Here is a 55,854-nt window from a genome sequence, read left to right as displayed (position 1 = left end):
ATCGTGTTTTCTCTGCGCCCCCACTGCCAAAACGGCAGTGGGGGCGCTTTTTGTGGTGTGGCGGGAGGGGAGGCATTCTCCGCGGCGAGAGGGGGGCGCGGGGGAAAGGGGAAAAGGGGGGCTGTTGCGAGACGGCGGGGTGTGGGCGACCGGTTGGAGCGATTGGGGGGCAGGAGAAGGGGGCGCTGTGGTGGGGCCACGGCGGGGGCGAGCTTCTCTTTGAGATTTTGTCACAGATGGCCGGCGGCCAGCGCTGGGTGCCGGCGGTTTTGAGGGGGGAGGCCGACGGCGGTCCGTTTTGCGCTGTTTTTCGGCGGCGGCTGGCGGGGAGATACGCGTGGGCGGCGCGCGGGGGAAAGGCGGGCCGGCGAGGGGGGGAACCATTCTGTTTGGCAGTTGTCGCCACCCCCCGGGCTGTGCTAAGATGGGGGAGGAAACCAATTGAAGAAGGAGTGGTTCGCTGTGGAAAGACCCCGCCTCAACGAGGCGCTGAGCATTCCCAACTGCATGTGCTACTTTCGCATCCTCCTCATCCCCCTTTTCGTCTGGCGCTTTGCCACCGCCGAGACGGCGGCCGACTACTATCTGGCGGGGGGGATCGTCGCCCTATCGGGGCTGACCGACCTCTTTGACGGAAAGATCGCCCGCCGCTTTCAGATGGTCACCGAGCTGGGCAAGTTCCTCGACCCCCTGGCGGACAAGCTCACCCTGGGGGCGCTCCTCCTCTGCATGGCGCTGCGCCGCCCCGCCCTCTGGCCGCTGATGGCCCTCTTTGCGGTGAAGGAGGGGTTCATGGCGGTGATGGGGCTGCTTTTGCTGCGGCGGGGGCGCAAGCTCGACGGGGCCATGTGGTTTGGCAAGGTCTGCACCGCCACCCTCTACCTGGCGGCGGCCGTCCTCCTCCTCTTCCCCGAGCTGCCGGGCGGGGTGCAAAACGGCATCGCCCTCCTCTGCGCGGCGGTGATGGCGGCCACCCTGGGGCTCTATGTCCCGGTCTTTCGCCGGATGTGGCGGGAGAGCGCCCGATGAGCCGCCGACTGGCCCGGGCGGCGGGCATGGCCCTGGGGGGCTACCTGGGTTACGCCCTGGCGGGGGGCGTGCTGGCCTACTGGTTCCCCCAAAAGGCGGCCCCTGCCCTGTCCCCCGACGCCTTTTGCGGCGACGGCGAGGGGGTGGACCGGGTGCTGCTGGTGGAGGAGCCGCGGGCGGGGTTTGCCCGCCGGGTAGAGGTGATGCGGGCGGCGCGGGAGACCCTGGATCTTTGCTGCCACTGCGCCAAGGCGGGGGAGAGCGTGGAGGCCTTTTTCGGCGAACTCATCCGGGCCGCCGACCGGGGGGTGCGGGTGCGGGTCCTCTTTGACGGCAAGGTGGGGGGACTGAAGGGGGAGCACCGCGCCATCCCCGCGGCCCTTTTGAGCCACCCCAACATCCGCTTTCGGCTCTACAACCCCATTGACCCCCTGCGCCCCTGGCGGTGGAACGCCCTGCTGCACGACAAGTTTTTGGTCGCCGACGACCGGCTGATGCTCCTGGGCGGGCGCAACCTGGGGGACGAGTACTGCGACCCGCCCGGGTACGCCGGGCCGGTCACCTACGACCGGGACGTGCTGGTGGAAAACACCGCCGCCAGCACCCTGCGGGGTGGGGAGAGCGCCGTCTCGCAGGTCAAGGGATACATGGACGCCCTCTGGTCGGCCCGGGAGACCGCCGTTCCCCCCGCGGCCGACCCTGCCAGAGGGCGGGCCGCCCAGCGGCGGTTGCGGCAGATCGCCGCCCGCTGGGAGGCGCGCTGGCCCGACTACTACCGCCCCGCCCGCCCGGCGGGGGAGGAGACCCTCCCCACCAACCGGGTCACCCTGGTAACCAATCCGGTGGTGCCGGGGCCCAAGCCACCGGTGCTGGGGGCCACCCTGGCCGCCCTGCTCAAAGGGGGGCGGCAGGTGGACATACAGACCCCCTACGCCACCGCCAACCCCCGGCTGCTGGAGGAGCTGCGGCAGATCGCGGGCGGGGCCCAGCGGGCGCGGCTGCTCACCAACTCGGCCTACTCCTCCCCCAACTTCCCCGCCTTTTCGGGGTACGAGTGCGCCAAGGGGGCCTTTCTGGACACCGGCTTTGCCCTCTGGGAGTACCAGCGGGCCGACTCCATCCACGGCAAGGCCTGCACGGTGGACGGCCGGATCGCCGCCGTGGGCTCCTTTAATCTGGACGACCGCAGTTTTTACATCGACACCGAGACCGCCCTGGTGGTGGACAGCCCGGCCTTCTGCCGCGCCCTGCAGGGCGAGTTTGAGCGGCTTTTTGCCCAGTGCGCCCAGGTGGGGCCGGACGGCGGCTACCTGTCCGGCCCGGTGGAGCCCGTGCCGGTGCCGCCCAAAAAGCGGGCCACCATGGCGCTTGTCTCCCTCTTCTCCCGGGCGGTGCGCCCGCTGATTTAGGGGCTGCGACACCGGCGGTGCAGGGAGGGGGAGACCTCTCCCGAGGGGCCGCCCGGCCGGGGCGCTGGGCGGGAAGAAACGACCTTTTGGGGCGGTGGGGCGGATTGCCGGCCCGGCTGACCCACGGCATTTTGAAACTGGCAAACAGACATCAAATGGAGGGAAATACAATTGGAAAAGATGACTTCCAGCAGCCTGCGCGAGATCAGCTTTGTCTCCGCGCTCCGCCACTCCCCGGAGGGGGGACACGCCGCCGCGGTGGTGAGCCGGGCCAACGGGGACAACGGCTATGACAGCCGCCTCTGGCTGGTGGGCGAGGGGGAGGTCCGCCCCCTCACCGCCGGTGGGGAGGAGCGGGCCTTTCTGTGGGAGGACGAGGGGCACCTCCTCTTCCCGGCGGCCCGCACCAAGGCCGAAAGGGAGCAGACCGACGCCACCACCTACTACCGCCTGCCGGTGGACGGGGGCGAGGCGGCGCCCGCCTTCACCGTCCCCCTCAAGGCGGTGGAGTTGCAGCGGGTCGAGGGCAGCCGCTACCTGGTGACCGCCCTGGGGGAGCGGGACGACCCCACCCCCGCGGAGGAGGACCGCTGGGCCGGCGACTACCAGGTCATCGACGAGCTGCCCTACTGGGGCAACGGGGCCGGGTTCACAAACGGCAAGCGCCGTCGCCTCTACCTCTTTGACGCGCAGACGGGGACCTGCGAGCCCATCACCGCCCCCGCCCAGCAGGTCTGCCAGGCCCGGGTCGCCGGGTGCGGGCGGTTTGTGGGCTACACGGTGCAGGGCTTTGAGGGGGTGCAGCCCCTGCATCACACCTTCTGTCTCTACGACCTGACCAGCGGCGAGACCCGCACCTTTTTGGAGGGGGACTACACCATTTTGCAGTTTGCCATGGCCAAAGAGGGGATCTTTTTGGTGGCGGCGAAAAATGACCGCTGGGGGATCAACCAGAACCCGGAGATCCTTCGCCTGGACACCGAGACCGGGGAGGTGGAGACCCTGCTCGACCGGGACCGCAGCCTCTGCGACGCCGTGGCCAGCGACTGCCGGCTGGGCGGCTGCACCACCTTTGCCTGCGAGGGGGGCAAGCTCTACTTCACCGGGCTGGACGGCTACTCCTCCCACCTCTACACCCTGGAACTGGAGAGCGGCGCCTTTGCCGAGCGGGTGCACCTCTCCGGCTCGGTGGACGGCTTTTCCGCCTGCGGCGAGCAGCTCCTCTGCGTGGCCATGGTGGGGCAGAACCTGCAGGAGGTATACCGGGTGGAGGGGGACCAGCTGCAGCCGGTGACCGCCTTCAACCGGGCCTATTTGGAGAAGTACCCCCCCATCGCCCCCCAACACCTGACCTTTGCCGACGCCGACGGGGTGGAGGTGGACGGCTGGGTGCTCGTCCCCCGCGACTTGGCGGAGGGGGAGCGGCGGCCGGCCATCCTCGACATCCACGGCGGGCCCAAGGCGGCCTTTGGCGAGGTGTACTACCACGAGATACAGCTCTGGGCCAGCCAGGGGTACTTTGTGTTTTACTGCAACCCCCGGGGCAGCGAGGGCAAGGGCAACGCCTTTGCAGAGCTGCGGGGGGCCTACGGCACCTACGACTACGATGATTTGATGCAGTTTTGCGATTTGGTGCTCGAGCGCTATCCCGCCATCGACGAGGGGCGGGTGGGGGTCACCGGCGGCAGCTACGGCGGCTTTATGACCAACTGGATCATCGGCCACACCGACCGCTTCCGGGCCGCGGCCTCCCAGCGCAGCATCTCCAACTGGCTGAGTTTCACCTACATCTGCGACATCGGCTACTGGTTTGGCACCGACCAGATGGCCGCCGACGCCTGGTCGGACGCGGAGAAGCTCTGGTGGCACTCGCCCCTGAAATACGCCGACAACTGCAAGACGCCCACCCTCTTCATCCACTCGGACGAGGACTACCGCTGCTGGATCCCCGAGGGGTACCAGATGTTCACCGCCCTCAAACTCCACGGGGTGGAGACCCGGATGTGCGTCTTTCACGGGGAGAACCACGAGCTCTCCCGCTCGGGCAAACCCGAGCACCGCATCCGCCGGCTCGACGAGATCACCGCCTGGTTTGACCGGCATTTGGAAAAATAGATACCCGAACAGGCGAGAGGGGGCGCATTTGCGTCCCCTCTCTTCTTCTGCCATTCGCCAATAGACGCCGGAAAACGCCCGTCAAATTATACAAATAGTTTTATATTCATAAAATACAACAAAAATCTTTATAAAATGCCCTTGCATCCCACTGAAAAGGGGCCATAATGGGGAAAAGAGTCCCTTTTCGGGAGGAGGAATTTTAATGACTTACGCCGTCGTTTTTGCCAGCCAGACCGGCAACACCCGCCGGGTGGCCGAGGCCATCCGCGACGCTCTGCCCGCCGACAGCTGCCTTTCCTTTGGCCCCCCGTCCCCCGCGGCCGCCGGGGCCGAGCTGCTGTTTGTCGGCTCCTGGGCCGACAAGGGGGACTGCGCCCCCGAGGTGGCCGCCTTTTTGGAGGGGTTGTCCGGCCAGCGGGTGGCCCTGTTCGGCACCGCTGGGTTTGGCGGCTCCGACGCCTACTTTGACCAGTTGGCCGCCCGTTTTGCCGCCCACCTGCCCGGCGGCTGCCGTCTCACCGGACACTTTTTCTGCCAGGGGAAGATGCCCCTCTCGGTGCGCTGCCGGTACGAGCAGATGCAGGCCGAAAACCCCGGCGATCCAAAGGTCGAGGGGATGCTCGCCAACTTCGACGCGGCCCTCGCCCACCCCAGCGCCGCCGACCTGGCCGCGGCCGCGGCCTTTGCCAGGGAACAGGCGGAGAGGTAAAGCACCGCACCCTCCTTTTTTGGATCTTGGCAGGGAGAAGAGGACGGGTTTCCGCCATTGGGCGCTCCTCACCGTTTGAAGCAGTATCTTCCCCTTAAAGAGGGAAAGGACCGCCCGGACGCTCTCCTTTCAGGGGGAGCGCCCATCTCTGACTGGGAGTGCGTTTTACCGGGGTGGGGCAAACTGGTGAGAAACTGCTCCCCAGGCCAGCCGCCTTGCGCCCCCTCTCCTGGCCCGGTTTGAAGCCGAGGGGGAGGGGTGCGGGCAGGCCATCCCCCCCTCACGCAAAAAAGCCCTCTCCAGGACGGGAGAGGGCTTTTTTCGGTACGGGGAAACCCATTTACAGCAGGGCGAAGTGCTCGCTCTCGATGACCGGCTTCATGGCGCAGAGGCAGAAGGGGTGCCCGGCGGGGTCGAACATCACCCGCCAGCCGTCGGAGAACTGCTCGGCCGCCTCTGTCGCCCCGCAGTGAAGGGCGTATTCGACCGCGCCCTCCAGGTCGTCCACGGCAAAATCCAGGTGGGCCATCTGCTGTTGGGCCGCCGGTTCCTCCGGCCAGACGGGCGGCAGGTAGGCGGGGTTTTGCTGAAAGGTGATGCCGGGATAGGCCCCCTGCTCGACGCCCGCGGGGCCGATGCAGGCCCACTCCTCATTGGAGAAAAAGAGCTCCCACCCCAGCAGCCGGGTGTAAAATGCCGCCAGGGCGGCGGGGTCCTGAGAGTCTATGGTAAAGGCGTACATCTTGATCGTCGGTTTGTTGTCCATGTAAACAGTCCCTTCCAATTCATTGAGAGGCGTCAGCGGCAGTCCTCCGACCGCCTGCGGCCTGCGCCCTGTTTTTGGCCGTTCAAGTTGGCCTGCAGCAGCCGGGCCAGCGCCGGGCAGCCACAGTCAGACGCGAGGGCGATGCCCCATTCCAGCAGCCGGACGGCGGTTTCCGGCGGCAGCTCGTCGGCATTTCCCACCGCCCACCAGGGGAGCGCGGCGGCGGGCTTTTCCGGCTTTGCCGTCAAAAACAGGTAGCCCACCAGCTCTTCGCCGCGAAAGACAAAGCCAAACTGGGGCAGCTTCCCCCTCTGCGAGCAGTCCATCTCCCGCCGCAGGGCCGCCTGCCCCCCTTTGGCGGGGCAGAAGCCGAGCTGCGGCAGCCGCTCCAAGACGGCGTCCCTGTGCGGTTGGGGGATGTCCAGGTAATTGACGATTTTTTCCATGCCGGTCTCTCCCTCTCCCCGTCTGCCGGGGCTACTTCTCCAACAGCCGCTCCTCAATCAGGCAGCCGGCGATCTCAAAGGCGCGAATGCGCCGGGTGGCCAGGGTGAGCTGCGAGCGGTACCGCTCGGGGCGCTCCTTTGCGGCCAGCGTTTTCACCGTCTCCCGCAACTTGTGCAGGGTCGAATCGATTTGTCGCTTGGCTTCCGTCAGCTCTTCTCTTGAAAAATCCACCTTGTACCTCCTCTGCCGGTCAGCGGGTCTCCTCGTTTTTTGGGGGGGAAGCAAATGCTTCCAATCGGGCGGGGGAGGCGGTGGGATGCCCGCAGCTGTGATTGCCGAGGAGGGGCTGATGCGCCTTTCGCACTGTGTGCCGCTGACCCCGCGGTCCTTCCAAAACCGGTGACTGCTCCGCCCGGCAGTGCTTGCAGTTGCCGCGTTCACCGGGAAAGGCGGCCTGCGTGTGGGGGAGGGGGCACAGATGTGGCCGGTCCGCCCGGCGGAATGGGGACATGCACTTCCCCCAGCGCAAGGCCGCTCCCAATCTCGCCGCCGCAGGTGCAGTCCCCCGCGTGGGGTGCGACTTAAACCACCGCAACAAGTGGGGGCAGTTCGGAGAATTTCAATCCACGCACCCGCGTGGGGTGCGACAAAGGAACCACCAAAGGCCACATTTTGAGGTATAGATTTCAATCCACGCGTCCGCATGGGGGACGACATGTGCTCCGACGGCCAGGCCTTACCGCCCAGCAATTTCAATCCACTCGCTCCGCGTGGGAGCGAGACCAACGTGGGGATCGGACGCCGGAAATTGACGTCCTCATTTCAATCCACTCGCTCCGCGGGGAGCGAGACGAGGCGGTCATGGAACAGGCACGGGAGCTGATTATTTCAATCCACTCGCTCCGCGTGGGAGCGAGACGTTGCCGGTGGCCTCGCGGGGGTAGGAGACGCGGGATTTCAATCCACTCGCTCCCGCGTGAGAGCGAGACTATTTTGGCTTGGCTTTGTATTTTCTGTTGTCTTATGTCAATTTCAATCCGCGCTTTCCGTGGGGGAAACGCGGCGAGCAGCCGGGGTGAATGGGGACTGGTGCGGGGCGGGATGCAAGGCAGATAGGCGACTCAAGAGTTCTTATCGCGGCCTAGAATAAAGTCAGTAGTCCTTTGGTAATAATCGGCGAGAGCGACAAGAAGGCGTACGGGGATTTCGCGCTCTTTTGTCGGTACGGGGGTACGGATGGTAAGAACCAAGCGGGATGGACATCAGTATAAGGACAAATGACTGTTCACCGAATTTCAATCAACTCGCCTCGCGTGAGAGCGAGACCCATAAATAAATTCTTTATATTTGGCTTTTAATCTATTCCTCTCACATGGGAAACGAATTTCTATAAGCTGATTTTACGGTGGCCTGCCCACAAAGTCAACGGCAAGATGGGGGAAATGGCTGCCGGTTTTTCAGATGACCTAAGGGAAGTGGTCGGCAGGCGGCGGTTGAGGGGATATTTTCGGCTGAAAAAGAGGGATGCATACGGGACGTGGGGATTTTAATCATCTTGTTTTTTTACAGCGTTGAGCGTATCCTAACTCTGCGAGAGAGGGAGGGCGACAAAAGGATTTCGCGGTATGGGTTTGCGCAAATCGCCTTTTTACTATCGTGAAATAGTAAAATCAATACGGCAATAGAAAATAGGTGTATACTGTTTTTCCGCGGGCAGATAGGAGGACTTTCGCCGTCCGCAAGCCGGATTTTCGATAAACAAATCATCCGTTGGAGGAAGGGAGCCGCAAACCAGTGCGGTGTTTTCTCTCCCCATTTGCACCCCTAAAAAGGGGTGCAAAAATGAGGTGTTTATTGGGGGTGCGACAGACACTACAATGGATGTAAGGAAGATGGACGGTGATTGCGGTGTTTGAAGTGAGAAAAGAGGAGTATGTCAGCAAGACCTTCCGGCTGAAAAAAGAGCTGGTAGACGAGCTGGCAAAGTGCGCTTCAGAAAACGGCATCTCGGTCAACGAGCTGGTCTCCCAGTGCTGCCGCTACTCCCTCGACAACATGGAGGTCAAGCACCCCGCAGGGGCTTGCGGCGCCTTATGAGGGCCGGGCGGACAAGGGAGGAGCGGGCGGTGCGCCGGCTCTACTGGGGGTTTCAAAAAGCCGTCCTGCGGATGGACAGGGAGATGTCCTACGCCTTTGACCAGCTGGCAAGGGTGTGGAAAGAGCCGCCGGGGGTGCGGGAGGCCCGCTTCCACCTCCGCCTCCCGGCACCGGCGCTGGTCTGCCTGGCCCTCGCGCCGGTGCTGACGGCGGTGCTGGCCGGGGCGGTGCGTGCGCTCGTTCTGGGGGCGGCGGCCCTGCCAGTGGCCCTCTCGCTGGGGGTGGAGTGCTGGCGGCGCTGGCGGCTGCGGCGGACGTCCCTGATGGACATCCATGTGCGCTGTCAGTGCATCCTCCGCACCGCGCGGGAGCTGGACGGCGCGATCTACAACGCCATTGACAGGGGTGAGGGGTGACCTTGCGCCCCTTTGTATAAAAAGAGCGCCGTCCCGGTCGGCTGACTGGGGCGGCGCTCTTTTGCCGGGAAGGACGGGCCGGGCGGTTGGGGCGGCCGTTTTTCCGCCGGAATCGCCTTTTGGGCGGGGAAATGCGCTGGGTGTATGTGCTTTCAGAGGGCGGTTTGGCGGGCGGGCACCGGCTGTTCCCCCTTGCCGAAGGCGGGCGGGGAGGGGGCCGGCGTCTCGGCACAAAGCGGGCGGTCGGGGCGGCCCCCGGTACGGGCGGGAGCAAAAACAGGGGAGGGCCCCTTCGGCGCGGCTGCCGGAAGGGGCCCTCCCTTTTGGGCGGGGGTCATCTGCGGTCGGTGCGGTACTTTTCCAGCGCCCGGGCGATGTCGCCGTGGATGAGGATGCTCAGGCGGCCGACAATGGCCTGGGGCTCGTCCTTCATCCCGCGGCGGATCCAGTCCAGCAGGATGCCCACGAAGGCGTACTTGTAGAAGTCGGCGATGAAGCGCTTGTCCTCCTCCCGCACCGGCAGGCCGACGGCCTGCTCCTCCACCACGCCGATGAGCAGGTCGTAGGTCACCTGGTAGAGGTAGCGCTCCACCTGTTCCCGGCTGATGGAGTGGTAGGCGTTCATAATGAGGGGCTTGTTGGCCAGGGCCATCTGAAAAATCTGCAAAAAGCCCTGCTGCCAGGTGTCGTAGGTCTTTTGGCCGCCGATGGCCGCCTCTGCCTCCGCCAGGAAGATCCACTCCACCAGGTCGTAGATGTCCTGAAAGTGGTAGTAGAAGGTCTGGCGGCCGACCCCGCAGTCCTCGGCGATGTCGGTGACGGTGATCTTGTCCAGCGGCTTTTGCAGCAGCAGCTTCTTCAGCGAGGCGGCCAGCGCCAGCTTGGTGGTCTGTGACATGGGCAGTTTCCTCTCCTTCTTCGGTTGGCGGGGGTCAGAGGGACGCGATCAGGGCCCGGTAGCAGTCGGCCGCGGCGGCCACCTCTTCCAGGGGGATCCGCTCGTCCCGCTTGTGGCAGAGGGCGTCGTCCCCGGGGCCAAGGATGACGAAGGGCAGCCCCGTCTGGGGGATGAACTGGGACGCGTCGGTATAGAAATAGAGCCCCTTTTCCCCGCCGGGCAGACCGCAGGCGGCCAGGGCCTCCCCCACCGCGAGGGCGAAGGGGCTGTCGGGGTCGGCCGCCACCGAGGGGCGGTCGTTTTGCACCCGCAGGGAGAGTTTCAGCCCCGGCCGCTGGGCCTCCAGCGCCCGGGCCACCTGGTCGGCCCGGGCGAGGACGTCGTCGCTTTTCAGGCCCGGCAGGGTGCGGATGTCCAGGGTGGCGGAGGCGGCGTCTGGGATGACGTTGGTCTTGACCCCGCCGGAAAGGGTGGTGAGGCTGACGGTGGTGCGCCCCAGGAGGGGGTGGGTCTCGCCGCTGTCCAGGGCGGCGCGCAGCCCGGCGGCAAAGGTGGTCACCCCGTCGATGGCGTTGACCCCCAGTTCCGGCCGGGAGCCGTGGGAGGAGAGGCCGAGGGCCTCCACCTCCAGCCAGAGGCAGCCCTTTTCGCAGCTTCCCGGGTGCAGGCCGGTGGGCTCGCAGATGACGGCGGCCACCGCGCCCGCAAAGGCCCCCTCGTCCCGCAGCAGGCAGACCCCCATGCCGCTGGTCTCCTCGTCGGCGGTGAAGCAGAGGCGCAGGTCCAGCGGGGGAAGGACCCCTTCCCGCAGGAAGGCGAGGGCGGCGGCGACCATGGCGGCGGCCCCGCCCTTCATGTCCACCGCGCCCCGGCCGTGGAGATAGGCGCCGTCGAACGCGCCCCCAAAGGGGTCGCGCTGCCAGAGGGGGGCGTCGGGCACCGGCACGGTGTCCAGGTGCCCCACCAGGCAGAGGGCGCGGCTGCGGTCCCTGCCCGGCAGGGTGATGACCATCGAGTCCCGCCCCGGGCCGTGGGGGTAGCGGCGCACCTCCACCGGCAGGCCGGTGAAACACGCCTCGATGCGGTCGCAGACGGCGGCCTCGTTCTGCCCGTCCGAGCGGATTTGGACGAGCTCGCTCAAAAGGGTTTTCAGTTCCTGCATTTTCATGGGCAAAGGCTCCTCTCGGTTGGCGCGCGGCCCCGGCAGAGGGGCAGGGACGGCGCGCGCGTGGGTTTTGGGGGAAAGGGGGGCGGGTGCATTGGCCCGCCTTTTTTGCGGGTCGGGGCGGCAGGGGGAGGGCATTTGGCGCGTTCGGCGGGGGCGGGCTCACCGCCCTGCGGGGGAGTGAGGGAGTGGGGGAGAGCGGCGCTCCTGCCCGGCCGCGTTTTGGCCTGGGCGCTGGGGTGGGGAGCGGGGAGGAACGGTGTTGGCCCTCTTCTCGATGGCAGGGCGTCCGCCCATTCCCGCCTCGTCCCGCCCCGCGCAAAAAATGCTCCCGTGTGGCTCTAAGTGATTTGGCCTGTCAGGCGGGAAAGGGGGATTTCTGCCGGGCGCGGTGGGCCGATGGCCGGCGGGCCGGCGGAGGCGGCTTCTCTACTCCGCCCTGTCCCAGAGGGGCAGGTTCCCCACCCCAAAGGGGTGCGCCTCCCCCAGGTGGGAGAGGAACCGTCCGGCCCCGGCCCCGCTGCGGACACACCGCCCCTCAAAGGCGGCTATCTCGCCGTTGACGATGGTGCAGACCGCCCGCTTGGCCCCCTGGTCGCAGAGCACCACATTCGCCCGCGCCCCGGCCCCCAGCTGCCCCAACTTCTCGGCGAAGAAGGGGACGCCGGTGATTTCGCTTAAGTAGGCGGCGGGGTTTTGCGTCATGGTGGCCACCGCCCGCGAGAGGGGGAGCACCCCGTTTTCCGCCAGCTCCAGGATGGCGGGCAGGTTGTCCCGGGTGTCGCCAAAGCCCTTCATGGTGCAGTCGCCCTGTCCGTCGGAACAGAGGATGGAGACGGTGCCCTCGGCCAGGGCCTCAAAGCAGAGCGCCTGCGCCTGTGGGTCGATGCGCAGCCCCTCCCGGTTGCCCCGGCCGGGCCGCAGCATGGAGGAGACCAGCTCCCCGGTAATGTTTGGCTGGCGGCAGAGGGCCAGCACCCGGCGCATCCCCTCCGCCCCGCCGGCGTGGGTGCTGCAGCCGGCGGCAGAGGCGTGCCCCAGATAGAGGGGCCGCCCTTTCGAGAGGGCCGCCATCCGCTCGGCGTGGGCGGGGTCCTGGGTGTGGCTCATCAACAGCAGCCGGGCGCGGGAGGTGACGGCGAAGAGCCGCTCGATCTGCGCGTCCGAGAGGATGAGGTGGCCCATGTGATCCTTCACCCCCATCACCAGCGCCCCGGTGGCGGCGGTCAGGGGGGCGCGGGAGAACTTTTGCAGGGCGGTGTCCCAGGGCAGGTCGCCGGCGAAGTAGGCCGCCAACTCATCGTCGTCCAGCTGGCAGGCCAGTAGACTGGCCGCCCCCAGGTAGCAGCCCCCGCTGAGGGGGAGGCCCCGGTCAAATTCCCCCCCAAAGAGGGCGGGGGCCATGAAGGTGTTGCCCGCCCCGGGGGTGAAGGCGGCGGTCACCCCGTGGCAGACGGCGTTTTGGATGGGGGCGGTGCTTACCTCGAAGAGGTCGCCCATGTGCAGGTGCATGTCGATGAGGCCGGGCAACACCAGCAGCCCCCGGCAGTCCACCACCCGGTCGCCGGGTTGGGGGTCGATGTGGGGGGCCGCCTCGGCGACACGGTCCCCTTCCAGGGCCAGGTCAAAGGGGCCCTCCCGCCCATTTTTGGGGTCGACCAGGTGGCCGCCTTTCAGGAGCAGCCGCCCCTGGGCCGCCGGGGCGGGACAGACCCGCCCGCCTGCGGCGGTGGCCACCCCCTGGGGCCGGGGGACAGATGGGTAGAGAGACATGGAAAACCCTCCTTTTGAAAAGCGCGCTCGGGCGGGGCCCGGCGCGGGTGTGCGGGTGGGAGCTCGATTGAAACTGGTGCGGGATCTGTGCCGTTCCCCTGTGACATCTCCGCACCCATGCTGGGTGTGGGGATGGGATACGGTGAGGGGGGCGTCACCGCCGCCGAAAAATGGAGACCGCACCTCATTTGGGCGCGGGGACTCAAGCGGGCGAAGCGCCTGAGGATGTCTCACCGCGCCCCGTGTGGGGGCAGGGGTCGAGAGCAAAAGGCGCAGATGCAAGCACTGTTCGGTCGACGGCGCTCTCCACAGGGATGCGCGAATTGGCCATATGGCAGCGAGGTCATGACCGATGGTGAAGGTGGGGACGCGCCCCGTGCGGGCGCACAGGGGCAAATGGGCGCGGCCTTTCCGTTTGGCCCCACAGACAGGAGTGCACTCCATTCGGGTGCGGGGGCTCGACCCCCGCGAGCCCTCCCAATATGCCGACGGCGGGCAGTTGGCCCCGGCGCGGGCGGGAGCGGGCGGGGCCGGTTAGACGCGGATGACCGAGGCCGCCGAGGAGAGCCCCCCGCCAAAGGCCACCAGGCAGACCAGGTCGCCCTTTTTCAACTGCCCCGAGCAGTTGAGGATGTCCAGCGCCACCGGCACGCTGCCGGAGGAGGTGTTGGCCACGTGGTCGATGTCCACCACGAACTTCTCCATGGGGATCTTCATCAGTTTGGAGGCCGACTGGATGATCCGCAGATTGGCCTGGTGGGGGACGAAGTAGGCGATGTCCTCCACCGCCACCCCGGCCTCGGCCGCGGCGGCCCGCACCGCCTTGGCCAGGGCCTTGACGGCAAAGCGCATCACGGCGCTGCCCTTCATGTAGAGGTCGGTGTTGTGGGGCGCGCCGGCCTTGCAGAAGGGGGTGTCCTTGCGGGGATAGTGGCAGGTGAGGACGTGGTCGGTGTCGGTCACGCAGTCCACATAGCAGGAGAGAAGACCCGCCTCCTCCCCCCGGTGGAGGACGACGGCCCCGGCCCCGTCGCCGAAGAGGACGCAGGTGGAGCGGTCGCTCCAGTCGATGAGCTGGCTGTTGCAGTCGGCCCCCACCACGATGGCGTTGGCAAAGCCGCAGGTCTCCATCATCCCCCGGGCGGCGGCCAGGGCGTAGAGAAAGCTGGAGCAGTTGGCGTTGACGTCAAAGGCGGCGGCCCGCTCGATGCCCAGCCCCCGCTTGACGTTGGCCGCCACCATGGGGACCGAGGTGTCGGGGGTGACGGTGGCGCAGACCACCAGGCCGATCTCCTCCGGCGCGAGACCGCTGCGCTCCAGCGCCTGGGCGGCGGCCTTGGTGGCCAGGTCGGTGGTGGTCTCCTCCTGGGCGATGTGGCGCTGGTGGATGCCGGTGCGGCTGACGATCCACTCGTCGCTGGTGTCCAAAAACTGGGTAAAGGCATCGTTGCCGACGGTGAAGGGGGGCAGATAGCGGCCGGTGGAAAGCAGGGAAATGGGCATGGCGGTACGCTCCTTCTATGGTGCCGGGCCGGGCGGGCAGGTCCGCGGCGGCCCGTTTTTTTGTCTTTATTTTACCATATTGGGAGGGGGAGTTCAAACGGGGGGAGGGGGTGGACAGGGCCTTTTACAAAAGGCCGGCGGCGTGTTACTATGGGGACAAAAGGAGATGGAAAATCGTGGAGAGACAGGAAAAGCGGACGGAGTGGAAGGACATGTTAAAGACGCTGGCCGCCGTCGTGCCGGTGGCGATCACCCTTGCGGGGGGGCTGTCCTTCTTTCACAGCTTTGGAAGGGCCTCCTATTACGGGCTGGAAAACAGTCTGTCCCACTTCTCTTTTCTGTTGGGTGACCGCTTCGTATTCTGGGGGACCCTGGGTGCGTTTGCGCTGGGATTTGTGGTCTTTTGGGTGGTTCGGGCCTGCCTGCATGCCTTTTGCAGGCAGGTGCAGAGCCAGTACAATGAGCGAAGGCAGTGGACGGTCAGGCTGTACCGCCTCTTTTTTGGCAAGAAAAAGAAGGTGGTGCGCACCCTTTTGGCCTTTGTTCTGGTGTTTCTCTTTTCCTTTGCCGCCTATCTCTTTCCCTTTGGTGTCTTTTCAGAGATTGCCGGCTTGGGGTGGAGTGCGAAGACGGCCCTCTCCTTTGCCTCGCTCCCCTCGGTTGTGGCGGGGTATTGCTGGCTCATCTATCAGGAGATGGACGCCACCGTCAACAGGCGCCTGCTCATCCCGCTGGCAGTGCTGGTGGTGGCGATGTTTGCCGGAGTCCTCTGTATTTTCGAGTACGGAAGGGGCCTGGAAGAGGCGTCCGAGCAGAAGACCTACCTCATTTTGTACGACCGCGAGGCCGAGGAGACAACCGGTGAAGAGCAGTGCTATGCGGTGGCCTATGTGGACGACCTCTACTACGCCTTTTCCTGCCGGCGGGAGGGGGAGGGGCGGCTGGTCATCGAGACCGCCCGCCCGCGCAACTTTGAGCGGACCCACCCCCACTGCGAGCGGGTGACCTTTGGCGAGGTCGCCGTGATGGAATAGAGAAGAGGCCGCCTGTTTGGGCGGCCTCTGTCCTTTTATCCATTTGTCAGCGCCTCCAGCGCACGGTAGTAGGACATCGTCTCCTCCTGGGTTTTGCCGTTTAAAAAAACGTACTTCCCGCCCACCACCATCTGGATGAAGGGCGGGTTTTTCTTGTAGATGTAGAACTTGCACTGGCCGTATGCGGTGGAGGAGTAGTTGCCCATGTCGTACTCGCTGGTGCTGCCGCCGCCTGTCCGCACGGCGCTGCCCTCGATTTTATCCACCAGGGCGACAGACTCCAGCTCGGCGGCGTCGAAGCGGTACCCAAAGGCCGGGGCGGCGATGCGCACCTGCGCGCCGTCGATTTGTAGCCGCAGGGGGGTGAAGTCCAGCCGCAGCAGCAGGCCAAAGGCCGGGATGAGGATGAGGGCCAAAAAGAGATAGGGCGCCCGCGCCTTCCACCGCCCCCTGGGGTGGGCGCAGTTGTAGGGCGAGAGGAAGGGGTCGCGCTCCTCCGCCCGGTCCCTCGGGTCGCGGGAGTTGCAGTAATAGCCTGCGGCCCAGTACTCGTCGTCATCGGCGAGGAAGGGGCCCCCCACCTCCGCCGTCGCGGCCTGCTGCACCTGCTCCAGCCGGGCCTGAAAAAAGAGGGCGGCCCCCGCCCCTGCCAGGGCAAAGAGGGGGAAGAAGACCCAGAGGGGGAAGCGGAGGGGCTGCGAGGGGAAGAGGACGAAGAAGAGGAGGAGGAAAAGTACCCCTTCTCCAAAGGCGGTGCTCGCCCAAAAGGCCGACCAGAGCCGGTAGACCCGGCGGTTGCAGCGCAGGTTCACTTCGCTGTCGGCGCAGTAGGTGCGCACCCGCCCCGCCCCTTTGCCCGAGCGCCAGAGGCAGAAAAGACAGGTCGCCAGGTGGAGTGCCGCCAGCGAGGCTGCGGCGGGACGCATGGAGGGGCGAGCCAGGGGGAGGAGGAGAAAGAGGGCGACACAGAGCCCCAGCGCCGGCAGGAACCAGAGGGGGGAGAGAGGCAGTTCCTGGCGGGCGGCGACAGCCCGCAGGTCCACCGGCAGGGTGACGGGGGTCCCCAGACACCAGCCCCGCCGCCGCTTCAGTGCCAGCAGGGACCGAAAGGCCCCCACCCGTAGCCGGGAGGTGAGGAAGAGGCAGCAGCCGTAGACCAAAGCCATCTGAAGCAGCAGGAGGGAGGGCCAGCGCTCTAGCAAAAAGAAGGGGGCCGCCGCCAGCACTGTGAGGAGGAAGAGGAGGTCGATCTGTCGGCGGTAGCGGCGGAGGATGGCCTGCACCTCCGCGTCGTCCCAGCGGGCGCAGGAGAGGGTGGTCCCCAGCAGCCGCCCCTCTTTGCCCACCCGGCGGGCGTTTGCATAGGTGGTGCCGATGAGGATGAGGTAGGTGAGGCCGAAAATCAGAGTGAGCATCCCGACCCCTCCTTTGCTGTTCTGGCCCCCGCGCCAAAGCGCTGGTACTGCTTGCGGCAGAGGGCCAGAAAGGTCTCCTCGTCGATCCCCCGCAGCCCCGACTCGGCTGTCAGCAGGGAGAGGTCGCGCTCCAACTTGGCGGTGAAGTCGGCGGCGGGGGGGAAGTGCTCGGCCACGGCGGTCCCCGCTCGCCGGTCCTGAACCAGGTATCCCTCCTGCTTGAGGAGGGCGTAGGCCTTGTTGACGGTCATGGCGTTGACCCCCAGCTGGGCGGCCAGTTCCCGCACGGTGGGCAGCCGCTCCCCCGGCTGGGCCAGCCCTTCGCCAATCTGCAGGACGATCTGGTTTCGCAGCTGTAGGTAGAGGGGGACGTCGCACTGCAGGTTGAGTTGAACGATCAAGGGGATACCCTCCTTTTCGCGTTAGGTGGCACAGTTTATGTATTATTTGTATTATATTAAATAATGCAAAGTTGTCAAGGGGGATTGCCTGATGGGTGGGGAGCTTATGCGGGCTGGGGCGCGGGACTTCAAAAAAGAGGTGGGGAATGCGGGAGAGACGCTGCCGAGTAAGATGAAGGGGGGTGAGGATTTTAAAAGGAGAGCCGCCCTGCAAGTGTTTGGGAAGGGATACTGCAGGGTAAAAAGGAGGGCATCGGGAGAGGTACTACTGGAGAGGGGAGAAGAGGCAGGTGGAGGGACTTCAAAAAAGGGCTGCCCTGTCGGCTTTGGGGAGGGGTGTACGGGACAGAGGGGAGACGCGAAAGGGGAGAACAGGAAATTTAAAAAAGCCGCCCTATCGGATTTGGGAAGGGGGTGAATGGGGAAGCGGCGGGGTGCGGTCGCCCGCGAGAGTGCAGCGCATCGGCCCCTTGTGCCGGTTTGTTGCCCTGCCTGTGGGAACGCCTCGGGCGGGGCGGCCTGTCCCGTCGGAGAACTGGCGTCGCCGGGAAAGAGGAGTGGCGGCCCGCAAAGGGGCGGCAATTGTGGTATACTGGTTGCAGACAACCATGGCGCTGCGGTATAGGCGGGCAACTGGGCCCGGCCGCACTGCGCCGTGCGCGCGGAAAAGAGGGACAGACGCCCGGTGGGGCGCTGTCCGCCGCGAAAAAAGGAGGGGATCGCCGTGCAGATGCAGCGGCTGTTTTCAGAGCTCTGCCTGCTTTTGCGGCGGGAGCGGGTCACCTGCGAGGAGATGGCCCGCCTCTACGAGGTGGCGCCGCGGACCATCTACCGGGATATGGATGTCTTGAGCGGCGCGGGCATCCCGGTCTACACCCAGCGGGGCCGGGGCGGCGGGGTTGCCCTGCTGCCGGGTTTTGCCCTGCCCCGCACCCTGTTGACCGAGGCCGAGCAGGGGGCGGTGCTGGCGGCTTTGCAGGGGGCGGCTGCCGCTGGGGCCGAAGGGGCCAGCGCCCTGGACAAGCTGTCGGCCCTCTTTGCCCGGGGGGAAGAGGAGGAGCACTGGCTGGCGGTGGATTTCTCCCCCTGGGGCGGGGATCGGGCGGCGCAGGAGACCTTTTACCTGCTCAAAGAGGCCATCTTGGGGCGGCGGGTGCTGGCCTTTCGCTATTACAGCGCCCGAGGAGAGGCCACCCAGCGGGAGGTGGAGCCCCGGCAGCTGGTCTTCAAGGGGCAGGCCTGGTACCTCTGGGCCTGGTGCCGCAAGCGGGAGGACTGGCGGTTTTTCAAGCTGCTGCGGATGGAGGGGGTGCGGGACACCGGCGAGCCCTTTTCCCCCCGCCTAGCCCCGCCCGAACTGGCCGAGGTGGAGCCGGACGGCTTCGGCCGCCCCGTTTCCCTGCGGCTGCGGTTCGCCCCCTCGGCCGCCTTCCGCCTGGCGGAGGAGTTTGCCCCCTCCCAGCTGTGGCGGCAGGCCGACGGCAGCGCAGTGGTGGAGCTGGATTTCCCCGAGGGGGAGTGGCTGTACAGCTACCTCCTCTCCTTTGGGGAGGGGTGTCTGGTGGAGTCCCCCGCCCCGGTGCGCAGGGAGTTGGCCCGCCGGGCGGCTGCAGTGGCAGCGGCGGCCGGGTGGACGGACGGGAAGAAAAATTGAGTTCCCACCGCGCCGCGGGGGTGAAAAAGCAAAAAGCCCTCCCCAGAAGGGGAGGGCAGCGCTGTCTTTGTTGTGCGCTCAATAGGCCTGGCGTCGGCGCTCACTGCGGAGGGCCCGGCGGCGCTCGGCGGCCTGCCACTCCTGCTGCTCCTCCTCGCTCTCTACCGAGAGAGGGGAGAACTTGGGGGTGAGGGTTCTCTTTGCCTCGTCGCGGGGGTGAAAAGCAAAAAGCCCTCCCCAGAAGGGGGGGCAGCGCTGTCTTTGTTGTGCGCTCAGTAGGCCTGGCGTCGGCGCTCGCTGCGGAGGGCCCGTCGGCGCTCGGCGGCCTGCCACTCTGGCTGCTCCTCCTCGCCCTCTACCGAGAGAGGGGAGAACTTGGGGGTGAGGGCTCTCTTTGCCTCGCCGCGGGGGTGAAAAGCAAAAAGCCCTCCCCAGAAGGGGAGGGCAGCGCTGTCTTTGTTGTGCGCTCAGTAGGCCTGGCGTCGGCGCTCACTGCGGAGGGCCCGGCGGCGCTCGGCGGCCTGCCACTCCTGCTGCTCCTCCTCGCTCTCTACCAAGAGGGGGGGCACTGGGGTGGGGTTTCCCTCTTGGTCCAGGGCGACCATTACCAGGTAGGCGGTATTGATGAGACGCCGCTGCCCGTCCAGGGATTCGACAAAGGTGTCCACCCGCACCTCCATCGAGGTGGTGCCTGTGTGGGTGACCCGGGAGATGAGGACCACCATCTCCCCGGCGTAGGCGGCCGACTTGAATTGCAGGTTGTCGATGGCGGCGGTGGTGACGTCCCGCCCGCTGTGGCGGCGGGCGGCCACGGCGGCAGCCACGTCGATCCACTCCACCAGCACCCCGCCAAAGAGGCGGCCCGCGCCGTTGATGTGGCCGGACATGACGATGTTGGTCTGCTCGGAGCGGGAGAGGGACGAGGGTTTGGGAGTTCGGGGCATGAAAGCGCCCTCCTTTCTGTTGGCTGTATGTCAAACAGGTTTTAGTATACCACGTTTCGGCGGGGCGGGGCGAAAAATTTTTGGTGGGCAAAAAATTTACAGGGCGGTCACACAACCGGGCGAATCGGTGGTAAAATAGACCGGAAAAAAGACGCAGGGGGCGAAGAGGATGAACAAGTCCAAGCGGTGGGTGCAGGTGGGGGCGCTGGCCCTGGCGATTTTGCTGGGCCTGGGGGCCATTGTGGGGGCCTGCATGCCCCTGTTTTTCTAGGGGGCCGTCGTGTTTGCCCAGTCACAGGTGAAAAGAGAGCCGCAGGGTGCGGCTCTCTTTTTGTCTGTTTGACACGCTTTCGTGAAACGGCGACCCCCGACTAAGCCAGGGAGGGCAAAGAAACTTTAGACTTAGACATCAGGCGAAGCGGGAAACGAATGGGGATCACGCCACATCGAAACACGTTCTCAGGGCGCAATTGTCTGTTTGCGGGCTGAGGGGCAAAGGGCAAGGGAGAAGGGATACAAGGGGAAGATTTTTCGGTGCCCCTTGAGGGACTTGTCGGCATTATGCCCTTTTTAGGGCTTTCTCGAGCCCTCGGCTTTGCCAGGGGGAGGCGCCTGTCGGGGGTTGAAGCGGCGCAGCAACGGCGGTGGGCGGATGGGGGTACCTGCTGCCAGCCGGGTTTCTGCTGACGGGCGGGGGAAAAGATGTCGGGGATTGAAGCCCCTGTTGTCGCCAAACGACAGGTCAAGCTGCGCCGCCAGCTTGCCAAAGAGAGGGGGCGGCGGCGCCGATTTGCGGGGGAGAGGGGGGCTTTGGCGGCAGGAGAGCAGCGGCATTTTCAACCGTGGCCGGTTTTGACGGCGGGGAGAAGGCGATTTGTCCGGCGGACCCGGCGGCAAGCGGTACCCCCCCTCGCTGCTGGAGAGGGGGCCTGCTGATGTGATAAAGGCACTTTTGGGGAGGGGAGAGTCCATTTGGGGTGCAGGGCCCCGGTCGGGAGAGGGGCGCGCCGCGCTCTTGCCGGGCGGGGCTGTCAGCGCCGCCCCTGGGTCAGGCGGTAGCTCATCTCCAACAGGTCAAAGACGGCCTCCTTTCCCACCGACCCGTTCAGGAGGATGCTGATCCAGCGGTCCTTGTTCATGTGGTAACCCGGGAGGATACCCGGATTTTGCCGCAGGGAGCCGACGAGCAGCGGGTCGCACTTGACGTTGAGGATGTCCACCCGCCCCTCGCCGGGGAGGCCGAGGGAGCGCGCCGGCACCTCCATGAGGAGGGCGTACCAGCGCCGGTTCCCCCGGTGGCGCAGCACCAGGTGGTTGGGAAAGCGCGCCCAGAGGGCTTCCGGCTCGGTGCCGTAGCGCTCCCTGGCGCGCGCTAAAATGGCCGCTCGATTCACTGGGTGCACGGCAAACGCTCCTTTCGGGTGGACACAGGCCGCCTTTTTAAAACGAGTATAGCGGGAGGGGCGGATTTTGGCAAGGGCAGGCGCAAAAAAGGAGCCGCGAAAGGGCGGCTCCTTTTTGACTTTGGGGAGATGGGTTTATTTGCGGCCCTATTTCGCCATCGCCGGTTAGCGCTGCAGGTGCTTCCAGTCGGCAAAGTGGCGCTTGCAGAGCGCGGCGACGAGGAGCGAGGTGGCGAGGATGGCCAGCCAGGTGGGCAGGGCGGAGGCGTCCCCTGTCTGGGAAGCGCCGTCCTCCGGCCCCTGGGCCGGGGGCGCGGCGTCGCTGCCGGAGGGGTCGCCCTCCTCCGGGGCCGGGGTCGGGGGCGTCTGCCCGCCGTCGTCCCCGGCCGGCGGAGTGTCGTCAGCCGGTGGCTCGGGGGTCACCGGGTCGTCGGGCTCAGGGGTCACCGGGTCATCGGGGTCGGGCTCCACCGGGGCTTCGCGGTAGAGGGCGCGAACGGTGGCCTCGGCGCTGGCGGTAAAGGCGGTGTTGGCGTCGGTGGCGTCGGCAAATTGGCCCTCGCCCGACACCAGCTCCCAGCGGTCAAAGACCATCCCCTCGGGGGCTGGGTCGGCGGTGAGGTAGGCGGGCTGGCCGATGAGCTGGCTGCCCGAGCCGCACCCACCCTCCACTGTGAGGGGGTAGAGGGCGGGCTCGACAGAGACCAGCACATCGGTGGCGGGCCGATTGCCGACGCCGAAGGTGTGGCCGCCGCCCTCCAGGGGAATGACTGCCCCGTCCTGGGGGCGGGCAATGGTGGGGAGAGGGGTGTCGGCTGTTTTCAGCGAGAAGTCGATATCGCCGCCCACCCGGACAGCGGGGGCGCCGCTGCAGGAGAGGGCGTAAAAGAACCAGTTCTTTCCGAAGGAGAGGTGTGTCCCGTCGAAGAGGAGGAGGTCGCCGCTGGTGACTACGGCGGGGATGGGGGTGTTCTCCCCCTTGACGGGAAGGGCGCAGGCAGTGACGCAGGAATCGCCTGAGACGACGATCTTTTTGTCTGACTGGATGGGCGTTTCTCCCACCGCGCAGACGTTCAAGCGGGAGGAGTCGATGGAGAGTTGGTGGCTTTCGTCTTGCGAGTGAAGGACAATGGGCCCGTTTGCCTTGAGATCGCTGCCATTGCGGAGGCCTATGCCGCCGTTGGTCGACTCGATCCCGTCGCAAAGGACGGTACAGTTATTAAAATTGACGCTTGGAGCAGAGATTTTTTTGCAAGTCAGGTTCTGAATATTGGTCACATTGATTGAATCGACAGCGGCTAGGTCCCCATCTACCGTCAAGAAGCCATTCTCCAAGGCATGGGCTTCCTTTACCAGGAATAGGGAACCCGCGCTGCTGGACAGAGTGGTGAGATGACTTGCCCCATCAAGACCAATAAAAATGTCGACTGTCTCCCCCTCTTGGCGGACAAGGGGTTCCAACGTGACACAGTGCTCTCCCTGGTCAACTTTGTTCAGCTCTATATATCCGGCCCCGGACGTAACTTTAATGTACACATCTCCCTGTGCCGGCCCACCGAGCCGACAGTTGTTCTCGAGAATGAGGACGTGGGAGACAGGGTCATAGGTATACTGGGCCTGCCCCGTTCCGGCAGTATGCGTCATGCCTATCGACAGTGGGGGCGCATACCTCACCCGCAGCAGGTCAAAGCCGGCAGAGGCGGTATAGGTGGCGCTGCCATTTGAGAAAGCTAGGTACATGCCGTTGCGGGTGATGTTAAGGGAGTCGCTGCCGGTGGTGGTGAGAGTGACCTGATCCCCCTCTTTGCAGTAGAGACCGTTAAAGCCCCCTTGGCCAGAGATATACTTGCCCGCCGGGGCAGAGAGAGTGACCGCCTGGGCGGCATCGCCGGTGCGCTCTACCCGGCGGTAGACCGCGCCGACGGTGTCGGACCCCTCTACCGTGGGCTGGTTTTCCCCGGCGGCGGCGAGGTACAGTTCGGCCGCCTGCAGGCCTTTGGCGCTGGAAGCGCCCATCAGCACAGCTGTTTGCACCTGACAGCTGCTGGTCTGGGGGCATTCAAAGTTCCCCCCGTCCACCAGCAGGACCGCTGTGGCGGGGGCGGCGGATACCGGCCAATCGGCGATGCGGAGGGTGGGACGGGCACCCTCCTCCCCTTTGATCGTCACAGTGCCCGCGATGGTGTGGACACTGGCACTGCCCAGAGAGAAGGAGTAGTTGCCTGGCAGCAAGGTCAGGTTGTCGATGCGGCCGGCAGCACAGGTGAAATCGGGGATCTGGCCGCAGGAGCGGAAGGTGAGGGCGGTAAAAGAGCCGCTCTCGGAGCAGGAGAAGCGGATGTTTTGCAGGGCGGCGGCGTCCATTGCCTCAAAGGTGCAGCGCGCGATATGTCCGCTGTTGACGAGATTGGCAGAGTGGATCGACACCTCTTCGGCCTTTGCACCGCCTTTGCAGGTGAAGGTGGCCGTCTCGTTTTGCACGGTCATTCGGTTGAGCTGACCGGTGAGGGTAAAGTTGCCGCCCTGCTGGAGGATCTGTCCATTTCCTTCGGCCGTGAGGGTGCCGGCACAGGTCATTGCCTGTTCGAGAACCAGTTCTCCCCGCACGACTAGGGTGGCCCCCTCTTCGACGGTGACAGGGCCGGCGGGAGAGACCCGCTCGCCCGCCGGGACAAGGTAGGTGTTCCCCGCGGTCAGGGTGGCCGTCTCGGGGGTGAGGGGGATTTCGTCCCCCGCCGCCAGGGGCGAGAGCCACAGGATGCCGGCGAGGGCCAATAGGGCGAGAGCAGCCCCTGCGGCGCCGGTCCAGTGCCGCAGGGTGAGGCGCGCGTGTTTCACGTGAGGTATCCTCCTTTAAATACAGGGGGAAAGCGGCCGCACAGCCAGGCTGTGGGAAACGGTCATCTTTCCCCATTTCGTGCCAGGGGGCATAAAAAATTGCCCAATGGATCGGCCGATCCACTGGCCCGGTCGACATTTGGTCGCTTTTTGCCCTCTTATTTGTGGATTTTCGCCCAAATACATCAAACGAAAAAGCACACTTTTTATACAGTATACAAGATTCGCCAAAAGTTGACAAGGGGGGTGCCAAACAAAAACCATTCGCGCGCATTCGGGGCGTCTGCGCCCCTCTGTTTGCATCTGCCTATCCTTTTAAATTTTTCCGCTTTTTGCCAGTGAAAAAGGGGACAAAAAGGCACAGGGCGGGCCCGGAGGCCCGCCCTGTGCCGGCGGTCGATTTTAAAAGAAGGGGTTACAGCACCACGATCTCGCTGTCGCGGATGTGGGAAGAGCCCTCGGGGGTGCGCCAGACGGCCCCCTCGTAGGCGCGGAAGGGGGGAGCGCCCTTGAGCTCGGAGATGAAGTCGCCGATGAAGTCGTAGGGCAGGTGACTGACAATGGGCCGCACCCAGGTGTGTTCGGGGGTGGGCAGGGCGATGATGTGGGCCCCCTCGGCAAAGGTGCCGGGGGCGCAGTCGGTGATGACATAGACCTTGCGGCCGATGTTCACCGCGCACTGCACCAGCTCCCTGGTGCGGGAGAGGGAGGGCGAGTCGGCGAAGATGGTGATGAAGGTGCCCAGGGTGGAGGGCTCCTCGGTGAAGTAGTTGATGTGGCACCAGTCCTCGCAGTCGTCCCCGGTGACGAGGCCGCCGAAGAACTCCACCATCTTGGCCTGGCCGAAGACGGCGGTGGAGCGGCTCTCCCCGTCGGAGACAAAGTCGAAGGCGCGGCAGTCCTGCAGGTCCTGGGCGGCGGCGAAGCAGGCCTCCTCCATTGCGGGCAGGGCGGCGGCCGCCTGGTCGAGATGCGCGGTGATGCAGGCGGTGAACTGCTCGTGGGTGAGATTGTTGGAGCCGTTGACCCGGCCGATGTGGTGGGCCAGGCAGAACAGCGCCAGGGTGGAGGCCACGTAGGAGCAGACCCCGGGGGCGGGCTCGAGCTGGGGCATCCCCAGGGGGAGGACGTAGTTGGCGGAGGTGGCCACCGGCGACTCGGGGTTGTCGGAGATGGCCAGGGCGACCCCGCCGTGCTTCACCGCCCGCTGCAGGCACTCGGCCACCCGGCTGACGGTGCCCGAGATGCTGATGCCGATGACCAGGACCCCCTCGATCTTGCCGGCGGGGAGGTGGCGGGCAAAATCGGTGGCCTTGATGGCGGTGCACTTGACCCCCGACAGGGCCTGGAAGGCCGGCAGGGCCGAGAGCCCGGCCAGGTAGGAGTCGCCGCAGCCGGTGATGTAGACCCTGTGAACGGCCAACAGCTCCTCCGCGGGGATGACCTCGCTGATTTTGGGGGCGGCCATGTTCTGCAGGATCACTCTGCCGAATTCGGGGGTGTAGCGGCTCTGGCGTGCGCCGGCGCTGTCGTACTGTTTTCTGTCCATGGTGGCGTTACCTCCTAAAAATTCCGCCGGGCAGCGGCGGAGATTGGGTTCATATTCCTAAACAGTATAGCACAGATAGAGGGGAGAGGGTCTCCAAAAATTTGGCCCTCTTTTTGTCGATTCTGGTGGGGAGAGGGGAAAAAGAGCGACAAAAAGCGGTTGACATTTTGGAGGATCGCGCATAAACTAATAATTAGTTGGTTAATGGTTAACTGATTTATATTTAGCTGGCAAAATAGTGGCGGCGCGGCGATCCCCTTCTTCCATCGGCTGAAGGGGGAGGCGGCCGCTCTGCCAGGAAAGGGGAGACTCATGGGAGACGAACTCAGGAACATTGTCTGGCGGATCAACCGGCTGCACGTGCTCCACCGCATCTACCTCAGCCGGGCCGCGCTGGAAAACGGCCTCTACTTCGGGCAGCTGCCTATCCTCGAAAACATCATGGACCACGACCTCTGCACCCAGAAGGAGCTGGCCTCGTGGATGCGCATCTCCGCCCCCTCCATCGCCACCTCGGTGAAGCGGCTGCAAAAGCACGGGCTGGTGGAGAAGCGCAGCGACCCCGAGGACCTGCGCTGCACCCGGCTGCACGTCACCGAGAAGGGGCGGGCTTACGCCGCCTCCAGCCGGGCGGCCTTTGACCAGGTGGACGAGCGGCTGTTTGCCGGCTTCACCCCACAGGAGCTGGAGGAGCTGCAGGGCCATTTGGACCGGATGATCGACAACCTGGGCAGCGAGTACCGCGACCGCCCCTGGCGGGAGCTGATGGACACCGCCCGCTCCCTGCGCCACCAAGTACAACAAGAGGAGGAAAAGGATGGTTAAACAACTGACACCCTACACGAAAAAATATCTGTTATACATGATCCTGGCACCCATCTCGGTCATCTTCGAGGTGCTGCTGGAGATCCGCATCCCCTACTACATGTCCAAAATCGTGGACGTGGGCATTGGCACCGGCGACATGGACTACGTGCTGCGCACCGGGGGGATGATGGTGCTGATGGCGCTGCTGGGGCTCTGCTTTGGGGCCACCAGCTCCCGCTTTGCCTCCATGGCCGGCATGGGCTTTGGCAGCGAGCTGCGGCGGGGGCTGTTCGAGAAGGTGCAGTCCTTCTCCTTTGCCAACGTGGACAAATTCAGCACCGCCTCCCTCATCACCCGGCTGACCACCGACGTGCAGACCATCCAGATGGCCTTTATGATGACCATCCGCATGTTGGTGCGCGCCCCGGTGATGCTGGTGGGGGCCACCATCATGGCGGTGCAGATCAACGGGGAGCTGGCCCTGGTGTTCCTGGTGGCCATCCCCATCCTCGCCAGCCTGCTGGCCCTGATCGCCGTCAAGGCCTACCCCCAGTTCCGCAAGATGCTCGACCGCTACGACAACCTCAACGGCTCGGTGCAGGAAAACCTCATCGCCATCCGGGTGGTGAAGGCCTTCGCCCGCTCCGAGTTTGAAAAGGGCAAGTTCAAAGACGCCAACGACGCCCTCACCGCCGCCCAGCGCAAGGCCGAGCGGATCCTCAACTGGAACATGCCGGTGATGCAGCTGACCATCTACAGCTGCATCGTGGCCATCCTCTGGTTCGGCGGGCAGAAGATCGTGGTGGGCAGCATGCAGACGGGCGAGCTCATCAGCTTTGTCAGCTATGTCAACCAGATCCTCATGTCCCTGATGATGATCGCCAACGTCTTTGTCGGCCTGGTGATGAGCCGGGCCTCCCTGCAGCGCATCTCCGACGTGCTGGCCGAGGAGCCGGACATCCGGGACGGCAGCGGCGAGGTGAAGGCGGCCGACGGCTCCATCGACTTTGAAAACGTCTCCTTCAAGTACAATAAAGACGCTTCCGAAAAGGTGCTCGAGGGGATCGACCTCCACATCTCCTCCGGGCAGATGGTGGGGATCATCGGCGGCACCGGCAGCGCCAAGAGCACCCTGGTGCAGCTGATCCCCCGCCTCTACGACGTGAGCGAGGGCCGCATCCTGGTGGGCGGCCGGGACGTGCGCGACTACAAGATCGCCGATCTGCGCCAGGCCGTGGGGATGGTGCTGCAGAAAAACGTCCTCTTCTCCGGCACCATCCGCGACAACCTGAAGTGGGGCGACGGGGAGGCCAGCGACGAGGAGATCGTGGCCGCCGCCCGGGCCGCCCAGGCCGACGACTTTGTGCAGTCCTTCCCCGACGGGTACGACACCGATCTGGGGCAGGGGGGCGTCAACGTCTCCGGCGGGCAGAAACAGCGCCTCTGCATTGCCCGGGCGCTGCTGAAAAAGCCGAAGATCCTCATTTTGGACGACTCCACCAGCGCCGTGGACACCGCCACCGACGCCAGGATCCGCCAGGCCTTCGCCACCGATCTGGCGGGGACCACCAAGATCATCATCGCCCAGCGGATCACCTCGGTCTGCGACTGCGACCAGATCATCGTCATGGACGGCGGGAAGATCGCGGCCGTGGGGACCCACGACGAACTGATGAAGACAAGCGACATTTACCGGGACGTCTACGAGTCCCAGCAGAAGGGGGTGGCCTAGGATGCCAAGACCGCGCACCAATTTTCAAAAACCCAAAGACGCCAAAAAGACCCTGGGCCGCATCTTCGGCTACATGCTCCACCGCAAGTGGATGCTGCTGTTGGTGCTCTTCACCGTGGCCGTCAGCTCGGGGGCCGGGGTGGTGGGCAACTACCTGCTCAAGCCGGTCATCAACGAGGGGATCATCCCCCTCATCGGGGCGACCAACCCCAACTTCGGCCCTCTGATCCGGCTGCTGTGCACCATGGGGGCGGTCTACCTCTGCGGGGCGGCCTGCACCTTTGCCACCAACCGGATGATGATGCTGGTCTCCACCGGCACCCTCAACGAGATCCGCAGAGACCTGTTTGAGCACCTGCAGGACCTGCCCATCCGCTACTTTGACACCCGCACCCACGGCGAGACCATGAGCCGCTTCACCAACGACGTGGACACCCTGCGGGAGGCCCTCACCATGGGGGTCACCCAGCTCATCACCTCCACGGTGACGGTGGTGGGCACCTTCACCATGATGCTGGTGCTCAGCCCCCTGCTGACGCTGCTGATCGTGGCCATGCTGGTGGTGATGTTTCTGGTTATCAAGTTCGTCACCAAGCGCAGCGCCCACTTCTACAAGCTGCAGCAAAAGGAGCTGGGAAGCGTCAACGGCTACATCGAGGAGATGATCGAGGGCCAGAAGGTGGTCAAGGTGTTCTGCCACGAGGAGGAGGTCAAGGGCGAGTTTGCCCGCCGCAATGAGAACCTCCGCCAGGCGGCTACCAACGCCAACACCTTTGCCAACATCCTGATGCCCATCATGGGCAACCTCTCCTACGTCAACTACGCCATGACCGCCGCGGTGGGCGCGTTCCTGGTGATCACCGGGGGGATGGATCTGGGGTCGGTAGCCTCTTTCCTGCAGTACACCCGCTCCTTCTCCCACCCCATCACCATGATTTCCCAGCAGTTCAACGTCATCCTCGCCGCCCTGGCCGGGGCCGAGCGGATCTTCGAGGTCATCGACGAGGAGCCCGAGGCCGACGACGGCTATGTGCAGCTGGTCTTTGCCGAGGAGGGGCCGAACGGCGAGATCGTGGAGTGCGACCACCACACCGGCAAATGGGCCTGGAAGCACCCTCACGGCGACGGCACCCTGACCTACACCTGGCTGCGGGGGGACGTGCAGTTTGACGACGTGACCTTTGGCTACGACGAGAAAAAGACCGTTCTCAACCACGTGAGCCTCTACGCCAATCCCGGGCAAAAGCTCGCCTTTGTGGGCTCCACCGGCGCGGGCAAGACCACCATCACCAACCTCATCAACCGCTTTTACGACGTGCCCGACGGCAAGATCCGCTACGACGGCATCAACATCGGCAAAATCAAGAAGGCCGACCTCCGCCGCAGCCTGGCCATGGTGCTGCAGGACACCCACCTGTTCACCGGCACGGTGCGGGAGAACATCCGCTACGGCAACCTCCACGCCAGCGACGAGCAGGTGGAGGAGGCGGCCAAGCTGGCCAACGCCGACGGCTTCATCCGCCACCTGCCCCAGGGGTACGACACCATGCTCCACTCCGACGGGGCCAACCTCTCCCAGGGGCAGCGGCAGCTGCTGGCCATCGCCCGGGCGGCGGTGGCCAACCCGCCTGTGCTGATCCTCGACGAGGCCACTTCCTCCATCGACACCCGCACCGAGGCCCTGATCGAAAAGGGGATGGACCGGTTGATGCAGGGGCGCACCGTCTTTGTCATCGCCCACCGGCTCTCCACCGTCCGCAACTCCAACTGCATCATGGTGCTGGAGCACGGCGAGATCATCGAGCGGGGCAGCCACGACGAGCTGTTGGCCCAAAAGGGCAAGTACTATCAGCTCTACACCGGCCAGTTTGAGCTGGAGTAGAGGGAGAAAACAAAAAAAGAGAGAGCCCTTCCCACTGGGAAGGGCCCTCTCTTTTGCGAGGCAGGAGGGGTTAGACGGGTAGAACGTCTTTTGAGCGGTCCGACGGTTGGGGAAGAGGAGAATCGGCAGCCAGATGGGGGAGTCTCTCCGCTGCGGACTGCGGGAGAAACAGGTTTTCGCCCGACCCGGCAAGACGAAAATGGACAGAACGCTGTCTCGGGCGGGAGAACGGTCCCTCTGCGATGGGGGGAGCGACCACCGGTCCGCCTTTGCACCGGCTGCGCGGGAATGACCTGTGTTGCCCCTCCCTCCCGCGGCTGTGCCCACATCGCCGCTGCTCTTCGCAGGGGAAAGGGGGGACACGCGTCTACAAAGGGGTGAAATGGTGTCTTTTGCAGACGAAAACAGCGAAGGTGTTGGTCCGGTTGGCCCGCGGAGTGCCAGAAGGGCAGGGGAAGCTTGGGCTTTTCTGTGACTGTCCGCACAACTGGCGGAGATGCCGAAGCCGGCTGCTGAGCAGGGAGCAGATGAGTCGCCGTTCATGTAGGGAGATGGATCCAAATGCCGGGGACAGATCGGTCGTATGCTGTGCGCCGGAGTGTTCCCCGGGAGGGGGGAGAGTGGCGAACAGAGGGTCAAGAGGGCTGACAGCGCCCCCTGCGCCCGACTCGACTTTGGCGGAGGGAAGGACGCGGGGATCGGGGCGCATTTGATGAGAGAGGAGCTCACAAAAGGGGGAAAGGACAGCGGGAAAATGCCCGTTCGACACCGGCGCCGCGCGCCGAAGAAGGCTGTATCGGAAATCCGATTGGCGACCCTGCCCTTTTACCCCCTTTACAGGCGGGGCAGAGCCAGCCCGGTGAGGGGGGAGTTCAGCGCCATCTGGGGAGGCAGCGCGGTTGTTGCCGTTTGCGGCCCAACAAAGGACGGGTGCATCCGCAATCGCTCCTTTTTTGCCGATGCCCGGGTCCGGTGCTAAAAGTGCAGCTGCTCCGGCCCCTCTTCGGCCAGGTTTTGGATGGGGACGCCCTTGCTCTTGGCGTAGCGGACGGTGTAGGCGGTGCCGCCGGGCACCCCGCAGTGGTAGCAGATGAGCAGCCCGGCGTGGTCGATTAGCCAGCGGTTGCGGGCGTGAAAACAGCCGGTGAAGTAGCGGGGGGAGAGGGTGATGACCGCGCTTGCCTCCCGGCAGAGGTGGTCAAAGGCGTACCGGTCCGGCCGGGGCCAGTGGTCGGCCACCCCGGCATAGGGGACGGCGCAGACCAGCTGCGCCCCATACCCCGCCCCCCGCGCCTTGAGGACCTGCAGCCCCGCCAGGGTGTCAAAGCCGGTGGCCATCCCGCAGAGGAAGGTGTGCTGCCCCCTTTGACAGGCGGTGGTCACGGCGCGGTAGAGGCCCTCCCGCAGGGCGCGGTAGGCCGGGCTGTCGGGGGTGTAGGGGAAGGGGAACTTCTCCGGCCGGTAGCCGGAAAAGGCCGCCGCTTCGGCGCGGTCGATGGACGGTGTCACGGGACGGTCTCCTCCCCTCTGGGGCCGGTGTGCGGGCCGGCACTGGCGGTGGGTGTTGTCGGGGCGATTGGCTGCGCCGCTGGCGGGGCGGGCCCTCTTTTAAAGGGGGGTCAGCGGTAGACGTCGATATTGCCGCTGGCGGGCCGCAGCGCCCTGCCACAGGGGGCAAACACCTGTTCCAGCGGGCAGCCGGCCAGATGGTTTTCCAGCGGGGCGCGCAGGTCGGAAAAGCGGTTGCGGATCACCGTGGGGCTGACCCCGTAGCGCTTTGCCAGCAGCCGTTCCAGGGCGGGGCGGTCCTGGGTGTAGAGGATGCGGCGGCGGGCCACCTCGGGCAGAAAGCTCTGGTAGGGGACCAGCAGCTGGGCCGCCCCCTCGTTGGCCTGCCACTCGTCCCACCGGCTGCGGGGGGCGTGCGGGCGGATGTGCAGGAAGAGGTGGATCATTTCGTGGGCCAGAGAGAACCGCTGGGCGGTGCGGGGGTAGGAGGAGTTGACGAGGATGCAGTCCTCCCCCATGATCATGGCGCCCAGACAGCGCCCGTCAAAGGGGTGAAAGTAGACGGGGATGAGGGTTTGGGCGGTGTAGAGCAGGTCCCCGGCGGGGAGTTGGCTGCGGATCTCGTCCACCCGGCGGTAGAGGCTCTGGCGGCCGCGAATCGCCTCAGGCCCCGGCATCGCCGCCACCCTCGCCCTTTTTGCGGGCGATCTTCTGGGCCATGGTGACGAGAAAGTCGATGTCGTCCTCGGACAGGTCCAAATCTTCGGTCATGGATTTGAAGTGGTAGTAGAGGTTGCTGTCTTTGCCCTCCCACCCCATGAGATAGCCGGGGGAGAGCTGCAGGACCCGCGCCAGGGCGGCGATCTTGTCGGCGCCCATGTTCTTGATCTCCTCGGTCTCATAGCGGTAGACGGTGCTCTTGGCGACGCCCAGTTTCTGGGCCACATCCTCGAGGGAGAGGCCGAGTTCCAGACGCCGGTTTTTGATTTTTTCGTTGATGGTCATAGGACACTCCTCCAAGGGCGGGAACAAAGCCCGCCGGGAATGAGGGGAACGCTTTCTTCAATTCCCCCAGGATACCCACAGTGTAGCAGGTTTTTTGCAAATATGCAACGATTTTTCGTATGTTTTTGCAGAAAAGCGAAACGAAGTGGGAAGGGGGACGGGTTTGCAGGGGGAGAAAGCGGTGCAGGGCGTCCAATGCTCTCCGAATCGTTGACTTTAAGAAACGATAATGGGATAATATAGTTGCTTAAAAGAATTAAATTTTTGGTTTTTGTTGCGGGGAGGGAGATGCTGCGGCGGGATGGTGGGGCAGGTGAAGGCGCCCCCCTTTTGTGAAGGTGGAGAGTTGCGCGCCGGGTGCGAAAGGGGCGACGGTGCGGTTTTCAGAGGGTGACTCTGGGGGGAGGGGCGAGAGGGCGGTTTTTGCGGGCTTTTTTGTTGGGCGATTGGCGGGCGAGGGGTTGGTATGGGGGCGGGGAAAAAGCATTTTTTCAACACAGGGGCATCCTCCCTTTTACAAAAATGAGAAGTCCTTGCGGTTGGGATGGCCGATATTGCCACTCCAAGGCGGCAGAGAGTATAGGTGCGGGCGGGCGATGACTATGCGCTTTCCGTCGAGGAGATGGAGGAGGGAACGCAGAGGGGGAGGGAGCGCACCTTTGCGCCTTATCCGTCTATTTGGCTTTTGAGGGGCGAGGTACAGGCTATTTTGAAAGGGCCTGCCGGGCCGTTCGGTGCGGAGAGACTGCGGCTCTCTTTAAAAGAAGGCGGCCGGTTTTGCAGGGGCGCGCGGCGACTGGGACACGGCGGAGAAAGGATGCTCGTTTTGTGGTGGATATAGTCTCTGAACGGCGCGGCAGGGAGATATGGCAGCGGCGGGAAAGGCCCGGCGGAAGGGGGCGGCACAGCTACTCGAGGAAAAGAGAGGGCAGTTTTTCTGTGGGTGGTGCGCTTTGCTCAGGGAAATCGCGGATAAGCGGGTCCCTTTTTCAGAGCGAGATGCCGCTGCCCACCGGAAAGAAGGTGCAGTGGAACAGGCTGATGCGGTTGCCCTGCGGGGGGAAATAGCTTTTTCTGCGGGTCGCGCGCTTCTCTTGGGGGATCGCGAACAAATCGGCCCCTTTTCTTGGAGTGGATCGCTGTTGCCCACCGGAGAGAAGGCGCATTGGGGCAGAGAGATGGAGGAGCGATCTGGGCGGACGGACAGCGGGTTTTGCGGGGGCGCCGGACAGACCTTGAAAAGCCCTCGCCGTCTTTTGGAGAAGAGGGGAAGAGACCCTTTTTCGCCCGGGGAAAGACGCCCTTTGGAAGTTGCGGATCGGCAATAAATCGAATGGGTTTTGTTTTGTAGTGGACAGAGGAGGGGACGCAGTGGAGAACGCGCCAGAAGGGCAGGGGCAGGAGGTGGACCTGCGGGCAGTCTGGGGGATGGCCAGCCGGGGGGCGACGCTGGGGGAGATCGCCCGTGCTCTGGGGGTGGGGGAGAAGGCCCTGCGGTCCCGGGCGAGAGGGGACGCCGCCCTGGGAGAGGCCCTGCGGCAGAACCGCCGCACTGCCGAGGGGCGGCTCTTTCAGGCGGCGATGGAGCAGGCCACCGGCCGCTGGGTGGAGGAGGAGCGCCCGGTGACCCTGAAAGAGGTGGAGTACGAGGGGGGCAAGAAGGTCTTTGAGCGGGAGCGGGTGGAGCTTGTTCGGCAGCGGCGGTACCTGCCCCCCAGCGAGAAGATGACGACCTTTCTGCTGGGGGCTTTGTTGCCCGACCTCTTCGGCGGCGGGGGACGGCCGGGCGGGGTGGAGGTGGTCCACCAGGTGCCCCGGCCGAAGGAGGGGAAATGCAGCTGACGTTGGACTACCGCCCCACCCCCAAGCAGGCCGCCTTTCACCGCTCGGCTGCCTTTGAGGTGCTCTACGGCGGCGCGGCGGGCGGGGGAAAGACCAAGGCCATCGCCATGGAGGCCCTGGTGGACGCCCTGGAGCACCCGGGGGTGCACAGCTACCTCTTTCGGCGCACCTACCCAGAGCTGCGGGACACCCTGCTGCGGGAGGTGATGGAGTCCCTGCCGCCGGGGATGGGCAACCTGCGGCAGACCACCCACGACCTGGAGCTGCCAAACGGCTCGGTGCTCCACTTTCGCCACTGCCGGAGCATGGCCGACTGCTACCGCTACCAGGGGGCGGAGATCAACCGCCTCTACATCGACGAGCTGACCCACTTCACCGAGGGGGAGTACAACTACCTGAAGACCCGGCTGCGGGCCAAGGCCAGCTTGGGAGTCTCCCCCCGGGTGCGGTGCACCGCCAACCCCGGCGGAGTTGGGCACGCCTGGGTGCGGGCCCGGTTCATCGACCCCATGCCCCCGGGCGAGGTGCGGGCCTTTGGCGGAAAGGACGGGCGGGGGCAGGCGGGACAGACCCGCCAGTACATCCCCGCCACCGTGGCGGACAACCCCCATCTGGCTGCCGGATACCGGGAGGAGTTGGAGCAAAAGCCCCCGGCTTTGCGGCGTGCCCTCCTGCTGGGGGACTGGAACGCCTTTGAGGGCCAGGTGTTCGAGGAGTTTCGGGACGACGCAGCGGGGTACCGCAGCCGGCGGTTCAGCCACGTCATCGACCCCTTCGACCTGCCGGCGGGCTGGCCGATTTACCGGGGATTTGACTGGGGGTACACCCGCCCCTTTTCGGTGGGGTACTGGGCCAAGTCCCCCGACGGGGTGCTCTACCGCTTCTTTGAGATCTACGGCTGCCGCCCGGGGGAGGCGGACCGGGGGTTGCGGATGGACCCGCGGACGGTGGCCCGGCAGGTGGCGGCCTTTGAGCGGGAGAACCTGGCGGGGCGGCGGATGGTGGGGGTGGCCGACCCCAGCATCTTCGACGAGAGCCGGGGGGAGGACGGGTGCGTGGCCGCCCTCTTTGCCAGGGAGGGTCTCTACTTTGAAAAGGGGGACAACCGCCGCCTGCCGGGGAAGATGCAGCTGCACGCCCGGCTCCGCTTCGACGAGCAGGGGCTGGCGGGGCTCTATGTCTTCTCCTGCTGTCGGGCCTTTATCCGCACCCTGCCCGCCCTCTGCTACGACCCCCTGCGGCCGGAGGACGTGGACAGCGACCAGGAGGACCACGTCTACGACGAGGCGCGGTATGTCTGCATGGCAAACCCCCTCTACACCCCGCCGCCCCCCGCCGCGCCCCATCCGCCGGGGGGCGGCCCGCTGGAGATCGACCCCGCGCCGCTGCGGGGAAACAGCCCCTACGACGCGATGATGATCGGCGGGACGCCGGTCTGGCCGGGGTAGTGTCGGCCGCGGTGGGAGCAGCGCGGTGTGGGAGGGCATTAACCGCGTCTCTTTGCCGGCGCTGCGAGGAAAAGGGGCTGGTGGGCTGTCTGCCTTTGGGGGGTCAACAGCCGCCTTTTCCCTGCGGAGAGGCGAGTTTTTTTCAGTGGGCTGTGTGTGCGGCGGGCCGAATGGTGGAGGTGAGCTGTCTTCGCTGTCAGCGGCCCTGAACACCCCTTTTTGCGAGAGAGGACAGAGTGGATGCTGTCTTTCAATATTGAATAGGTCCTGTCTGCCGCCGGGTTGGGTGGGGGGGCGATTTTCTCGGCCCCTCCGCTGAGAGAGAACATTTACAGAGCGGCCCTTCCCGGCGCGGGAGGCGCTCTCTGCGGGTGCTGATATCAGGTGCGCGATGCCCTTGTGGAGAGGGGAAGGTCGCCGCGGTGGGGAAACGGCTCTGTGATGAGGGTGTACTTTGTCGGAGGTCCCTTTTGCCGGGCGGACCGCCCAGCTTGGTAGGGAAAGGCGGACCTGCAAAGGGTGGTTCTGGGCCGGCTGGCGGACGAGAGGTTGTCTCGATGGGGGGAAGTTTTGCCGGCGGGGTGTGTCGGTCCTGCCGCAATCACTGGGGCGGGGCTGACGCCTGACAGCGGAGGAGGCGGCCCTCTGCCGGTGCCGAGATCCCCACCCGTTCCCGCGACGAGGGCGGCTGGCGCTGACGGATGAAAACGTCCCTCCGGGTACCGGGTGGGCCGAGAAAGAGGAGAGGAACGGAGAAATTGGAGAGATTGCAGGAGATGCGCAGGGCGCTGCGCCGGTATCGGGACGGCCTGGAGGGGTTTCACCGGGAGGTATTGGTCAACGAGGACTACTTTTGCGGCAACCACTGGAAGTACATCAAGAGGGGGCAGCTCAGCGGGCGGGAGCCCAAGACCCCCTTCCTCCTCAACGCCATCTGGAACAAGCACGCCGACGCCATGGACAACTACCCGGTGCCCCTCTTTCTGCCCCGGCGGCCGGAGGACAGGGAGGGCGCTGAACTGCTGGGCCAGGTGGTGCCGGTGCTGCTGGACAAGCTGGGGTTTGAGGGGGTGTACAGCGACCTGTGGTGGTACAAGCTCAAGCAGGGCACCGGCTGCTACGGGGTGTTTTGGGATCCCGAGCGCGAGGAGATCCAGGTGAAAAACATCGAGTTGATGCGGCTCTATTTCGCCCCGGGGGCGGCCAGCATCCAGGACTCGCCCTATCTCTTCTGCCTCTCGCTGCTGCCCCGGGAGGAGGCGCAGCGCCGCTACGGGGGGGAGTGGCCCCAGTCCGCCCTCACCTGCCGGGACTACTTTGCCGGCAAGGGCCAGCGGGAGCTGGAGGGGAAGGTGGTCCTGGTGGACTGCTATTACAAGCGCCCCCTGCCGGGGGGAAAGACGGCGGTGCAGCTGGCCAAGTTCTCGGGGGAGCGGCTGCTCTACTGCTCGGAGGACGAGCCCGCCTACCGGGGGCGGGGGCTCTACGACCACGGGCAGTACCCCTTTGTGCTCGACCCCTTCATCCCCCGAGCGGGCACCCCCCTGGGGATGGGGATGGCCGAGATCGGCCGCTCCACCCAGAGCTACATCGATCGGCTGGACTACCTCATCGAGGAGAACGCCCTGATTGCCGGGCGGCAGCGGTTCCTGGTAAAAAACGGGGCCGGGGTGGACGAGGGGGCGCTGGCCGACCTCTCCCGCAACTTCATTGGCTGCGACCTGTCGGTGGACGACAATGCGGTGCGCCCCTTACAGGCGGTCCCGCTGCCCGGCTTTGTGCAGGCCCACCGGGACCAGAAGATCGCCGAGCTCAAGGACGTGCTGGGGAACAAGGACTTTATGACCGGCGGGGTCGCCGGGGGGGTGACCGCCTACGGGGCCATCGTCGCCCTGCAGGAGGCGGGAAGCAAGCTCTCCCGCGACCTGATCGCCGGCAGCTACCGCGCCTTTCGGGAGGTGATCGGGCAGATGGTCTGGCTCATCCGCCAGTTCTACACCGGGCCCCGGCTGTTCTATGTGGGCGGGGCCTTTCTGACCCTGGAGGGGGCCCGGGTGACCCCCCACCTGGACATCAAGATCACCGCCCAGAAGAAAAATCCCTTCACCACTGCCGCCCACAATCAGCTGGTGTTGGACCTGTACAAACAGGGGGCCTTTGAGGCCGGGCGGGCCGAGGGGGCCAAGGCCTGTGTGCGGGCTTTGGCGCTGGAGGGGAAGGAGGCTATCCTCCAGGCGCTGGACGGGGTGGGGGCGGCGGATGCGCCCCCGGCCCCGGAGGAATCAGCTGAGGAGCAAATTGCCCTCTAGTGTCTCTTGGCCCCTTTTTTAAAAGAGGGGCGGAGAGGCGGGGAAGGGCCCTTGTCCGGTGTGGAAAACAGCTTTTGGGGATTGATCGCGCTCTGCGCCATTTGGCGGGCGGGGGGAGAGGACCCGGCGACAAATGGGAAAAGAGGCAGGGAGAAGAAGGCGAAAGCGCGGTGCGCGTGAAGGCGTGCCCTGTGTCCCACCCCCTTCGATAGGAGGGTGAAGGGCCCTGGCGGCGGGCGGGGGAAGAGTGCCGCAAGAGAGAAGACGCAGCGCCCGAGAGAGAGCATTCCCCGCCCCTCGCCCCTTCGACGGGCGGGAGAGGGGCTTTGACGGAGGACGAGGGAAGGGGTCGGCGGGTGGGAGAAGGCATAGTGCCCGAGAAAGTGTGCCTTGTGCCCCGAGCCCCCCAGCGGGCGGTGAGAAGGCTCTGACGGCGGGCGGAGGAGAGAGGACCATAGGGGGAAGAAAGCGCCCCATCTGAGGGAGCGTGCTCAGCGCCTCATGCCCTTTGGCGGGTGGGGGGAAAGGCCCTGGCAACAGACGGAGAAGAAGGTCAGATGAGAGAAGGCACCCCACCCTCTCCGGCAGGCGGAGGGGGGACCTGACGGCAGTCGGTGAAGAGAGGGCAATAGGGGGAAGAGAGCGCCCCACCTGAGGGAGCGTGCCCAGCGCCCCCCGTCCTTTGGCGGACGGGGGGAAAGGTCCTGGCAACAGGCGGGGAAAGAGGCTGGAGAGAAAGAAAAAGCGTGCCGCCTGGGATAGTGTACCCCGTGCCCCTCGTCCTCCGGCAGACGGGGGAGAGGCTCGCCGGAGGGTGTGGGAAGAATCCGTGAGAGAGAAGGTGGGGTGCCTGAAAAGAGCGTGCCCTGCGCTGGACCCCGCCCCGGCGGACATTGACAGAGAGAGCCCCGGTCCCGCCCTGTGCGGCGGGCCGGGGGAGAAGGAGGAGAAGATGGACGAAGAGAGAGTGACCCAGACGGCGGCCCCGGAGGGCAATGCCGAGGAGGGATTGCAGGGGAGTGCCGCCCCCTACCGGGTGTTTGGCAGCGAGGAGGAGTTTGCCAAGGAGGTGGATGCCGCCCTGGAGCAGGAGCGTGCCCAGTGGGCCGCCCGGGGGGAGGAGGTGGCCCGGCACCTGGGGGTGACCAGCCTGGACGAGGTGCTGGAACTGCCCAGCCCCCAGCTGGTGGAGGAGTTCAAGGAGGCCTTTGCCGGCGAGTGGGAGGCCGTCTGCCGCCGGGCCCCCGCCCTCACCGAGGGGGTGGGGCTAGAGGAGCTGGCGGGCAACCGGCAGTTTGTCTCCCTGCTGGCCCAGGGGCTCTCCCCCCTGGCGGGCTACCTGGCCTGCTACGCCGAGCGGGTGCTGGAGAGGATACAGCCCCCGGCCCGCCCGCGGGAGGGGGCCTTGGAGGGCGACCCCGCCGGGGTCTTGGGGGAGGATGTCGCCGCCTTTACAGATGAGCGGCTGGAGGAGATCAGCCGGGCGGTGAAGCGGGGGCGGCGCATCCGCCTCTAGCGCCCGCCGAGACCGAGGAGGGGAGGGGAGCGCCATCTAGATCGCAGGGGGACGAACGACAACCGGGCGGGCAGCCGCCCAGACACGAGGAGGAAGACGACATGGAGCAACATGTGAACACCACGGCGCAGACCGGGGAGGGCCAGGAGATCCTCTCGGCCCAGATGAAGACCTACTACGACAAAGAACTCATTCGTAACGCCAAGCCGTGGCTGGTGCACGACCAGTTCGCCCAGAAAAAGCCCATCCCCCAGAACCGGGGGAAGACGGTGGAATTTCGCAAGCTGAACCCCTTTCCCCCGGCCAAAAAGCCCCTGGAAGAGGGGGTCACCCCGGCGGGGCAGAAGCTGGACTGGTCCACCCTCTCGGCCACGGTGAGCCAGTATGGCGACTACGTCAGCGTCTCGGACATGCTGGATTTGACCGCCATCGACCAGAACCTGCTGGAGGCGCAGGAGATCTTGGGCGACCAGGCCGGCCGCACCCTGGACCAGATCACCCGCGAGGTCATCTGCGGGGGGCACAACGTCCTCTACGCCGGGAAGAAGCTGGCCCGCCACACCCTGGTGGGCGGGGCGGAGAGCGGGAACGACTACCTCACAGTAGAGGACGTGAAGCGGGCGGTCACCGCCCTGAAAAACAACCTGGCCGCCCCCATCCAGGGCAGCTACATCGCCATCATCCACCCCAACGTGGCCCACGACCTCACCGCCGACCCCCTCTGGGAGCAGGTCAAGAGCTACGACCCCAAGGACCTCTACGACGGGGAGATCGGCCGCCTCTTTGGGGTGCGGTTTGTGGAGACCACCGAGGCCAAGGTCTTTCAGGCCCCGCCCCTGGACGGCCGCGAGCAGCTGGAAGTCGCCAGCGCCAGCGGGACCGCCCTCACCGTCAAGGAGAGCCTTGTTGACGACCTGACTGGCCGCCAGATCCTCGTCGGGGGGGAGTGCTACACCGTCCGCTCCCAGAGCGGCAGCGCCCTCACCCTGGATAGGGCCTGCACCGCCGCGGCCGGGACCCCCGTCTTTGGCGGGGAGGCCGGGGCCGGCGGGGCCGACGTCTACGCCACCCTCATCTTTGGGGCCAACGCCTACGGGGTGACCGAGGTCGAGGGCGGCGGCCTGCAGACCATCATCAAGCAGTTGGGCAGCGCCGGCAGCGCCGACCCCTTGGACCAGCGGGCCACCGTGGGCTGGAAGGCCACCAAGACCGCCGCCATCCTCAGCGAGCCCTTTTTGGTGCGGGTGGAGAGCTGTTCCTCCGCCGCCAGGGAAGGGGAGATGCTGTGATGGCAAAGCGGGATTTTCTGCGGGAACTGGTGCCGGTGACCCTCTTTCGGGACGGGGGGGAGTACCGGGACGACGCGGTGGTGATCGTCAACGGCAAGACCTGGATCATCCGCCGGGGAGAGTCGGTGATGGTGCCCCGGTTCGTGGCCCTGGCCCTGCGCGACGCCGAGCGGCAGCGCCAGGCGGCCCGGGCGCTGATGGGCCGCTGTGAGGGCTCGCTGCGGTGACGGCGCGGGAGATGATCGCCCGGGTGAAGGAGGCCTACCCCTCCACCCTGCCTGACAGCGCCATCCTCGCCCTGCTGCAGGAGGCCGAGGCCCGCCTCTGCGCCGAGGACCCCCTGCGCATCGCCTGCGAGTGGCTGCCGGTAAACGGCGAGGGGCGGGTGGAGCTGCCCGCGGGGGTGCGCCCCTACATGGTACAGCAGGTGGACGGCCTCCCCCTGGCCCTGACCCCCGGCACCGGCCGGGCCTGCAAGTCGAGCGACGGGGTCTTCCTCCCCGCGGGGCGGCGGGCGGAGAGGGCCCGGGTGGTCTACCGCCGCCCGCCCCCCACCCTTGCGCCCGAGAGCGAGCTCACCCTGGACGACGGCTACGCCGGGTGCTACCTCTACTACGCCCTGGCCAAGTTGGAGCTCTGGCGGGGGAACATCGGCGGGTACAACAACTACAGCGCCCTGCTGGAGAGTTTGACCGGGCAGTACACCCGGGCGGCGGTGCAGACCCTCAGCGGGTCGCGGCAGCGCTTTGTGTCGGAGGTGTGAGGGATGAGGATGCCCCATCTGCGCCCCCTCTCGGGGGAGCGGCGGGCGGTGCGGCCCTTTCGGGGGCTGAGCGCCCTGGCCCCCGCCGGGGGGTACCTGCAGCGCTGCCGCCGCTGCGAGATCACCCCCCAGGGGCACCTGGTGGGGGCCAGGGGAAAGGTGGAGGCCCGCCGGGCCCCCGGCCTGACCCAGTGCGGCGAGGGGTGGATGATCGCCCGAAACCGCTTTTATTGGCAGGGCGTCGACCTGGCCGCCCCCATCGCCGCCGGGGAGAAGTCGGTGGTCCCCTTTGGCGACCGGCTGCTCCTCTTCCCCGACCGGGTCTACATCGACCGGGTGCGGGTGGAGGCGGGGAATTTCAACGCCCCGGCCATCGACTGGGCAACGGTGTTTTTAAACCGGGTCTTCGGCATCCGCGGGGGGACCCTGCTGGCCAGCTCGGTGGGCAACGAGAACTGCTGGGACGACTTTCAAAACCCCGACGGATCCCCCAAGGAAAACGGCGCCTTTACTCTGACGCTGCAGGACGCCCCCTTCACCGCTCTGCTCCCCTTTCAAAACCACCTGATGCTCTTTCGGGAGGGGGATTTCTTCGAGCTCTACGGCACCCGCCCCTCCAACTTCGCCCTCACCCAGGTGGCGGGGCTGGGGGTGAAGGAGCCGCGGCACCTGACGGCCTTTGACGACCGGCTCTACTTCTTCTCCCAAAACCGCGTCTGGCTCTACCAGGGCGGCGGGGTCAGCGACCTGCTCGGACACCTGGGCTGGCGGTTTGAGGACTGCGCCCTGCAGGCCTTTGGCGGGGGGCTGCTCATCGCCGCGGGGGAGAGCGTCTACCTCTGGCAGGACGGCTGTCTGCTGGAGCTGGAGGAGGGGCTGCACTGCGACCGGCTCTCCTGTGAGGGCGGCCAGGTCTACGGCCTGGACTGGGGCGAGGGGGTCTGCTGGCAGTTTCTCGCCGGCCCCCGGCAGGCCTACGAAGTCGGGGTCAAGACCGGCCTTGTCGGCGGCAGCTGGGAGGAGTACCGGGTGGAGTGCCGGGGCGAGGTGGCCGCCGCCTGGGAGGGCCGCCCCCTGGGCGAGAGCCGCAGCCGGGAGTTTGCCCTGCTGCGCTGCTTTGTGGCCCGGGGCGGCAGGGAGCCGGGGCTCTTCACCCTGCGCTGCGGCCCTGACGCCGAGGTGGCGGGGCTGGCCGTGGAGGTCAAAGGGGGGGAGAGCGGATGGTGAACCTGTCGCCGGCGCGCCTTTCCTCCGGCGGGGCGGAGGAGCGCATTGCCGCCCTGGAAAACACGGTGCTGCGGCTGCGCAAGGAGCTGGAGTACGCCCTGCAAAACCTGGATGCGGGGAATTTGAGCCCCACCCTGGCCCAGACCTTAAACGGCGGGCCGGTGAACCGGGCGGCCGCCCGCGCGGCGGAGGCGGCCGGATACACCGGCGAGCTGCGGCTGGGCGGGACCCGGCTGCGAGTGGAGGAGGGGCGGATCGTCGAGGTGATGGAAGATGGGATATAAAGAGGATTTGAAGCGGGTCCTCAAACAGTTGGAGGAGACCAAGTTCACCTATGTGGTGGACGACGACCCCGCCTACATCCGCCGGCGAAAGGCGGGCAAGGAGCAGACCGCCGCCCGGCAGGACGGGGCCACCGCCGCCGACCGGGCCCGGGCCGCCGGGGCGGACACCAGCTACGGCCGGGCCATGCGCGTCTATCTGGAGCGGCAGCGGGGCGAGGCGGACAGCGCCCTGCGCCAGCAGTACGGCCAGCAGGCCAAAAAGGCCTACGACGCCCGGGTGACCGGGCTGGAAAAGGAGCGCGACGGGCTAAAAGACAAGGTGCTCAAAGAGGAGCAGAAGGCCGCCGCCGAGCGGGCCGCCGCCCAGGAGCGGGCGCGAAAGGAGGCCCAGCGCCAGGAGGAACTGCGCATCAAGGAGGAAAACAAGCTGGAAATCGAGCGCATCCGCGCACAGGCCAAGGTGGAGGCCGCCCGGCTGGCCGCCAGCAAAAAGAGCGGCCGCTCGTCGAGCGGGGGGTCTGGCTCTGCCAAGAAGAGCGCCGGCTCCAGCGCCGCCAAGAAGGGCTCCAGCGCCGGCCAAAAGGCGCCGGCCGCCTTTGATGAGACCAGCGGCAAGTTTCGCTCCCTGGCCGCCGAGAGCCACAAGCAGTACCTGCTGGGCTACAGCCGCGGAAAGGAGAGCGGAGGGGAGGAGCGGGGCAGGAGTTTTGGCTACCAGCAACAGGTGCGCTGGCTCTACGCCCAGGTGGACGGGGACCCGCAGAAGACGAGGGCCCTGGCAAACTACCTGAAAATACCGACAGCTTATACCAGTGAAGAGGCCCTGGGACGGCTCTACTGAGTTGCAGACAGGGGAAAGGGAAGGGGAGACGAGATGGACTACCAAATTGCGGTGCGGGAGGACAAGGGCTTGGAGGTGGGGACGCCCCCGCCCCTGATTCAGGGGGAGAAGGGGGTGGACCGGCTGGTATTCACCCTGCCCGACCCCTACCGGGGGATGGCGCTGGACGACTTCTCCTTCACCGCCAACCTGGAGAGCGCCGCCGGCTGCCACAAGCTGGCCGCCGCCCGCTCGGAGCGGGTGGCGGGAGCGGTGCGCTGTGTGCTGGAGCTGGACTGCTCTTTGGAAGGGCTGCGGGACGAGGTGCTCCTCTCCTTGGAGGGGCGGGACGGGCAGCGGGTGCTGGCCACCCGCAAGACCGCCCTGCGCTTTGTGCCCGGGGCGCGGACCGAGGCCATCGCCCAGGCGGGGGAGGGCTTGTTTGAGAGCTTTTTGCAGTCTGTCAGCGCTGCCCAGCGCCGGGCCGAGACGGCGGCGGAGGCGGCCTCCCTCTCGGCGCTGGAGGCCGAGAACGCCAAGCAGGCGGTGGCGAACGTGGGCAGTTTGGCCAACCAGTCGGCCGCCCGCGCCGCCGAGAGCGAAAACCAGGCCCGCCAGTACCAGCAGCTCTGCGCCGACGACCGGCAGGAGGTGGTGGCCGCCGCCCAGGCGGCCCAGACGGCGAAGACCCAGACGGCCACCGACGCCCAGAACTGCGCCGAGGCGGCCGAACAGAGCCAGCTCTGCGCCAACTCCGCCCAGGCGGACGCAGCGGCTGCCCAATCGGCGGCCACCGCTGCCTGCACCGCCGCATCCGCCGCCGAAAGCGCCGCCGGGGCCCTGGTTCAGGGCAGGGTCCTGCCGGGCAATCTGCTGCAAAATCCCAGCTTTGAAGAGGGGGAGGAGGGCTGGACGCTCACCGAGCGCAGCGAGCAGCCCAGCCCCCTGCACGGCCGCTACGGGGCGGCGGTGGGGATCGGGCACACCCTGGAGACGGCGGCCGACCTGGACTGGCAGCCGGGGGACTACCTGGTGGCGGCGGTGGCCCGGGGGGTGGGGCGGCTCTTTGCCGCCGCGGGGGACTGCCAGGTGGAGATGGGGCGGATCAACGCCAAGTTCACCCTCTACGCCGGGCTCCTCCACCTGGAGGCCGCGGCGGCTGCCCCCCTGACCTTTACGGTGGTGTCGGGGCGGGGATACCTGGACTGCGCCCTCCTCTTCGCGGTGCCGGCGGACTGCGCCGGCCTGGATGCCGCCCAGTGGCTGCAGAAGCTGCAGCACTACCCCTACACCTGGGGTGCCGGACCCCAGGGGCCGGTGCTGGAGGGCGCGCGGCGGGCGACCGCCCTGGGGGCGGACGTGGAGGGGCTGGCCCGGTTTTCCGCCGGCGTCCCCCTCCCGGCCCGGCCGGGGGTGGACTATGCCCCGGCCGCGGGGGGCGACTGCGCCTTTGCGGGGGAGGGCTGCCGGGTGACCGGGCAGTCCTGCATCTGGCGGCGGCAGGGGGACTTTGTGGCCCTGGCCGGGGAGGTGGAGCTGGATGACTGCCAGCCCGGCTTCCGGCTCGTCGGGCTGCCCCTGCCCCCCCGCTCGGCCCCTGTCGGCGGCGTCTGGCGGTGCGATCCCCCCTGTGGGGAGGAGCTGGCCCTGGCCGGGGAAGTGGGGGCAGACGGCCTGGCCTTTGCCGTGCGCCGCGGGGGCAGCAACCAGCCAGCCCCCGCCCTGGAAGGGGCGGCGAAGTGCTGGATCTGGGTATGGTACCTGGTGTAGGGCCGCTCTTCTAGATTGCTTGTCCTCATTTCTTGTCCTCCCATCGGCAGCTTCTGGCGGTAAAATTTCTCCTGTGGGGAGGAGCTGACCCTGGCCGGGGAGGCGGGGGCAGACGGATTGGCCTTTGCCGTGCGCCGCGGGGGCAGCATTCAGCCGGCCCCTGTTCTGGAAGGGGCGGTGAAGTGCTGGATTTTGGTGTAGTATCTGGTGTAGGGTCGCTCTTCTAGATTGCTTGTCCTCCCATCGGCAGCTTCTGGCGGCAAAATCCCCCCTGTGGGGAGGAGCTGGTCCTGGCCGGGGAGGCGGGGGAGGACGGCCTGGCCTTTGCCATGCGCCGCGAGGGCGGCAACCAGCCGGCCTCTGTTCTAGAAGGGGCGGTGAAGTGCTAGATCTGGGTGTGGTATCTGGTGTATGGTCGCTCTTCTAGATTGCCTGTCCTCATTTCTTGCCCTCCCGTCGGCAGCTTCTGGCGGTAAAATCCTCCCTGTGGGGAGGAGCTGGCCTTGGCCGGGGAGGCGGGGGAGGATGGCCTGGCCTTTGCCGTGCGCCGCGGGGGCGGCAACCAGCCGGCCTCTGTTCTGGAAGGGGCGGCGAAGTGTTGGCTCTGGGTGTGGTACTGGTATAGGGTCGCTCCCCTAAAAAATGCGCCCCCGGCCCCTGTGTGAGGGGACTGGGGGCGCTGCGCTCCTCGCCGAAGGGGGCGGAGAAAAAGCAAAAGGAAAAAGGCCCCGCGGAGTGGGGCCTTTTTCCCTGTGGGATGAAAAGATAAAAGTATGAAAAGAAGGTGAGAAATAGGAGGATTCCGTTTCATCGGAATCTGTTTCTGCATCTGTAGTATAGCAAATTTGCGGGGTATTGTATATGCACAAAAGAGCTAAAGAAATACATTTTGATTTAGTGATAGTGCTCTATTACAGGTCGTCGGCGTCCTGCACCGGTATCTCGTCCGGGTTCAGGGGAACGCCGGTCCAGGAGCCCTGGGGGTCGGTGATGATGCGGCTTTGGGCGGCCTTTTTGCGCCGCTCCTCCCGCTCTCTCTCGGTCATGCTCTCACCTCCTCTCCCCCAATAGGCCGCCGTTTTGGACGGGTGCTGCGGCGGCCTTTGCAGATAGCTTGCCCCCCTTTGGCCGGGGTATGATTGCCGCCGGAGGGGACAAACTCTCCCCAGAGAGGGCCTGGTGCCGGTCGAGGAGGGGATGGACGGATGAAAAAGAGGGGGCGCCGCCTGTTGGCTTGGGGCGCCGGGGTCGGGGGAGCGGCCCTGCTTTTTTGGCGGCTGGGGGGCGGCCAGTCCCCTCTGTCCCTCGCCGCGGCGCAGCCGATCGGGGCCGGGCTGCTGCTGGCCCTGCTGGCGCTGGCGGCCCACGCCGGGCGACAGGGGGGCTAGCGTGGCTTTGCGTCCGCGCCGCAACTGGGCGCGGACAGCGGTGGTGTCGGCAAAATCGACAAATTGTGACACCCCTTCAGGACAAAGCGCTGATTCGGGGCAAAAGAGATACCCTTTTGGAAAAAATGGGTATATACTGAAGCTAGGGACCCACGGACAACAGCAGTTTGCCCAGATTGGCGGGAGGTGTTTCGCGATGAAGGCAAAAAAGTGGATCGTTCGGTCGGCATTGGCCCTGGTGGCGCTGGGTGCGCTGACGGGCTTTGGCTACCTGCTCTACACGGTGCAGCTGGAAGAAAACCGCGGCGTCCCCCTGAGCGGGGAGCAGTGGCGGTACCTGCTGGGGATCGTGGCGGGCATCGGCGGCATCCTGCTCCTCCTGCTGGTCATCGCTGGGCTCATCGGCCGGGCCACCCAGGGCAGGGAGCTGCCCGCCGGCAAGGCCGCCAAGGGCGAGGGCTGGTCCTTTTACGGGTACGACAGCTATGCGCCCGGGCGGGTGGAGAGACAAAATAGGGGGAGACCCCATTTTGAGAAGAGACCGGAAAAAAAGGAGGGTTCAAAATGAAAAAGGCATTGAAGACAGCGGCCATTGCGCTCTGCTTCCTCTTCGGGGTGGGGCTGTTGCTGGCGCCGGCGCTCCTGGGGGAGGGCGGGGTTTCCCTCTCCTGGTTTGCCGGCCTGAGCGGGAAAGAGTGGTTCTACCTCGCCGTGCTGGTGCTGGCCCTGGTGGCCCTGGTGCTGCTGCCCAGCCTGATCGGCCGGGTCGGCAAGGGGGCGCCCCGCTCGCTGGACCGGACCGACCGGCCGGGCAAACAGCTCTTCTACGGCCCCAACTACGAGGAGCCCACCGACCGGGAAATCGACCGCACCCTCAAAAAGATGAGGGGGCAAAAGCCCGGCGGCGCCCACTAGCCCGCCCGACGGAACAGAGAGAGGAGGGGAGGCCGTGCGCATCCGCTATCGCTACAACCGCTTTCAGCGCATCTGGGAGACCGGCGGCCTCGCCTGTCTCGGCCTCTGCGCTCTCTGCCTGGGGATCAACTGGCAGCGGGTGGCGGCCGAGGGGCTGCCCACCTCCGCCCGCATCGGCGGGGTGGCCTACCTGGCGCTGACGGTCTTTCAGGGCTTTACGGCGGTGTTTGCCCACCCCGAGCCGGAGGGCAAGCCCCAAAGGCCCATCTACCAGCGCCCCGAGCTGACCCTCTGGGGCACCCCCCTGCGCTACGATGGAAACAGCGACTGGGGCTACTATGTCCGGCGGATGGACGCGGCGGTCATCTTGCGGGCCGCGGTGGCGGCGGTCTTTGCCCCGGCCGTCATCGCCGCCGCCTTCGGCGCCCCCCTGGGCCGCTGGTACGTGACAGCGGGGCTCATCGTCATGGCCCTCTTTTTGTGCTATGCCATCGCCCGCCTGCTGGGCCCAGCCCAGCGGCGGGGCTGACTGCCGCCCGGCGCGGCGGAGAGGAGGAACTGTTGTGAGTGTTACTCTGTGGATCAAGTACGGTTTGATTTTTGTCGCGGTGATCGCCGTGGTGGCGCTGATCTTGGTGGCCCTGAGCCGGTTTCGCAAACCGCCCAAGGCCGTGGGCAAGCGGGATGAGCAGCTGGGCCTCTTCCCCTTCGGGGACGACGAGGGGGGCGGCCGGGTCTAGTTCTGTGCCGCTGTGCTGAAAGTGCTGTTGCCAAGGGAAAAATGTCCCTCGCCCGTTCGTGCAGATTGTAGGAATGGGCGAGGGCTTTTTGGTGCAACCTGGGCGCGGTGCAGGGCGGGGATGGTCTAACTGTCCAAACGGCTTTTCAGAATGGTCCAGCTGGGGGCAGGCGACTTCGCGCGGGCCACCGCCGAGTTGCGTGCCGCCTTCGAGTTGCGCACCGCGAGCTTGCGGCGATGCCTGGGAGCGGCCAATAATACGATTTCTGAACCGATTTGGCCAAAGGGTATCGCCGCCAACCCGATTCTCCTTTTCAGACAGGTTGCCGGCAGCGCGCCGCGCCTCTCCGGTCATGCCTTTATCGTCCCGCCGCCGTCAGTGGACTGGCGGGAGCCGGGTCGCCGGGCAAATCGCCTGGGAAAGCGGGGAATGGCTTTGTTTGCCTGTCGGCGGGCGAAGGAACCGAGTGGTTGCCGTGGACCCAGCGGACCTGTCGGGCCAGACCCTGTCCCCGCTCAGCTTGGGGGCGCTCGAGGCAATTCGAGCGCTGGGCAGGCGGCCCTCGTCTCGCCGCCACACCCCGAACAGCCGCTGCCCGAACACCGAAGGCCGAGCGGAAAATCAGCCCAAAGGCCGGGTCCACTTGGTCGCGGTGCACTGCGATCACCCAGAGAGAGGCGGCAATGTAGAAGATGCTCATCAAGGGGACAAACTTTTCGGGAAAGGCCCCGATTCGCTCGCTCCCCCTTCCCCCAAACAGAAGGAGAGCGGGGCTGCCCGACAGCCCCGCTCTGCATCTGGGGCCCTTAAAGCCCCTTGAGTTTTTGGTTGATGGCCCGCAGCTTTTTCCGCCAGTGGTGGGCCAGCGCCAGCCAGATGACCAGGTAGATGGCCAGAAAGAGGAGCAGGTAGCTCGCCAGCCCGGCGGCGCTCAAGGTGACCCAGCGGTTGACGGCTGCCGTGCCGATGACCGCGGCGGCGCAGCAGCAGCCGTGCAGGGCGGTCTGCCGGGCCAGGCTCCAGCGCTCGATTTCAAAAAAGACCGAGATGGCGGCGCAGACGGCCCCCAGCAGCCCGGAGGTGAGCAGTTGCAGCCCCACGGCGGCCAACAGGTCGCCCCCGAAGGCCGCCAGCAGTTCGGGGGTCACCGGCCAGTACTCCCCCACCCCCAGGGAGATGAAGTAGCAGATGGCGGTGGAGGTGCAGACGCCCCAGCCAAAGCCGACGACGGCCCGGCCGGCCGCTTTTTTTGCGCAGTTCACAGACAAGCCCTCCTCTCTCTCACAGGCCCAGCCGCTCTTTGATGCGGGCCACATACCGGCGGGAGACAAAGGCCCCGCCCCCCCTTTTGAAGCGCAGGTGGATGGTGCCGGCCGTGGACATATCCAGGCTCTCCACCCAGTCGAAATTGGCGATCTCCGAGTGGGAGATGCGGGCGAAGCGGCTGCCTGTCAACTGGGCCTCCAGCTCGTAGAGCCGGGCCTTGAGGAGGTAGCGCTCCCCCTGGCAGAGGGCGTACACCTGCTGCCCCTCGGCGGTGACGAGGGTGATCTCCCCGGGGTCGAGCAGGTAGACCCGCCCTTCCCGCCGGCCCGCCAGACGCCGGGTGGCGCCTGCGAGGCGGGCGGCGGCCGCCTCCACCTCGGGGGTGATCTCGCCGCAGTAGATTACCGCCCGAGGCCCTGCCAGACCGGGCTGCAATTTGATCTCCACCTCCACGGCCATCCCTCCTTTTTTGTTCTGGTACCAGTATACCCTGGCAGGACGGGGCCGTCCACCGCTTTTGCGCAGTCGGTCGGCGCAGGCGCGCAGTCGGTTGAAAAGCGGGGGTGAAAGGGGTATACTGAAAAGAAAAAACGGAAGGGGAATGCCCCATGGATCTGCACGCCATTGACTACCAGGCCGCCTTTGCCGAGGCTGCCAAACAGGTGGAGGGGAGCCTGCGCGACCTGCCCACCGCCCACCTTGACGAGTTCCCCGCCGAGGGGACCGTCTGCGCGGTGGTGGATTTGAACGTGGGCTTTTGCCGCCAGGGGGCCCTGGCCAGCCCCTACGCCGATGCGGTGGTCCCCCGGGCGGCGGCCCTGGCCCGCGCCTGCGCCGAGAGACAGATCTACACCCTGGCCTACACCGACTGCCACCGGGACGATTCCCCCGAATTTTCCGCCTACCCTCCCCACTGCGTCAAGGGCAGCGGGGAGGAGAAGGTGGTGGAGCAGATCGCCGCGGTGCCGGGCATCAAGATCGTGGAGAAGGCCTCGACCAACGGCTTTCTCAACTGGTACATCAAGGAGCTGCTCGACCGCTACGAGGTGGGGCACCTGATCGTCACCGGCTGTGTCACCGACATCTGCGTCTACCAGCTGGCGACCACCTGCAAGGCCTACGCCAACGTCGAGGGGCGGGAGCTGGACGTGGTGGTCCCCCTGGATTGCGTGGACACCTTTGACATCCCCGGGGTGCACGGCCGCGACTTCTACAACGCCGTCTTCGCCGCCTCGATGCAGGCGAACGGGGTGCGGCTGGTGGAGCGCATCGAGTGGTAGATTTGGAAAACAGAAGGAAATGAGCGTTCCCCGGCGGGTGGGTATCCCCTCCCCGCTGGGGGATTTTTATGCCTTGTTGCAAAACAGCTTGCAGGGGAGAAGGTCTCTGGTTGACGGCGATCCTTTTTTACCCCTCTGCCCTTTCCCCGCATATCCCCCCGCCCTCTGGCATATCCATTTCCTGCGCCCGTGGGCGCGGGAAGGGGACGGTCAAATGCCGTGGTTCTGGGCGGCGGAGGGAGCAGTCAACCGGTTTGTCTGGGGGCCGGTGATGCTGGCGGTGCTGGTGGGGGTGGGGGTCTACTTCACCTGGCGCACCGGCTTTTTGCAGCTGCGCAAACTGGGATACATGTTCAAGGTCACCCTGGGCAGCCTGTTTCAAAAGAAGAAGGGGGGGACGGGGCAGAACCTCTCCCCCTTCGCCGCCATGACCACCGCCCTGGCCGGGACCATGGGGGTGGGCAACATCGCCGGCATCGCCACCGCCCTCACCCTGGGGGGGCCGGGGGCCATCTTCTGGATGTGGCTGTCGGCCCTCTTCGGGATGATGACCAAGTACGCCGAGGTGGTGCTGGCGGTGCACTACCGGGAGACCAGCCCCGACGGCACCCACCGGGGCGGGCCGATGTACTACATCAAAAAGGGGCTGGGCCGGGGCTGGGGCTGGCTCTCGGGGGTCTTTTGCCTGCTGTGTGTCTGCGCCTCCTTCGGGATGGGGGACATGACCCAGTCCAACACCATCGCCCAGTCGCTGCGCCAGTCCTTCTCCATCCCCTACTGGGCCACCGGGGTGGGGGTGATGGCCCTCTGCGCCCTGGTGGTGCTGGGGGGACTCAAGCGGATCGGGGCCTTCACCGAAAAATTTGTCCCCCTGATGAGCATCTTCTACATCGCTGCCTCCCTCTGGGTGATCGCGGTGCACCGCGACCAGGTGGGCCCGGCCTTTGGGTTGATTTTCCGCTCGGCCTTCGGCGTTCGGGCGGCGGCGGGGGGCGTGGTGGGCTACACCCTGCAGGCCGCCCTGCGCACCGGGGTCGCCCGGGGGGTGTTCACCAACGAGGCGGGGCTGGGCAGCGCCCCCATCGCCCACGCGGCGGCCGAGACCGACAGCCCAGTCAAGCAGGGCTTTTGGGGGATGTTCGAGGTCTTTGCCGACACCTTTGTCACCTGCACCCTCACCACCCTGGTGATCCTCACCACCGGGATGTGGGACTCGGGGCTGGACGGGGCGGCCCTCACCACCGCCGCCTTTGACACGGTGCTGGGCCGCTGGGGCAGCGGGTTTATCGCCATTTCGGTGCTGTTCTTCGCCGTCTCCTCGATGCTGGGGTGGTGCTTTTACGGCGAGAGCGCCATGGCCTATCTCAGCCGCGGCCGGCAGGGGCCGGTGTTTTGGTACCGGGTGGTCTTTCTGGCGCTGATCATGGTGGGGGCCACGGTGGAGCTGCGGCCGGTCTGGCAGCTGTCGGACACCCTCAACGGCCTGATGGCGGTGCCCAACCTCCTGGCGCTGCTGCTGCTCTCCCCCCAGGTGTTCCGCCTGACAAAAGAACACTTCGCCACCGCCCAAAAGGGCGCAAAAGGGCGGCGCAAAACCGGTCCGCGCCGCCGATAGAGGGAGCGTACCCCTCCGGCTTTTCCGGGCGGGTCGGCTTTGCGGGCGGGCCTTTTCCCCGCCCCGGGCGAGGGGCGAGGCTCTGCCGGCTGCGCCCAAGAGAGGGCCCACCGACAGGCCGGGGAGGGGGAGCGCCGCTTTCCAGCCTGTTCGAGGGCTTTGTTTGCCAGCGCCCGGGAAAAGTGGTGCCCTCCCAGGGAAATTCCCGCGCGGCCTTTATCCAGGGGGCCTCCCCCCTTTAAAAGCGCCCTGTCCCACGGGGGAGAGGGGACAGGGTTTTGCCGCAAAAGCAGGGGGCGATGGCCACCCATTGTCGGGGGAGGGTGCCCCGGACGCCGACCGCTCGCCGCTGCGGCCTTGCTCCGAAGGCGCACTCTTCATTGGAGAAGATGCCTTTTGCAGCGGGGTAGAAATGTCCCAGTGGGGCGGCTGACCTCCAACCGAAACGGGGGCTTTCGCCCAATGGAGACGCAAAAAAGCCCCCCGCTTTACGAGGAGCCTTTCTGGCCGGGGACGATCTGCAGCAGCACCACCTCGGGCGGGTCAAAGAGGCGGGCGGACACCTTGGTGACCCCCACCCCGCTGGTGACCTGAAGGAAGCGGCCCTCCCCCAGGGGGTAACTCCCCTTTGCGTAGGAACCGGAGCCGGGGGGCAGGAGGAGGCGCCGCACCAGGGGCAGCCCCAACTGCCCGCCGTGGGTGTGGCCGGAGAGGATCAGGTGGGCCCCGGGGACCTGCTCGGCCGCCGGGCCGGGTTCATGGGCGACGAGGACGCGCAGCCCCTCCCCCTCCAGGGAGAGGGAGAAGTCTGGGCGGCCCAGCAGGGCGTCGTCCAGCCCGCCCAGGACCAGCCCCAGGTCGGGCAGCGCCACCGCCTGGTTTTGCAGCAGGGCAAAGCCGCCCCGCTCCATCAATTCGCCGTAGACCCGGTGGGCCCCGCCGCCCCGGTCGTGGTTGCCCCAAACGGCGTATTTGCCGAAGGGCGCCTCGATCCCCGCCAGGATGGCGGCCAGCTCGTCCAGGTCCAGGAGTTCCTGGTCCCGGCGATAGGCGTCGAAAAAGTCGCCGGCAAAAACCACTAGGTCGGGCTGTTGGGCATCAATCAGCGCCGCCACCCGGCGCAGTAACTGGGCGCCGCCGTAGCGGCCCAGGTGGGTGTCGGAAAAGAGGGCGACGGTAAAGGGGCGCGCGGCGGCGGGAAGGGCGACCTCCTCCCGGCGCAGCACCAGGCGGCTGGTCTCCCCAAAGCGGGCCCAGCAGGCGGTCCCGCCCACCAGTGCGGCCAACCCGGCTGCCAGCAGCCCTTTCCAGTGGCGAAACACAGACATTCCCTCCTTTTATTGGCCGGTGGCCCGGACCGCGTGCCCGGGCCAAATTTGGGACAGTATAGCACACCTTTTGGAAAAATGCCAGGGGGAGGGAGGGCAGGGAAAAAGTTTACAAACTGCCCTTTGACCGCCCCTGGCGGCGGTAGTATACTAATATAGTAGAAAAAGCCGAGAAGGCAAAGGAGGAAATTGCTGTGAACGAAGTGTTGAAAGCGATTTTGGAGCGGCGGAGCGTCCGCAAATTCACCGGGGAGCCAATTGCCCGGGAGGAGATGGAGACCCTGCTGCAAGCCGCCTCTTACGCCCCCAGCGGGATGGGGAAGCAGAGCTGGCAGTTCACCGCCGTCACCGACGGGGCGAAGATCGCCGCCCTCTGCGAGGCCATGGGGAAGGCCATGGGCAAAGAGGGGTATGACATGTACCGCCCGGCAGCGCTGATCCTGGCCTCCAACGACCGGGAAAACGGCAACGGCCTGGCCGACTGCGCCTGCGCGCTGCAAAACATCTTCCTGGCCGCCCACTCCCTGGGGCTGGGCAGCGTCTGGATCAACCAGCTCAAGGAGACCAGCGACGAGCCCGGCGTCCGCGCCGTGCTGAACAGCTTTGGGGTGCCGGCGGAGCACATCGTCTGGGGCGTTGCCTCCCTGGGCCACCCGGCCGAGACCCCGGCAGCCAAACCCCGGCGGGAAGGGGTCATCCACTGGGCCGACTAGGTTTGCCTGCCGGCCCCGACGCCCCCTGAACGGGGGAGAGAGGATGGGGAGCACGGATGAACAGGATCACGCCGCTGCGGCTGCCGGGCCCGGGGGAGGGGTCGCCCCCCATCTGGCCGGTGCTGCTGCAGCGGGAAGAGGGGGGCCGGGCGCTGCTGGTGGACTGCGGTTGCGCCGGGACCCTGCCCCGGCTGGAAGAGGCCTTGGCCGGGGCGGGGGTGTCCCTGGGAGACTTACAGGCCCTGGTGCTGACCCACTGCGACCACGACCACATGGGCCTGGCGCGGGAGCTGACCGGGCGCTGTCCCGGTCTGGGCGTCTACTGCTCGGCGGTGCAGCGGCCCTTTGTGGCGGGGGAGGCGGCCTCCCCCCGCTCGGTGGCCGCGGGGCGGCCCGCCCCGGTGGACGACCCGGTCCCCGGGGCCGTCGCCCTGGAGGGGGACGCCCCCTTCCCGGGCTGGGAGGGGCTTTGGGTGGTGGACACCCCGGGCCACATGCCCGGCCACATCGCCCTCTACTGCAAAGAGGAGCGCACCCTGATAGCGGGCGACGCCCTCACGGCGGAGGAGGGGCGGCTGACCGGCCCCAACCCCCGCTACACCCTGGACATGGAAGAGGGGATGGAGACGGTCCGCTTCCTGGCCCGGTTGGACTTGCAGACCGTCCTCTGCCACCACGGCGGGGCGGTTCGGGGGGATATCCCCCGGCAGTTGGAAGCGCTCTCCCGCGCCTGGCGGGAGGGCAGATAGGCAGATAAAAAGAGAGGGGGAGATCCCTCTCTTTTTTGTGTGCCTCAGCCCGCGGAGTTGGCGTCAGGCAGGGTGGTCGATGGAGATGG

Annotated in this window: 54 protein-coding genes (1 of these 54 running past the window's edge); 32 read left to right on the top strand and 22 right to left on the bottom strand. The window is 66.2% G+C overall.

Features of this window, described 5'->3' with window-relative positions; genetic code table 11:
• The first annotated feature begins 462 nt into the window (after positions 1–462).
• From KQI11_RS06655 to bilS, 4 genes are all read left to right on the top strand, one after another.
• Positions 463–1,029, top strand: a complete 567-nt coding sequence (locus KQI11_RS06655) for a CDP-alcohol phosphatidyltransferase family protein (RefSeq protein ID WP_353653931.1) — start codon at positions 463–465, stop codon at positions 1,027–1,029.
• Positions 1,026–2,438: a phospholipase D-like domain-containing protein gene (locus KQI11_RS06650; protein ID WP_216401550.1), complete on the top strand. Its 1,413-nt coding sequence runs from the start codon at positions 1,026–1,028 to the stop codon at positions 2,436–2,438. Before KQI11_RS06655 ends, KQI11_RS06650 begins: the two co-directional genes overlap by 4 nt.
• A 180-nt stretch (positions 2,439–2,618) precedes the next feature.
• Positions 2,619–4,553 carry an alpha/beta hydrolase family protein gene (locus tag KQI11_RS13235; protein ID WP_286172617.1) on the top strand — a complete coding sequence of 645 codons (1,935 nt, stop codon included), beginning with the start codon at positions 2,619–2,621 and terminating at the stop codon, positions 4,551–4,553.
• 205 nt (positions 4,554–4,758) lie between these two features.
• Positions 4,759–5,265 carry a flavodoxin family protein BilS gene (gene bilS / locus KQI11_RS06640; protein WP_216401549.1) on the top strand — a complete coding sequence of 169 codons (507 nt, stop codon included), beginning with the start codon at positions 4,759–4,761 and terminating at the stop codon, positions 5,263–5,265.
• 340 nt (positions 5,266–5,605) lie between these two features.
• On the opposite strand, the gene KQI11_RS06635 is transcribed toward bilS, so the two are convergent.
• Genes KQI11_RS06635 through KQI11_RS06625 form a run of 3 tightly spaced genes read right to left on the bottom strand, consistent with a single transcriptional unit; the run spans position 5,606 to position 6,709 of the window.
• Positions 5,606–6,031: a VOC family protein gene (locus tag KQI11_RS06635; protein ID WP_216401548.1), complete on the bottom strand. Its 426-nt coding sequence runs from the start codon at positions 6,029–6,031 to the stop codon at positions 5,606–5,608.
• Between the two features lie 32 nt (positions 6,032–6,063).
• Positions 6,064–6,477: a hypothetical protein gene (locus KQI11_RS06630; protein ID WP_216401547.1), complete on the bottom strand. Its 414-nt coding sequence runs from the start codon at positions 6,475–6,477 to the stop codon at positions 6,064–6,066.
• Between the two features lie 31 nt (positions 6,478–6,508).
• Positions 6,509–6,709 (bottom strand): hypothetical protein, encoded by a 201-nt coding sequence (locus KQI11_RS06625; protein WP_021661306.1) that lies wholly within the window; start codon positions 6,707–6,709, stop codon positions 6,509–6,511.
• Between the two features lie 1,668 nt (positions 6,710–8,377).
• Between KQI11_RS06625 and KQI11_RS06620 the strand changes: the two genes are divergently transcribed.
• Positions 8,378–8,575 carry a hypothetical protein gene (locus tag KQI11_RS06620; protein ID WP_021661311.1) on the top strand — a complete coding sequence of 66 codons (198 nt, stop codon included), beginning with the start codon at positions 8,378–8,380 and terminating at the stop codon, positions 8,573–8,575.
• 29 nt (positions 8,576–8,604) lie between these two features.
• Positions 8,605–8,991, top strand: coding sequence for a hypothetical protein (locus tag KQI11_RS06615; protein ID WP_216401546.1), 387 nt, complete (start codon positions 8,605–8,607; stop codon positions 8,989–8,991).
• A gap of 334 nt (positions 8,992–9,325) precedes the next feature.
• Here the strand turns inward: KQI11_RS06615 and KQI11_RS06610 are convergent, their stop codons facing one another.
• From KQI11_RS06610 to KQI11_RS06595, 4 genes are all read right to left on the bottom strand, one after another.
• A complete protein-coding gene (locus tag KQI11_RS06610; RefSeq protein ID WP_021661121.1) occupies positions 9,326–9,889 on the bottom strand; it encodes a TetR/AcrR family transcriptional regulator in 564 nt (187 codons plus the stop codon).
• Positions 9,890–9,923: 34 nt separating this feature from the next.
• Positions 9,924–11,057 (bottom strand): M20 family metallopeptidase, encoded by a 1,134-nt coding sequence (locus KQI11_RS06605; RefSeq protein WP_216401545.1) that lies wholly within the window; start codon positions 11,055–11,057, stop codon positions 9,924–9,926.
• A gap of 426 nt (positions 11,058–11,483) precedes the next feature.
• On the bottom strand, positions 11,484–12,827 hold the full coding sequence (locus KQI11_RS06600; RefSeq protein WP_216401544.1) for an amidohydrolase family protein: 1,344 nt from the start codon (positions 12,825–12,827) through the stop codon (positions 11,484–11,486).
• Positions 12,828–13,361: 534 nt separating this feature from the next.
• Positions 13,362–14,330, bottom strand: a complete 969-nt coding sequence (locus KQI11_RS06595; RefSeq protein WP_216401543.1) for a beta-ketoacyl-ACP synthase III — start codon at positions 14,328–14,330, stop codon at positions 13,362–13,364.
• Between the two features lie 176 nt (positions 14,331–14,506).
• Between KQI11_RS06595 and KQI11_RS06590 the strand changes: the two genes are divergently transcribed.
• Positions 14,507–15,364, top strand: a complete 858-nt coding sequence (locus KQI11_RS06590) for an MFS transporter (RefSeq protein WP_216401542.1) — start codon at positions 14,507–14,509, stop codon at positions 15,362–15,364.
• Between the two features lie 35 nt (positions 15,365–15,399).
• On the opposite strand, the gene KQI11_RS06585 is transcribed toward KQI11_RS06590, so the two are convergent.
• A complete protein-coding gene (locus KQI11_RS06585) occupies positions 15,400–16,779 on the bottom strand; it encodes a hypothetical protein (protein ID WP_216401541.1) in 1,380 nt (459 codons plus the stop codon).
• On the bottom strand, positions 16,767–17,180 hold the full coding sequence (locus tag KQI11_RS06580) for a GntR family transcriptional regulator (protein ID WP_216401540.1): 414 nt from the start codon (positions 17,178–17,180) through the stop codon (positions 16,767–16,769). Before KQI11_RS06580 ends, KQI11_RS06585 begins: the two co-directional genes overlap by 13 nt.
• Positions 17,181–17,271: 91 nt before the next feature.
• Here KQI11_RS06580 and KQI11_RS06575 point away from each other — a divergent pair, with 91 nt between their 5' ends.
• Together KQI11_RS06575 and KQI11_RS06570 are read left to right on the top strand one after the other, a co-directional pair.
• Positions 17,272–17,598 carry a hypothetical protein gene (locus KQI11_RS06575; RefSeq protein ID WP_216401539.1) on the top strand — a complete coding sequence of 109 codons (327 nt, stop codon included), beginning with the start codon at positions 17,272–17,274 and terminating at the stop codon, positions 17,596–17,598.
• A 312-nt stretch (positions 17,599–17,910) separates the two neighbouring features.
• Positions 17,911–18,834 (top strand): helix-turn-helix transcriptional regulator, encoded by a 924-nt coding sequence (locus KQI11_RS06570; protein ID WP_286172616.1) that lies wholly within the window; start codon positions 17,911–17,913, stop codon positions 18,832–18,834.
• Between the two features lie 467 nt (positions 18,835–19,301).
• Here KQI11_RS06570 and KQI11_RS06565 read toward each other — a convergent pair whose 3' ends face one another.
• From KQI11_RS06565 to KQI11_RS06550, 4 genes are all read right to left on the bottom strand, one after another.
• Positions 19,302–19,778, bottom strand: a complete 477-nt coding sequence (locus tag KQI11_RS06565) for an acyl-CoA thioesterase (RefSeq protein ID WP_185914616.1) — start codon at positions 19,776–19,778, stop codon at positions 19,302–19,304.
• Between the two features lie 1,031 nt (positions 19,779–20,809).
• The gene (locus tag KQI11_RS06560) at positions 20,810–21,181 is read right to left on the bottom strand and encodes an MmcQ/YjbR family DNA-binding protein (RefSeq protein ID WP_353653927.1); all 372 of its coding nucleotides are present in this window, start codon (positions 21,179–21,181) and stop codon (positions 20,810–20,812) included.
• Positions 21,182–21,346: 165 nt separating this feature from the next.
• Positions 21,347–24,019 (bottom strand): ICP22 family protein, encoded by a 2,673-nt coding sequence (locus KQI11_RS06555; RefSeq protein ID WP_216401537.1) that lies wholly within the window; start codon positions 24,017–24,019, stop codon positions 21,347–21,349.
• A gap of 415 nt (positions 24,020–24,434) precedes the next feature.
• Positions 24,435–25,568, bottom strand: a complete 1,134-nt coding sequence (locus tag KQI11_RS06550) for an SIS domain-containing protein (protein WP_216401536.1) — start codon at positions 25,566–25,568, stop codon at positions 24,435–24,437.
• 312 nt (positions 25,569–25,880) lie between these two features.
• Between KQI11_RS06550 and KQI11_RS06545 the strand changes: the two genes are divergently transcribed.
• Genes KQI11_RS06545 through KQI11_RS06535 form a run of 3 tightly spaced genes read left to right on the top strand, consistent with a single transcriptional unit; the run spans position 25,881 to position 29,989 of the window.
• Positions 25,881–26,393: a MarR family winged helix-turn-helix transcriptional regulator gene (locus tag KQI11_RS06545; protein WP_185914622.1), complete on the top strand. Its 513-nt coding sequence runs from the start codon at positions 25,881–25,883 to the stop codon at positions 26,391–26,393.
• A complete protein-coding gene (locus KQI11_RS06540; RefSeq protein WP_216401535.1) occupies positions 26,386–28,107 on the top strand; it encodes an ABC transporter ATP-binding protein in 1,722 nt (573 codons plus the stop codon). The genes KQI11_RS06545 and KQI11_RS06540 overlap by 8 nt, the downstream gene beginning before the upstream one ends.
• A 1-nt stretch (position 28,108) precedes the next feature.
• Complete coding sequence (locus tag KQI11_RS06535; protein WP_185914626.1) at positions 28,109–29,989, top strand: ABC transporter ATP-binding protein; 1,881 nt, start codon at positions 28,109–28,111, stop codon at positions 29,987–29,989.
• A gap of 975 nt (positions 29,990–30,964) precedes the next feature.
• Here KQI11_RS06535 and KQI11_RS06530 read toward each other — a convergent pair.
• The 3 genes from KQI11_RS06530 to KQI11_RS06520 form a co-directional block, all read right to left on the bottom strand.
• Positions 30,965–31,498 (bottom strand): SLOG family protein, encoded by a 534-nt coding sequence (locus KQI11_RS06530; RefSeq protein ID WP_216401534.1) that lies wholly within the window; start codon positions 31,496–31,498, stop codon positions 30,965–30,967.
• A 110-nt stretch (positions 31,499–31,608) separates the two neighbouring features.
• Positions 31,609–32,175 carry an ImmA/IrrE family metallo-endopeptidase gene (locus KQI11_RS06525; RefSeq protein ID WP_185914630.1) on the bottom strand — a complete coding sequence of 189 codons (567 nt, stop codon included), beginning with the start codon at positions 32,173–32,175 and terminating at the stop codon, positions 31,609–31,611.
• Positions 32,162–32,503, bottom strand: a complete 342-nt coding sequence (locus tag KQI11_RS06520) for a helix-turn-helix domain-containing protein (RefSeq protein WP_021660563.1) — start codon at positions 32,501–32,503, stop codon at positions 32,162–32,164. Before KQI11_RS06520 ends, KQI11_RS06525 begins: the two co-directional genes overlap by 14 nt.
• A gap of 1,371 nt (positions 32,504–33,874) precedes the next feature.
• Here KQI11_RS06520 and KQI11_RS06515 point away from each other — a divergent pair.
• The 11 genes from KQI11_RS06515 (at position 33,875) to KQI11_RS06465 (ending at position 45,771) form a co-directional block, all read left to right on the top strand.
• Positions 33,875–34,345: a hypothetical protein gene (locus tag KQI11_RS06515; protein ID WP_216401533.1), complete on the top strand. Its 471-nt coding sequence runs from the start codon at positions 33,875–33,877 to the stop codon at positions 34,343–34,345.
• Positions 34,336–35,793, top strand: coding sequence for a phage terminase large subunit (locus KQI11_RS06510; protein ID WP_216401532.1), 1,458 nt, complete (start codon positions 34,336–34,338; stop codon positions 35,791–35,793). The genes KQI11_RS06515 and KQI11_RS06510 overlap by 10 nt, the downstream gene beginning before the upstream one ends.
• A gap of 758 nt (positions 35,794–36,551) precedes the next feature.
• The gene (locus KQI11_RS06505; RefSeq protein ID WP_216401531.1) at positions 36,552–38,102 is read left to right on the top strand and encodes a hypothetical protein; all 1,551 of its coding nucleotides are present in this window, start codon (positions 36,552–36,554) and stop codon (positions 38,100–38,102) included.
• Between the two features lie 952 nt (positions 38,103–39,054).
• Positions 39,055–39,618, top strand: coding sequence for a hypothetical protein (locus KQI11_RS06500; RefSeq protein WP_216401530.1), 564 nt, complete (start codon positions 39,055–39,057; stop codon positions 39,616–39,618).
• Positions 39,619–39,719: 101 nt separating this feature from the next.
• A complete protein-coding gene (locus tag KQI11_RS13230; protein WP_286172592.1) occupies positions 39,720–40,907 on the top strand; it encodes a N4-gp56 family major capsid protein in 1,188 nt (395 codons plus the stop codon).
• Positions 40,907–41,134 carry a hypothetical protein gene (locus KQI11_RS06490; RefSeq protein WP_216401529.1) on the top strand — a complete coding sequence of 76 codons (228 nt, stop codon included), beginning with the start codon at positions 40,907–40,909 and terminating at the stop codon, positions 41,132–41,134. The genes KQI11_RS13230 and KQI11_RS06490 overlap by 1 nt, the downstream gene beginning before the upstream one ends.
• Positions 41,131–41,670, top strand: a complete 540-nt coding sequence (locus KQI11_RS06485) for a phage adaptor protein (protein WP_216401528.1) — start codon at positions 41,131–41,133, stop codon at positions 41,668–41,670. The genes KQI11_RS06490 and KQI11_RS06485 overlap by 4 nt, the downstream gene beginning before the upstream one ends.
• A gap of 3 nt (positions 41,671–41,673) precedes the next feature.
• Positions 41,674–42,897, top strand: coding sequence for a hypothetical protein (locus KQI11_RS06480; protein ID WP_216401527.1), 1,224 nt, complete (start codon positions 41,674–41,676; stop codon positions 42,895–42,897).
• Positions 42,891–43,181 (top strand): hypothetical protein, encoded by a 291-nt coding sequence (locus KQI11_RS06475; RefSeq protein ID WP_216401526.1) that lies wholly within the window; start codon positions 42,891–42,893, stop codon positions 43,179–43,181. Before KQI11_RS06480 ends, KQI11_RS06475 begins: the two co-directional genes overlap by 7 nt.
• Positions 43,171–44,022 (top strand): hypothetical protein, encoded by an 852-nt coding sequence (locus KQI11_RS06470; RefSeq protein WP_216401525.1) that lies wholly within the window; start codon positions 43,171–43,173, stop codon positions 44,020–44,022. The genes KQI11_RS06475 and KQI11_RS06470 overlap by 11 nt, the downstream gene beginning before the upstream one ends.
• Before the next feature lie 33 nt (positions 44,023–44,055).
• On the top strand, positions 44,056–45,771 hold the full coding sequence (locus KQI11_RS06465; RefSeq protein ID WP_216401524.1) for a hypothetical protein: 1,716 nt from the start codon (positions 44,056–44,058) through the stop codon (positions 45,769–45,771).
• A gap of 911 nt (positions 45,772–46,682) precedes the next feature.
• Here the strand turns inward: KQI11_RS06465 and KQI11_RS13225 are convergent.
• Positions 46,683–46,817 (bottom strand): hypothetical protein, encoded by a 135-nt coding sequence (locus KQI11_RS13225; RefSeq protein WP_256136559.1) that lies wholly within the window; start codon positions 46,815–46,817, stop codon positions 46,683–46,685.
• 159 nt (positions 46,818–46,976) lie between these two features.
• On the opposite strand from KQI11_RS13225, the gene KQI11_RS06460 reads away from it, so the two are divergent.
• The 5 genes from KQI11_RS06460 (at position 46,977) to KQI11_RS06440 (ending at position 48,814) form a co-directional block, all read left to right on the top strand.
• A complete protein-coding gene (locus KQI11_RS06460; protein ID WP_216401523.1) occupies positions 46,977–47,159 on the top strand; it encodes a hypothetical protein in 183 nt (60 codons plus the stop codon).
• 196 nt (positions 47,160–47,355) lie between these two features.
• Complete coding sequence (locus KQI11_RS06455; RefSeq protein WP_216401522.1) at positions 47,356–47,727, top strand: hypothetical protein; 372 nt, start codon at positions 47,356–47,358, stop codon at positions 47,725–47,727.
• Positions 47,724–48,074: a hypothetical protein gene (locus KQI11_RS06450; RefSeq protein ID WP_185914651.1), complete on the top strand. Its 351-nt coding sequence runs from the start codon at positions 47,724–47,726 to the stop codon at positions 48,072–48,074. Before KQI11_RS06455 ends, KQI11_RS06450 begins: the two co-directional genes overlap by 4 nt.
• A 34-nt stretch (positions 48,075–48,108) precedes the next feature.
• On the top strand, positions 48,109–48,603 hold the full coding sequence (locus tag KQI11_RS06445; RefSeq protein ID WP_216401521.1) for a hypothetical protein: 495 nt from the start codon (positions 48,109–48,111) through the stop codon (positions 48,601–48,603).
• Positions 48,604–48,637: 34 nt separating this feature from the next.
• Complete coding sequence (locus KQI11_RS06440; protein ID WP_216401520.1) at positions 48,638–48,814, top strand: hypothetical protein; 177 nt, start codon at positions 48,638–48,640, stop codon at positions 48,812–48,814.
• 358 nt (positions 48,815–49,172) lie between these two features.
• Here the strand turns inward: KQI11_RS06440 and KQI11_RS13460 are convergent, their stop codons facing one another.
• From KQI11_RS13460 to KQI11_RS06425, 3 genes are read right to left on the bottom strand one after another with little or no spacing between them, the layout of a single operon-like run.
• The gene (locus KQI11_RS13460) at positions 49,173–49,574 is read right to left on the bottom strand and encodes an alanine:cation symporter family protein (RefSeq protein ID WP_353653935.1); all 402 of its coding nucleotides are present in this window, start codon (positions 49,572–49,574) and stop codon (positions 49,173–49,175) included.
• 46 nt (positions 49,575–49,620) lie between these two features.
• Positions 49,621–50,076 carry a DUF3021 domain-containing protein gene (locus KQI11_RS06430; protein ID WP_216401519.1) on the bottom strand — a complete coding sequence of 152 codons (456 nt, stop codon included), beginning with the start codon at positions 50,074–50,076 and terminating at the stop codon, positions 49,621–49,623.
• A 19-nt stretch (positions 50,077–50,095) separates the two neighbouring features.
• Positions 50,096–50,533 carry a LytTR family DNA-binding domain-containing protein gene (locus tag KQI11_RS06425; RefSeq protein ID WP_185914654.1) on the bottom strand — a complete coding sequence of 146 codons (438 nt, stop codon included), beginning with the start codon at positions 50,531–50,533 and terminating at the stop codon, positions 50,096–50,098.
• Positions 50,534–50,688: 155 nt separating this feature from the next.
• Here KQI11_RS06425 and KQI11_RS06420 point away from each other — a divergent pair, with 155 nt between their 5' ends.
• Both KQI11_RS06420 and KQI11_RS06415 read left to right on the top strand, forming a co-directional pair.
• Positions 50,689–51,360: a cysteine hydrolase family protein gene (locus KQI11_RS06420; RefSeq protein ID WP_216401518.1), complete on the top strand. Its 672-nt coding sequence runs from the start codon at positions 50,689–50,691 to the stop codon at positions 51,358–51,360.
• 214 nt (positions 51,361–51,574) lie between these two features.
• Positions 51,575–52,975 (top strand): alanine/glycine:cation symporter family protein, encoded by a 1,401-nt coding sequence (locus tag KQI11_RS06415; protein WP_216401517.1) that lies wholly within the window; start codon positions 51,575–51,577, stop codon positions 52,973–52,975.
• A 488-nt stretch (positions 52,976–53,463) separates the two neighbouring features.
• On the opposite strand, the gene KQI11_RS06410 is transcribed toward KQI11_RS06415, so the two are convergent.
• Positions 53,464–54,303: a metallophosphoesterase gene (locus KQI11_RS06410; RefSeq protein WP_216401516.1), complete on the bottom strand. Its 840-nt coding sequence runs from the start codon at positions 54,301–54,303 to the stop codon at positions 53,464–53,466.
• Positions 54,304–54,497: 194 nt separating this feature from the next.
• Here KQI11_RS06410 and KQI11_RS06405 point away from each other — a divergent pair, with 194 nt between their 5' ends.
• Positions 54,498–55,016 carry a nitroreductase family protein gene (locus KQI11_RS06405; protein ID WP_216401515.1) on the top strand — a complete coding sequence of 173 codons (519 nt, stop codon included), beginning with the start codon at positions 54,498–54,500 and terminating at the stop codon, positions 55,014–55,016.
• 56 nt (positions 55,017–55,072) lie between these two features.
• Complete coding sequence (locus KQI11_RS06400) at positions 55,073–55,765, top strand: MBL fold metallo-hydrolase (protein ID WP_216401514.1); 693 nt, start codon at positions 55,073–55,075, stop codon at positions 55,763–55,765.
• Between the two features lie 63 nt (positions 55,766–55,828).
• On the opposite strand, the gene KQI11_RS06395 is transcribed toward KQI11_RS06400, so the two are convergent.
• On the bottom strand, positions 55,829–55,854 hold the final stretch of the coding sequence (locus tag KQI11_RS06395; protein WP_216401513.1) for a flavodoxin family protein. It continues 649 nt past the right edge of the window; only the last 26 of its 675 coding nucleotides appear in the window; its start codon lies beyond the right edge, outside the window; the stop codon is at positions 55,829–55,831.

It is taken from the genome of Acetanaerobacterium sp. MSJ-12 (assembly GCF_018917875.1).
Taxonomy (GTDB): domain Bacteria; phylum Bacillota; class Clostridia; order Oscillospirales; family Ruminococcaceae; genus Bittarella; species Bittarella massiliensis.
Note: the sequence above shows the minus strand (reverse complement) of the source record. Positions and strands in the feature narration are given on the sequence as shown.

Excerpts from the sequence above, each read along its gene's own strand:
- KQI11_RS06650 (WP_216401550.1), top strand. The coding sequence starts at position 1,026 with ATGAGCCGCCGACTGGCCCGGGCGGCGGGCATGGCCCTGGGGGGCTAC.
- KQI11_RS13235 (WP_286172617.1), top strand. The coding sequence starts at position 2,619 with ATGACTTCCAGCAGCCTGCGCGAGATCAGCTTTGTCTCCGCGCTCCGC.
- bilS (WP_216401549.1), top strand. The coding sequence starts at position 4,759 with ATGACTTACGCCGTCGTTTTTGCCAGCCAGACCGGCAACACCCGCCGG.
- KQI11_RS06635 (WP_216401548.1), bottom strand. The coding sequence starts at position 6,031 with ATGGACAACAAACCGACGATCAAGATGTACGCCTTTACCATAGACTCT.
- KQI11_RS06630 (WP_216401547.1), bottom strand. The coding sequence starts at position 6,477 with ATGGAAAAAATCGTCAATTACCTGGACATCCCCCAACCGCACAGGGAC.
- KQI11_RS06610 (WP_021661121.1), bottom strand. The coding sequence starts at position 9,889 with ATGTCACAGACCACCAAGCTGGCGCTGGCCGCCTCGCTGAAGAAGCTG.
- KQI11_RS06605 (WP_216401545.1), bottom strand. The coding sequence starts at position 11,057 with ATGAAAATGCAGGAACTGAAAACCCTTTTGAGCGAGCTCGTCCAAATC.
- KQI11_RS06600 (WP_216401544.1), bottom strand. The coding sequence starts at position 12,827 with ATGTCTCTCTACCCATCTGTCCCCCGGCCCCAGGGGGTGGCCACCGCC.
- KQI11_RS06595 (WP_216401543.1), bottom strand. The coding sequence starts at position 14,330 with ATGCCCATTTCCCTGCTTTCCACCGGCCGCTATCTGCCCCCCTTCACC.
- KQI11_RS06585 (WP_216401541.1), bottom strand. The coding sequence starts at position 16,779 with ATGCTCACTCTGATTTTCGGCCTCACCTACCTCATCCTCATCGGCACC.
- KQI11_RS06575 (WP_216401539.1), top strand. The coding sequence starts at position 17,272 with ATGGGTGGGGAGCTTATGCGGGCTGGGGCGCGGGACTTCAAAAAAGAG.
- KQI11_RS06570 (WP_286172616.1), top strand. The coding sequence starts at position 17,911 with ATGCAGCGGCTGTTTTCAGAGCTCTGCCTGCTTTTGCGGCGGGAGCGG.
- KQI11_RS06565 (WP_185914616.1), bottom strand. The coding sequence starts at position 19,778 with ATGCCCCGAACTCCCAAACCCTCGTCCCTCTCCCGCTCCGAGCAGACC.
- KQI11_RS06550 (WP_216401536.1), bottom strand. The coding sequence starts at position 25,568 with ATGGACAGAAAACAGTACGACAGCGCCGGCGCACGCCAGAGCCGCTAC.
- KQI11_RS06545 (WP_185914622.1), top strand. The coding sequence starts at position 25,881 with ATGGGAGACGAACTCAGGAACATTGTCTGGCGGATCAACCGGCTGCAC.
- KQI11_RS06540 (WP_216401535.1), top strand. The coding sequence starts at position 26,386 with ATGGTTAAACAACTGACACCCTACACGAAAAAATATCTGTTATACATG.
- KQI11_RS06535 (WP_185914626.1), top strand. The coding sequence starts at position 28,109 with ATGCCAAGACCGCGCACCAATTTTCAAAAACCCAAAGACGCCAAAAAG.
- KQI11_RS06525 (WP_185914630.1), bottom strand. The coding sequence starts at position 32,175 with ATGCCGGGGCCTGAGGCGATTCGCGGCCGCCAGAGCCTCTACCGCCGG.
- KQI11_RS06520 (WP_021660563.1), bottom strand. The coding sequence starts at position 32,503 with ATGACCATCAACGAAAAAATCAAAAACCGGCGTCTGGAACTCGGCCTC.
- KQI11_RS06510 (WP_216401532.1), top strand. The coding sequence starts at position 34,336 with ATGCAGCTGACGTTGGACTACCGCCCCACCCCCAAGCAGGCCGCCTTT.
- KQI11_RS06500 (WP_216401530.1), top strand. The coding sequence starts at position 39,055 with ATGGACGAAGAGAGAGTGACCCAGACGGCGGCCCCGGAGGGCAATGCC.
- KQI11_RS13230 (WP_286172592.1), top strand. The coding sequence starts at position 39,720 with ATGGAGCAACATGTGAACACCACGGCGCAGACCGGGGAGGGCCAGGAG.
- KQI11_RS06490 (WP_216401529.1), top strand. The coding sequence starts at position 40,907 with ATGGCAAAGCGGGATTTTCTGCGGGAACTGGTGCCGGTGACCCTCTTT.
- KQI11_RS06480 (WP_216401527.1), top strand. The coding sequence starts at position 41,674 with ATGAGGATGCCCCATCTGCGCCCCCTCTCGGGGGAGCGGCGGGCGGTG.
- KQI11_RS06475 (WP_216401526.1), top strand. The coding sequence starts at position 42,891 with ATGGTGAACCTGTCGCCGGCGCGCCTTTCCTCCGGCGGGGCGGAGGAG.
- KQI11_RS06470 (WP_216401525.1), top strand. The coding sequence starts at position 43,171 with ATGGGATATAAAGAGGATTTGAAGCGGGTCCTCAAACAGTTGGAGGAG.
- KQI11_RS06465 (WP_216401524.1), top strand. The coding sequence starts at position 44,056 with ATGGACTACCAAATTGCGGTGCGGGAGGACAAGGGCTTGGAGGTGGGG.
- KQI11_RS13225 (WP_256136559.1), bottom strand. The coding sequence starts at position 46,817 with ATGACCGAGAGAGAGCGGGAGGAGCGGCGCAAAAAGGCCGCCCAAAGC.
- KQI11_RS06460 (WP_216401523.1), top strand. The coding sequence starts at position 46,977 with ATGAAAAAGAGGGGGCGCCGCCTGTTGGCTTGGGGCGCCGGGGTCGGG.
- KQI11_RS06455 (WP_216401522.1), top strand. The coding sequence starts at position 47,356 with ATGAAGGCAAAAAAGTGGATCGTTCGGTCGGCATTGGCCCTGGTGGCG.
- KQI11_RS06450 (WP_185914651.1), top strand. The coding sequence starts at position 47,724 with ATGAAAAAGGCATTGAAGACAGCGGCCATTGCGCTCTGCTTCCTCTTC.
- KQI11_RS06420 (WP_216401518.1), top strand. The coding sequence starts at position 50,689 with ATGGATCTGCACGCCATTGACTACCAGGCCGCCTTTGCCGAGGCTGCC.
- KQI11_RS06415 (WP_216401517.1), top strand. The coding sequence starts at position 51,575 with ATGCCGTGGTTCTGGGCGGCGGAGGGAGCAGTCAACCGGTTTGTCTGG.
- KQI11_RS06410 (WP_216401516.1), bottom strand. The coding sequence starts at position 54,303 with ATGTCTGTGTTTCGCCACTGGAAAGGGCTGCTGGCAGCCGGGTTGGCC.
- KQI11_RS06400 (WP_216401514.1), top strand. The coding sequence starts at position 55,073 with ATGAACAGGATCACGCCGCTGCGGCTGCCGGGCCCGGGGGAGGGGTCG.